Genomic DNA, 57,671 nt, shown 5'->3' on the forward strand with positions numbered 1-57,671 from the left:
CGCCCGCAGCGCGAGGCCGTCGTCGACGGCGGCGAGGTCGCCGTCCGCGACCGGGACCCGGGCGAAGGAGACCTGCGCGGCGGCGGGCACCAGGTAGCGCGCCCCGGTGACGCGAGCCAGATCCAGGCCGCCCGTCACGTAGTCGTTGTGCAGATGGGTCTCCACCACCAGGGCGATCCGCACGCCGCGCCGGGCGGCAGCGGCGATGACCCGGTCGATGTCGCGCGGCGGGTCCACGACCGCGGCGGCCCGCCGCCCGCCCGCCAGATAGCTGCGGTTGCCGAGGCTCGCCGTCTCGATGGTGTCCACGAAGAACACGACAGGTCTCCTTCCGTGATGCTTTACCCCGGGGGGTATCTCCGACTCAGGCTAGCACTTATACCCCAGGGGGTATTTACGGGTCGGGTGAGACCTGCATGACGCTCGCCGGTCGTCATGTGCGAGCCCTTCGCGCACCGGGTCCGGGCAGGGTTCGGCTCGGCATTCCGGTGGTGGGGCATGTTCGGCTTCACGCATCCGTGGGTACCGCTTCTGGAGGTAAAAGCGCAGGTCCGCGTGTTGATGTTGTCCAGACCATTGACATGTAAGCGCCACGATGTTGAATTCGGTGGTGTTGTGTTGCGCGACTCTGGTGACTTGAGTGATCAATGGAGGACTAGTGACGCCTCGCCCACCCCGTCTCACCGCGCTCGGTACGGCGGCGACCCTGCTCGTCGGCGGCCTGCTGACCGCCGTGCCGCCCGCCCAGGCGGCCGGCGGCCTCCGCACCGCCACCCCGGCGAAGGCCGCGGCCGGCCGGGCGGCCCCGGCCATCACGCCGACCCCGCAGTCCGTGAAGACGCGGGCCGACCGGATCACCATCAGCCCGACCGTCACCCTGGTGGCGGGCGACACCTCCGACGAGTCCGCCCTCCAGGTCGTGGAGGGCGCGCTGCGCCGGGCCGGTGCCCAGCGCGTCGTACGCGGCGACAGACCCGCCCGCAGCGGTCTCACCGTCCATGTCGGTGACTCCGGAGCGCTCGCCGCGCAGCGGATCGACGGCCCCTCCGCACTGCCCGCCGAGGGGTATGTGCTCGGCATCGGCGCCGATCGCATCGTCCTCGCGGGCAAGGACACCACGGGCACGTACTACGCCGCCCAGACGCTGCGGCAGGTCCTGCCGCACGCGGCCCACCCGGGCGCCCGGGTCGCCGGGCTCGCGGTGCGCGACTGGCCCGGCACCCCGCTGCGCGGCGTCATCGAGGGCTTCTACGGCACTCCGTGGTCGCACGAGGCCCGGCTCGACCAGCTCGACTACTACGGCGAGCACAAGATGAACATCTATGTGTACTCGCCGAAGGACGACGCGTACCTCCGCGCGAAGTGGCGCGACGCCTACCCGGCCGACCAGCTGGCCCAGGTCGAGGAGCTGGCCGACCGGGCCGTGCGGCGGCATGTGGAGTTCACGTACGCGCTCTCGCCCGGCCTCTCCGTCTGCTACAGCTCGGACGCCGACGCCAAGGCACTGGTCGACAAGTTCCAGACCATCTGGGACATCGGGGTACGCACCTTCGCCGTGCCGCTCGACGACATCAGCTACACCGACTGGAACTGCGCCGAGGACAAGGCGAAGTGGGGGACCGGCGGCGGAGCGGCGGGCGCCGCGCAGGCGTATCTCCTCAACCGGGTCAACAAGGAGTTCATCGCCACCCACCCGGGCGCGCAGCCGCTCCAGATGGTCCCGACCGAGTACTACGACGTCTCCGCCTCGCCGTACAAGAAGGCGCTCTCCGAGCAGCTCGACCCCAATGTCCTGGTCGAGTGGACGGGCATCGGCGTCGTCGCGCCGACCATGACCGTCGCTCAGGCTCAGGACGCCCGTACGGTCTTCGGCCACCCGATCCTGACCTGGGACAACTACCCGGTCAACGACTACGCGACCGACCGGCTGCTGCTCGGCCCGTTCAGCGGGCGCGAGAAGGGCCTGCCCGGCAAGCTGGCCGGGATCACGGCCAACCCGATGATCCAGCCGTACGCCTCGAAGATCGCGCTGTACACCGTCGCCGACTACGCGTGGAACGACGCCGCGTACGACCCCCGCACCTCCTGGGGCGAAGGGCTGAAGGAGTACGCGGGCGACGATCCGCGCACCCAGCAGGCGCTGCGGGCCTTCGCCGACGTGAACTACAGCTCCGCGCTGAACAAGGACCAGGCCCCCGAACTGGCGGCGGAGTTCGCCCGCTACTGGAAGTCCGGCGACGCCGCCCGGCTCGCCTCGGTGCTGGACGCGCTGGGCGCGGCCCCCGGCAGGCTGCGCGCCGGCCTCCCGGACCGCGGCTTCGTCGCCGACTCCGGCCCCTGGCTGGACGCGACCGGGGCATGGGCCGCCGCCGCCCGGACCGCCCTGCGGATGGTGCAGGCGGCCCGCGCCGGACAGGGCGCACAGGCCTGGGAGCTGCGGCAGCGGCTGCCCGCACAGGTCACCGCCGCGAAGTCCTTCACCTACACCGGGCTCGACGGGCGCAAGGTGCCGGTGCTCGTCGGCGACGGCGTCCTGGACCGGTTCATCGACGCGGCCGGCGCCGAGCACGACCGGATCCTCGGGGTGAGCGGCAGGCCCTCGGTCACCACCGACCTGGGCACGTACCAGAGCAACGCCGCCGCCCGGATGCTGGACGGCGACGACTCCACCTACTTCTGGAGCGACGGGGCGCCCGCCGCGGGCGACGGCATCACCGTGGACCTCGGCCGGGTCCGGGACATCGGCACCGTCACCCTCGCGATGGGCAAGCCCGGCAGCACCGAGGACTACCTGCACCAGGGCGTGCTGGAGTTCTCGGCCGACGGGCAGAGCTGGCAGCAGCTCACCGCCTTCTCCGGAAAGCCGGACGTCACCGCGACCGCGCCCGCCGGAACGCGGGCCCGCTACGTACGGGCACGGGCGACCGCGGGCCAGGACAACTGGCTCGTCGTACGGGAGTTCAGCGTCCCGACGGACGACGGCGAGGTGACCGGAGGGCCGCCCGCCGCCACCGGGTCCTCGCTGCGCGCGGCCTTCGACGGGGATCCGGGCACCGTCTACCGGGCGTCCCGTGCCCCGGAGGCCGGGGAGACGCTGGAGCTGGGGATCGGCGCCGCCCGTGCCGTTCCCTCCGTCACCGTTCTCCAGCCGTCCGGGTCGAAGGGCCGCGCCGACATCCAGCTGCGCGGCACCGACGGAACCTGGCGGACCGTCGGCACGCTCGACGGCCCGTACACCCGGGTCGGCACGGCGGGCCGCACGGCCGACGCGGTGCGGCTCGCCTGGCACACCGGTTCGGCGGCACCGCAGATCGCCGATGTGGTGGTGGCCGGCCAGGGCTGATACCGGCGCACGGAACCGCCCCACGCCCGGTCCGTCCCGAAGCACCTCTTGGGACGGACCGGGCGCGCCGCTGTCCGGGGCGGGCCGAAACCGGTACCGGCAGGTTGTTCCCAGAGGGGCAAGCGACCGCTTAGTATGCGCCGGAGCAGTGGTAATGCCGACAGTGTTGTGGAGGCCCCTCATGCAGGCATGGCGAGTGCACCGGAACGGCGAGCCGAGCGAGGTGATGCGGCTGGAGGAGACGGGCCGGCCCACGCCCGGCGACGGGCAGGTGCTCATCGAGGTGCTCGCGGCGAACATCAACTTCCCCGACGCGCTGCTCTGCCGCGGCCAGTACCAGGTGCGGCCGCCGCTGCCGTTCACCCCCGGCGTGGAGATCTGCGGCAGGACGGCGGACGGGCGGCGGGTGCTCGCCACCCCCACGCTGCCGCACGGCGGGTTCGCCGAGTACGTCGTCGCGGACGAGGCGGCGCTGCTGCCCGCCCCGGACGCCCTGGGCGACGCCGAGGCCGCCGCCCTGCACATCGGCTACCAGACCGGCTGGTTCGGCCTGCACCGCAGGGCGCACCTCCGGGCGGGCGAGACCCTCCTGGTCCACGCGGCGGCCGGCGGGGTCGGCAGCGCCGCCGTCCAGCTCGGGAAGGCCACCGGAGCCACCGTCATCGGTGTGGTCGGGGGCCCCGAGAAGGCCAGGGTCGCCGCCGGGATCGGCTGCGACCTGGTCATCGACCGCCACGGCGAGGACATCGTCGCCGCGGTCAAGGAGGCCACCGGCGGACGCGGCGCCGACGTGGTCTACGACCCGGTCGGCGGCGACGCCTACGCCAAGTCCGTGAAGTGTGTCGCCTTCGAGGGCCGGGTGATCGTCGTCGGCTTCGCGAGCGGCGTCATCCCCACCCCGGCACTGAACCACGCACTCGTCAAGAACTACTCGATCGTCGGACTCCACTGGGGCCTGTACAACGCCAAGGACCCGGCCGCCGTCCGCGCCTGCCACGACGAGCTCACCCGGCTCGCCGAGCAGGGCGCCGTCAAGCCCCTGATCAGCGAACGCGTCGGACTGGCCGGGGCCGCCGACGCCGTCCAGCGGGTCGCCGACGGCGCCAGTACCGGCCGGATCGTCGTCCTCCCGTCAGGAGCCGCCCGATGACCGCGCCCGACGCGGCCGGACTCCGCCGCCGCACCCAGGAACTGCTCGCCGCACATCCCCCGGCCACCACCGGCCGCACCGCATTCCTCCGGGCCCGCTTCGACGCCGGACTCGCCTGGGTGCACTACCCGGCCGGACTCGGCGGACTCGACGCGCCACGCTCCCTGCAACCCGTCGTCGACGCCGGACTCGCCGCGGCGGGCGCCCCCGACAACGACCCGCGCCGGATCGGGATCGGCCTCGGCATGGCCGCCCCCACCCTCCTCGGCTTCGGCACCGACGAGCAGAAGCAGCGCTTCCTGCGGCCGCTGTGGACCGGTGAGGAGGTCTGGTGCCAGCTCTTCAGCGAACCGGGCGCGGGCTCCGACCTCGCGGCCCTCGGCACCCGCGCCGTGCGGGACGGCGAGGACTGGGTGGTCGACGGGCAGAAGGTCTGGACGTCCAGCGCCCATCTGGCCCGCTGGGCGATCCTCATCGCACGCACCGATCCGGACGTGCCCAAGCACCGCGGCATCAGCTACTTCATCTGCGACATGACCGACCCCGGCGTCGAGGTCCGGCCGCTGCGCCAGATCACCGGCGAGGCCGAGTTCAACGAGGTCTTCCTGACCGGCGTACGCATCCCCGACAACAGGCGCCTCGGCCCGGTCGGCGAGGGCTGGAAGGTCGCGCAGACCACGCTGATGAACGAGCGGGTCTCCATCGGCGGGGCACGCGTCCCGCGCGAGGGCGGCATGATCGGCCCGGTCGTCCGCACCTGGCGCGAACGTCCCGAGCTGCGCACCCACGACCTCCACCAGCGCCTGCTGACCCTCTGGGTCGAGGCCGAGGTGGCCCGGCTCACCGGTACCCGGCTGCGCCAGCAGCTCGTCGCCGGACAGCCCGGTCCCGAGGGCTCCGGCATGAAGCTCGCCTTCGCCCGCCTCAACCAGGAGATCAGCGGACTGGAGGTCGAACTGCTCGGCGAGGAAGGGCTGTTGTACGGCGAATGGACCATGCGCCGGCCCGAGCTCGTCGATTTCACCGGACGGGACGCCGGATACCGCTATCTCCGCTCCAAGGGCAACTCCATCGAGGGCGGCACCAGCGAGGTGCTGCTCAACATCGTCGCCGAGCGCGTCCTCGGCCTGCCCGCCGAGCCGCGCACCGACAAGGACGTCGCCTGGAAGGACCTGGCCCGATGAGCGCACCGACCCAAGAGACCCAGGCGCCCGATCTGCTGTACTCGGAGACCGAGGAGGATCTGCGGGCAGCGGTGCGTGCGCTGCTCGCCGACCGGAGCGACGCGCCGACGGTGCTCGCCCGCGTCGAGTCCGGCTCGCCGTACGACCCGCTGCTGTGGAAGGCCCTCGCCGCCGACATGGGCACCGCGGGGCTGCTGGTGCCGACGGAGCTGGGCGGGCAGGGCGCGAGTCACCGCGAGGCCGCCGTGGTGCTGGAGGAGCTGGGCCGGGCCGTCACGCCCTCGCCCTATCTGACCAGCGCGGTGGTCGCCACGGAGACGCTGCTCGCACTGGGGACGCCCGACGGACCGGTTGCCGCGCTCCTCGCCGAGCTGGCCGAGGGCCGCCGGACCGCGGTCCTCGCCGTGCCGTTCGCCGCCCCGGCGCCCGACGCCGCCCAGCCGGCCGGTGTGGTGGCCGGACGGGTCACGGGGACGGTCACCGGCGTCGCCGACGCAGACGCGGCCGACGTGCTGCTGGTGCCCACGACCGACGGCCTGTTCGCGGTGGGCACGGGCGCCGAAGGTGTCGCCGTCCAGCCGCTCGTACCGCTCGACCTGACCCGCCCGCTGGCCACCGTCGCCCTCGCCGGGGCCGCCGGAACGCGGCTGGCCGACGGGGCGTCCGCGGTCGCCGCCGTGCGCCGGGGCCTGCTGGCGGGCGCCGGCCTGCTCGCCTCCGAGCAGCTCGGACTCGCCGAGTGGTGCCTGACCGAAACGGTCCGCCACACCCGCGAACGGCACCAGTTCAACCGGCCGGTCGGCTCGTTCCAGGCGCTCAAGCACCGCATGGCGCAGCTCTGGCTGGAGGTCGTCTCGGCCCGCGCCGCCGCGCGGAACGCCGCGGACGCCCTCGCGACCGGCAGCCCCGAAGCGCCGTTGGCGGTGGCCGTCGCGCAGGCGTACTGCTCCGGGGTCGCGGTGCACGCCGCCGAGGAGTGCGTGCAGCTGCACGGCGGGATCGGCATGACCTGGGAGCACCCGGCCCATCTGTACCTCAAGCGCGCCAAGGCCGACTCGATCGCGTACGGCACGGCCGGGCAGCACCGCAGGACCGTCGCCGAACTGATGGAACTGCCCGCACCGTAACGAGGGAGGGCGGAACGGCCCGTAGGACTGCGGGACTTGGAGCGGAGGCGTGTGAGGGCACGCCTCCGCTTCCGCGTCTTCCGGTGAGGCGGGGTACCGGGCACTCCTTTACCTGCTGTTTAATTGCGGCAGATTCGCAATAACATCTGATCTTCAATAAGGGATGTGCAGAGTATGACGGCCCGATCGATACGGGGAGCGGCCGCCGCGACACTGGCGACCGTGCTGGCGTTGACCGCGGCGGCCTGTTCGCAACCGGGCGGCCCGGCCGGCGGCTCCGGGTCGGGCACGGCGGACTCGGCGGTGGTCGGTATCGCCTACGAGCCCGACAGCCTCAGCCCGCTGCTCGGCTACGGCAAGGACGGCAACTCCAAGATCTTCGACGGGCTGCTCGCCCTGGACGCCGGCATGAAGCTGCGGCCCGCGCTCGCCACCGCCCTGCCCGAGGTGAGCGACAACGGACTGACGTACACCTACCGGCTGCGCAAGGGCGTGAAGTTCAGCGACGGCGAGCCCTTCGGCGCGAAGGACGTGGTCTTCACCTACCGGACCATCCTCGACAAGAAGACCAACAACGCCTCCCGCACCGAACTCGACGCGGTGAAGAGCGTCGAGGCCGAAGGCGCCGACACCGTCGTCTTCCGCCTCAAGTACCCCTACGCGCCCTTCGCCCAGCGCACCGTCCTGCCCATCGCCCCCGAACACATCGCGGGCAAGCAGGACGTCAACACAGGCGACTTCACCACCCGTCCCATAGGTACCGGACCGTACCTGCTCACCAAGTGGTCCAAGGGCGAGAAGCTGAGCTTCCGGGCCAACCCCGACTACTGGGGCGGCGCGCCGAAGGTGAAGAAGTTCACCATGGCGATCATCAAGGACGACGACGTGCGCGCCACCCGGCTGCGCGCCGGGGAACTCGACGGCGCGATCCTGCCGCCCAACCTGGCCAAGGGCTTCACCGACGGCACCCGGACCTACGCCGCCACCACGTACGACTACCGCACCGTGACCCTGCCCACCCACAACGCGGTCGCGGGCGACACCGCCGTCCGGCGCGCCCTCGACATCGCCGTCGACCGCAAGGCCATGGTCGACTCGATCCTCAACGGCGAGGGCCGTCCCGCCTACGGACCCGTCCCCACCGACAGCGAGTGGTTCACCAAGGGCACCGAGCGCACCCACGACCTCGCCGCCGCGAAGAAGATCCTCGACGAAGCCGGATGGAAGCCCGGCAACGACGGCATCCGCACCAGGAACGGCGTACGCGCCGCCTTCCCGCTCTGGTACCTCACCGGCGACAAGCTGCGCCAGGACCACGCGCTCGCCTACGCCTCCGACGCCAGGAAGGCCGGCATCGACATCACCACCGAGGCCGGTACCTGGGAGGTCATCGAGCCGCGGATGAGGCAGGACGCGGTCCTCGCGGGCGGCGGCTCACCCGCCGATCCCGACTTCGACCAGTACACGCTGCTGAAGTCCTCGCTCGCGGGCGACGGCTTCAACAACATGGCCTGGTACGACAACAAGGCCGTCGACAAGGCCCTCGAAGCGGGCCGCCGCAGCGGCGACAGCGCCGAACGCAAGGCCGCCTACGACACCGTCCAGCGCGAACTGATGAAGAACCCCGGCTACACCTTCCTCACCCACATCGACCACCTCTACGTCGTGAAGGACCGCTTCGGCCCCCTCACCACCCAGGTCGAACCGCACGACCACGGACTGGCGTCCGGCCCGTGGTGGAACGTCGAGGACTGGACGCCGAAGAAGTGAACCACCGCCTCCCCTGGGGGCAGATGGGCAGGATGGCGGGCCGGCGGGTGCTGCTCGCCGTCCCCGTCCTGGCCGCCGTGACGTTCGGCGTCTTCGCCGTCGCCGCCGCCTCCCCCTTCGACCCGGTCAAGGCGTACGCGGGCACCGCAGGGCTCACCGCCTCGCAGGAGAACCTCGACCAGCTGCGGGCCAACCTCGGTGTCGACCGGCCGCTCGTGAGCCGCTGGTGGGACTGGCTGAGCTCGGCGCTCGGCGGCGACCTCGGCGACTCCACCGTGATGCGCCAGCCGGTCGCCGATGTCATCGGTGAACGCCTGGGCTGGTCCGTACTGCTCGCCACCGCCGCCTTCGCCGTCGCGGTGCTCCTCGGCACGGGCCTCGGCGTACTGGCCGCCCGCAGGCCCGGCCGTCTGCTCGACCGGTGCGTCAGCGCCGCCGCGTACACCCTCGAAGCCGCCCCGGCCTTCTGGCTCGGGCTGCTCGCCATCTGGTTCTTCGCCCTGGAACTCGGTCTCCTCCCGGCCGGCGGCCTCACCGACGCGGCCAGCGACACCGTCACCTTCGGGCAGGTCGCCGGCCATCTGGTGCTCCCCGCGGCCGTGCTCGGAATCTCCCAGCTGCCGTGGTTCTTCCTCTATGTGCGCCAGGGCGTCGCGGACGCGCTCGGCGAGGACCCGGTGCGCGGCGCCCGCGCCCGCGGACTGAGCGAACGCACCGTACTGCTCGGCCACGCCCTTCGCTCCGGAATGCTGCCGATGCTCACCCTCATCGGCTCCCGCGTCCCCGAACTCATCACCGGCGCCCTGCTCGTCGAGACGGTCTTCAGCTGGCCCGGCATCGCCGCCGCCACCGTGCAGGCCGCCACCTCCGTCGACTTCCCGCTGCTGGCCGCGCTCACGGTGCTGGCCACCGTGGCGGTCGTCCTCGGCAACCTCCTCTCCGATCTGCTGTACGCGCTCGCCGACCCGAGAGTGGGCTTCGATGGCTGAAACCGACTTCGGACCCGCGCGGCGCACCACCCGCCGCATCCGTGTGACCGCTTCCGCCGGGATCGTCGCCGCTGTGCTGCTCGCGGTCCTGCTCGTGCCGCCGCTGGTCCAGCTCGACCAGCAGGCCGTCGACCTCGCGGCCAAGCTCCGGCCGCCCTCCTGGCAGCACCCGTTCGGCACCGACGACGTCGGGCGCGATCTGCTGCTGCGCTGCGTCTACGGGCTCCGTGTCTCGCTGCTCGTCGGCGTCGTCGCCGGGCTCACCGCGACCGTCATCGGGACCGCGGTCGGCGCACTCGCCGCGGCCTTCGGCGGCTGGACCGACCGCCTCGTCATGCGGCTGGTGGACACCTTCTCCTCCGTACCCCATCTGCTGCTCGGCATCTTCATCGTGGCCATGTTCCGGCCCGGCGTCGGCCCGGTGATCGTCTCCGTCGCGCTCACCCACTGGCTCTCGACGGCCAGGATCGTCCGTTCCGAAGTGCTGTCGCTGCGCTCGCGTCCGTTCATCGACGCGGCGATCTCCGGCGGCGCCTCACGCGGGCGGGTCGTCGTGCGGCATCTGCTGCCCGCCGTGCTGCCGCAGGCGGGCCTGGCCGCCGTACTGATGGTGCCGCACGCGATGTGGCACGAGTCCGCGCTCTCCTTCCTGGGGCTCGGGCTGCCCACCCACCAGGCGAGCCTGGGCAATCTCGTGCAGACGGCGCGCGGTTCGCTCCTCGCCGGGGACTGGTGGCCGACGCTCTTCCCCGGCCTCTTCCTGGTCCTGCCGACCCTCGCGCTGGCGGGGCTCGCCGGTGCCTGGCGGGAGCGGATCAACCCGCGCCGCCGATCGGAGCTGATGCTGTGAAGACCGATGCGGTGACGACCGCCCCCGGCCCGAAGGCGCCGGTCCTCTCGGTACGCGGCCTCTCCGTGCGCTTCCGGATGCGCGGCGGGCGGCAGGTCGCCGCCGTCGCCGACGCGCACTTCGACCTCGCGGCGGGGGAGTGCCTGGCCCTGGTCGGCGAGAGCGGCTGCGGCAAATCCGTGCTGGCCTCGGCGCTGCTGGGACTGTTGCCCGGCAACGCGCGGACCTCGGGCTCGGCGCTGCTCGACGACGGCACCGACCTCCTCACCGCCGGTGAACGGAGCCTCGCCCGTACCGTGCGGGGCCGCCGCGTCGGACTCGTCCCGCAGAGCCCCGCCGCGCACCTCACCCCCGTCCGTACCGTGCGCGCCCAGCTGGAGGAGACCCTCCGCGAACTGACAGGCGCCCGCAGGCCCGCCCTGCGCCCCGCGGCCGAACGCGCCGCCGCCCGCGCCTCGTTCCCGGCCGGGCACCTCGACCGGTATCCGCACGAACTCTCCGGCGGTCTCGCCCAGCGGGCCGCGACCGCGCTCGCCCTGATCGGCGACGCACCCCTGCTCCTCGCCGACGAGCCCACCACGGGACTCGACCGCGAGCTGGTCGAGCGCACCGTCGACGAACTGCGTCGCCACACCGACGGCGGCCGGGCGCTGCTGATCATCACCCACGACCTCGCGGCGGCCGAACGGATCGCCGACCGGGTCGCCGTGATGTACGCGGGCCGCATCGTCGAACTCGACGACGCCGAGCGGTTCTTCGGACGGCCCGGACCGCGCCACCCGTACGCGCGCGGCCTCCTCGACGCCCTGCCGGAGCGCGCCTTCGTGCCGATCCCCGGAATGCCGCCCGAGCTCGGAGCGCTGCCCGAGGGGTGCGCGTTCGCGGCCCGCTGCGACCGCGCCGACGAACTGTGTTCCGTACAGCCCCCGTTCGACGGCCGTCTCGCCTGCCGCCACGGTGCGCGGGCGGACGGGGAGGAGCCGGACCGTGCTTGAACTCACCCGCGTCACCGCCGGATACGACCGGCGCGAGCCCGTCGTCCGCGAGGTCTCGCTGAGCCTCGCGCCGGGGGAGTCCCTCGGACTGCTGGGCCCGAGCGGCTGCGGCAAGTCCACCCTGGCCAGGGTCGCGGCCCTGCTGCACCGCCCGTACGCGGGCACGGTCGTGCTCGACGGCGAACCGGTACGCGGCTGGCGGCACCGGGCCCCGCGTGCGCAACGCACCGCCGTCGGCGTCGTCTTCCAGCAGCCCCGGCTCTCCGCCGACCCTCGCCTCACGCTGCGCGAACTCATCGCCCAGCCGCTGCGGGCGACCGGCCGCCGCGCGGAGGTGGCGGACCGGGTGGCCGCACTGGCACCGGCCGTAGGGCTCACGCCCGAACTGCTGGAGAGGCGTCCGCACGAGGTGAGCGACGGCCAGTTGCAGCGCGCCTGTCTGGCGAGGGCGCTGGTCCTGCGGCCGCGCTGGCTGATCTGCGACGAGATGACGGCGATGCTCGACGCGTCGACGACCGCCGCACTGGTCGCGGTCGTCGAGTCCTACCGGAGGGAGTCCGGGGCCGGACTGCTGGCCGTGGGCCACGACCGGGTACTGCTGGAACGCTGGTGCGACCGCACGGTCGGCTGGCAGGAGTGCTCCGCGCCGGGCGCACCGCAGGAGGTCATGGGGCCGGGCGGACAGAGTTCCTGACGACATGACGTTCGTGGTCGTGGGGCCGCCCGGTCGGCCTCAGACCGGCTTGCGCCAGACGGAGATGTGCTTCGGGGAATCCTGGGTGAACGGCGCACCGTCCCAGTCCTCGACGCGACGCTCCAGTTCGAGCCCGGCGATCCGTGCCATCAGGTCGAGCTCCGCCGGCCAGGCGTACCGGTGCCGGGAGTCGCTGCGACGGTAGCGGCTGTCGTCGCCGTCGGCGCTGAAGTGGTGCGAGACGAGGATCTGTTCCACCAGGTCGAAGGTGTCGAAGCCGAGATGCCGCTCGGAGATGTCGAACGGCACCGCGACCTGGCCGGGCGGCAGGAACCGCAGCGGTGGCACGCCCAACTCGATGACGAAGCGGCCGCCGGGCTCCAGATGACGCGCGGCATTGCGGAAGCACTCGACCTGCTCGTCCTGGGTGAGCAGGTTCGTGATGGTGTTGTAGACGAGATAGACCAGGGCGAACTCGCCGGTGACGACGGTGGTGGCCATGTCCCCGATGGTGACCGGAAGCCTGGCCCCGTCGATCTTGCGCCGAAGCACCGCCGCCATGTGCTCGGACAGTTCGATGCCCACCACCGGCACGCCGCGTTCCCGGAGCGGGACGCCCACGCGGCCGGTCCCGATGGCGAACTCCAGTGCCCGGCCGTCCCCGGCGAGCTCGGCCAGGAAGGCGAGAGTCGGTCCGAGGACGGCGGCCGAGGACATCTCGGCCTCCCCGGCGTCGTAGCGGTCGGCGGTCGCGCGGGTCCACAGCTCACTGCTCGTCACGGACGAGCACTCTGCCGGACGCCGAGGGGGATGTCGACACATTTACGGGGCGGGTGCCGCGAGGAAGCATCCCGGAGCCGTGGGGGTCCGGGTTGTTCTCGACGTCACTATCATTGACGAGTTCATGACCATGGGGCGGTCATCCGTCCGTCCGGACAAGGAGTGGGACATGCACCGAGCACGCGCCACCGTCGTGGTGGTGATCCTCGCCGTCGCGGCCTGCCTGGGCCTGGCGGGGCCGTCCGTCGCGGCCGGCCAGACCCCGGGTTCGTACAGCAACTACACGTTCCCGGCCGGGACGAACGCCCTCGACGAAGTCACCTTCGGGACGACCGTCCAGTCCGACCCCGGCCGCGCGAACGTCTTCTGGTCCCACCAGTTCGGCTTCACCAACGGCGTCGGCGGCTATATCGGCATGCAGCGCAACCGCGCGGGCGGCGGCCTGTTCCTCTTCTCGCTCTGGGACTCCACCGGAGGCAGGCCGGGAAGCACCGGCACCTACTGCCAGACGTTCGCCGAGGGCGGCACCGGCTACACCTGCCGGCTCGGTGAGCGCTTCACCGCCGGGCACCACTACCGCTTCCGCATCGCACCCGACGCGACGGACGGCTGGTACCGGGCCACGGTCACCGATGCCACGGCGGGCACCTCGTTCGTCCTCGGCAGCCTGCAGACCGGCACCGGCGCCAAGGTCGCCACCGGCGGAATGGTCGACTGGGTCGAGTACTTCGACTGGAACAACAACGCCGCGACCTGCGCCGACTCGCCCTATTCCAAGGCCTTCCTCGACCTGCCCAGCGGCACGGCGGGCGGCACGGCCGTCACCGCGGCCCTCGGCTCCACCAGCGTGAGCGGCACCTGTTCCAGCGGCGCCAGGGTCAGCGGCCAGGGCGGCGGCAGCGTGCACGAGGACGGCATCGGCAACTCCTCGTCCGGATCCCTCACCGGCATCGGCGGCGCCTGTGCCGACATCCCCGGCGGCACCACCGGCACGCGGCTCGACCTCTGGAGCTGCGACGGCGGCAACAACCAGAACTGGGTGCGGGCCGTCGACGGCACGATCCGTGCGCAGTTCCAGTGCATGACCGTGAGCGGCAGCACCGTACGGACCGCCGTCTGCGACGGCTCGGCCGCCCAGCAGTGGCGTACCGACGGAGCGGCCCTGGTCAACCCCGGAACCGGGCAGTGCCTCGACGCCTACGGGGGCGGCAGCGCCGACGGCACCCCGCTCGGCATCTACACCTGCACCGGCAACGCCAACCAGCGCTGGACCCTCCCGGCCTGACCGGGGGAACGGCAGTCGACGGGCGGACGACGACCGGATCAACTCTTGTGCGGCGTCCGCCCGTTGCGGCCGTCACCGTCGCATACTCGGTCGCGTCCACCCGTCCGGTCCCTCATTCGCTCCCGGGAGAATCCATGGCGTTCCCGAACCGCCGAAGCGTCGTCACCACCGCGCTCGCCACCGCGGCCGCAGGCGCGTTCCTGTCCCCGCGAACGGCCACCGCCTCCGAACGGCCCGCGGTCCACCACCGTCCGCGGGCGCTGCGCAGGGCCCACGCGCACAACGACTACCTGCACACGCGCCCCCTGTACGACGCGCTCGGGCACGGCTTCACCAGCGTCGAGGCCGACATCTTCCTGGTGGACGGCGAACTGCTGGTCGCCCACGAGGCCACCGACCTCGACCCCGCCCGCACCCTGGCCTCGCTCTACCTCGACCCGCTGCTGGCCAGGGTCCGGGCCAACCACGGCAGGGTCCACCCCGGCTACCACGACCCCGTCCAGCTGCTGATCGACATCAAGACGGACGGAGCCGCGGCCTACCTCGAACTCGACCGGCAGCTCCGGCACTACCGGCGGATGCTGACGTCGTACCACCACGGCCGGGTGCGGCCCGGCGCGATCACCCCGGTCATCTCCGGCGACCGGGCCGCCCGCGCCCCGATGGAGGCGCAGCACACCCGGTACGCCTTCTACGACGGCCGCCCCGAGGACCTCGGAACCGCGGCCACCGCCTCGTTCGTCCCGCTCATCAGCAGCAGCTGGAGCGACGACTTCAGCTGGCTGGGGGCGGGCCCCTTCCCCGCCGCCGAGCGGGAGAAGCTGCGCGCGCTCGTCGCCACGGCCCACCGCGGCGGCCGGCGCGTCCGCTTCTGGGCCACGCCGGACGCGCCGGGGCCGGAGCGGGACGCGGTCTGGACGGAGCTGCTGGCCGCCGGGGTCGACCACCTCAACACCGACGACCTGGCGGGCCTCGAACGCTTCCTGCGCACCCATGACCGGGACGCCCGGACCGGGGCCGCCCACCCCCGCGGCTGACCGGACCCACCGCCCCGAGCATGACAGCCAGTCAACACCCGGATGGCGGACACGCCAGTGCGCCGGATGGCTCCTCCGCTACGCCACACTGGCGGCCGAATGCCGCATTCCGGCGCGGCGGAGGAGGTTGGCCATGGCCATTTCGATCTCACTGGTGCTGCTTCTGCTGATCCTGGCGGTGATCTACCTCCGCAACGGAGGGCTGAAGCTCTCGCACGCGCTGGTCTGCGCGATGCTCGGGTTCTTCCTCGCGGGTACGAGCATGGCACCGACCATCCAGGACGGCCTGGCCGCCACCGCCGACGTCGTCAGCAGCCTCAACCCCTGACCCGGCGCGGGACGCGGGCCCACCACGTCCCGCGATCCGGGTGACGGATCAGCTCCCGTCCGGGTCGGCCAGCCGGGAGCGGATCAGGAACCGCACCCCCTCCGGGGCCTCCAGCGAGAACCCACTGCCCCGCCCCGCCACCACGTCGACGATCAGCCGGGTGTGCGACCACACCTCGAACTGGCTCCGAGACATCCAGAACGGGATGCGCTCCGCCACCCCGTCCACGTCGAGCGAGGCCAGCAGCACATCGGAGCCACCGGTACGGAACTCGCCGTCCTGGTAGCACATGGGCGCGCTGCCGTCGCAGCAGCCGCCCGACTGGTGGAACATCAGCGGACCGTGGACCCGCCGGAGCCGGCGCAGCAGCTCCGCGGCCGCGGGGGTGAGCTCCACCGGCGCTGCCTGTGCCCCGCTCATCGCAGCGGCTCCGGACGGAGACCGGCCCACGCGTAACGGTGTTCGGGGCGGCCCGTGTCGCCGTACTTGAGGCTGAGACTGATGCGGCCCGCGCCCTCCAGGTACTTGAGGTAGCGCTGGGCGGTGGAGCGGCTGAGGCCCGCCCGCGCGGCGACGTCGTGCGCGGACAGCGGCCCCTCGGCCGCCGAGAGGACATGGCGGATGACATCCGCGGTGGGCGCGGAATGCCCCTTGGGCAGCCCGGCCGCGGGGCCGGCCTCCGCGGTGCGAAGGGCCGCGAAGATCTGGTCGACCTGCTCCTGCCCGGCCTCGCCCCGGCCGCCGCCCACGCCTTCGAGCGTCCGGCGCAGCGCCGCGTAGCTCTCCAGCTTGGACCGCAGACCGCTGAAGCTGAACGGCTTGACCAGGTACTGCAGCGCCCCGTACCGCATGGCGGTCCGGACGGTCGACACATCGCGGGCCGCGGTCACCATGATCACATCGGCCGGGTGGCCGCGCTGGCGCAGCCGCCGTACCAGCGTCAGCCCCGTCTCGTCCGGCAGATAGTGATCGAGCAGGACGAGGTCGACATGGTCGCGCTCCAGGAAGGACAGTGCCTGAGCGGCGGTGTGCGCACGGGAGACGACCCGGAAGCCGGGCACCTTGGCCACGTACGCGGCATTGATCTCGGCGACCCGGAAATCGTCGTCCACCACCAGGACATCGATCATCGCGACTCTCCCACTTCTGTCAGCGACCGGACGGTGAGTGCCTCGGGCAGGACGACGGTGAAGACCGCGCCGCCGCCGGCCCGTGCCGTGACGCGGGCCGCGCCACCGTAGCGCTCGGCCAGCCGGCGCACCAGGGCCAGACCCAGGCCGCGTCCGCGGTGCGCGGGGGACTCCTTGGTGGACCAGCCCTCGGTGAAGATCCGCTCACGCATCCCGGGAGGCACCCCGGGGCCGTTGTCGCTGACCCGCAGGACCGCCGTACTGCCCTCGGCGAGCAGTTCGACCTCGACGAGCGTGGCGACGTCCAGCGCGTTGTCGATGAGATTGCCGAGGACGGTCACCAGATCGCGCGGGTCCACCACCACGTCCGGCAGCCGGGTGCCCGGCGACACGCGCAGCGACGCGCCCCGCTCCGCCGCGATGGCCGACTTGCCCACCAGCAACGCCGACAGCAGCGGATCGTTGACGCGCTCCGCGACCTGCTCCGCCGAGGCCCGGTGACCGCTCGCCACCTCCTCCACGAACGCCACCGCGGCCTCGTGCCTGCCGAGCTCCAGCAGCCCGAGAAGGGTGTGCAGCCGGTTGGCGTGCTCGTGGTCCTGGGCGCGCAGCGCGTCCAACAGGCCATGGGTGGAGTCCAGTTCACGGCCCAGCAGCTCCAGCTCGGTGCGGTCGCGCAGGGTCACCACGGCTCCGCCGTCACCGGTGGGCATGCGGTTGGCGATCAGTACCCGGCCCCGGCAGACCGTGATCAGATCGGAGCCGTCGACCCGTCCCGTCAGCACCTCGGCCGTACGACCCGGCGGCAGCACCTCGCCCAGCGCCCGCCCCACGGCGTCCTGGTCCAGCTCCAGCAGCCGCCGCGCCTCGTCGTTGAGCAGCCGGATCCGGCCCCGCGCGTCGAGGGCGAGCACCGCCTCGCGGATGCTGTGCAGCATGGCCTCGCGCTCGCCCAGCAACGCGGAGATGTCGGCGAAGGCGATGCCGTGCGTGCTCCTCTGGAGCCGCCGCGAGACCGCGAGGGCGGCCAGCACGCCCACCGCGAGCGCCGCGCCGGAGTAGAGCAGCAGACCGGGGATGGTCCCGAGCAGCCGGTCGTGGACGCTGTCGTAGGCGATGCCCACCGACACGGCGCCCACGATGTTCCGGTTCCCGTCGCGGAGCGGGACCTTCGCACGCGCCGACCTGCCGAGGGTCCCGTTGTCGATCTGCATGATCTCCCGGCCGCCCAGAGCCGTGCTGGGATCGGTCGACACATGCCTGCCGATCTGCGTGACGTCGGTGTGCGACCAGCGCACCCCACGGGTGTCCATGACGACGATGTACAGCGCCCCGGTGGCCCGCCGGATCCGCTCCGCCTCCGCCTGCACCGGTCCGCCGGGGCTGGGGCGGGTGCTCCTCAGATCGCGTACCAGGCCGGGTTCGGCCGCGGCGGTCTGGGCGATGGACAGGGCCTGGTGCATCGCCTGGCTGTCGAGCTGGTGGCTGAGCGGGGCGAGGAAGAGCCCCGTGATGAGCATGATCACGCCGGTGGTGATGGTCACCTGGGTGAGGAGCACCTGGGCGAAGACACGGCGGGGCCAGTGAATGCGCATGTGCTCGCTCTCTGCCTTCCGCCTGCCAGGAACATGATGCTCCGTTTCGTCCTTGTGTGAACGCAACGTAAACGTCGTGCTCGCCGATGACCAGTCCTCGTGGCGCATTCGTTGCCGGAGCATGGGCAGAACGAGCAGAACCCCGCGTTATGAGCAGAACCGGGAGTTGTGGGCGCAAGGGTGACCCGGTCCTCGGGGCGCCCCTAACGTCCCGCTCCATGAACAGCGAAACGAGCCCCGCCATCGAGCTGCGGGGGGCGAGCAAAGCGTTCCGGACTCCGTCGGGGGCGCTCCACACCGCCGTGCGGGATCTGGACCTCACGATCGGGCGCGGTGAGTTCGTCGCCGTGGTGGGCCCCACCGGATGCGGCAAGTCGACCACGCTGACCCTGGTCAGCGGACTGGAGGAACCCACCGAGGGGGAGGTGCTGGTCGCGGGGGAGCCGGTGCGCGGCATCGGTGACAAGGTCGGCTTCGTCTTCCAGCAGGACGCGGTCTTCCCGTGGCGGACCGTACTGTCCAATGTGATGGCGGGCCCCCGCTTCCGCGGAGTGCCCAGGCCCGAGGCGAAGGAGCGGGCCCGGGAGTGGCTCGCCAGGGTCGGCCTCTCCTCCTTCGAGGACCGCTACCCGCACCAGCTGTCCGGCGGCCAGCGCAAGCGCGTCGCGCTCGCGGCCACGTTCGTCAACGACCCCGAGATCCTGCTGATGGACGAGCCCTTCTCCGCGCTCGACGTGCAGACCAGGGCCCTGATGTCGGACGAACTGCTGGAGCTGTGGGCCGGTACGGGCGCCTCCGTCGTCTTCGTCACCCATGACCTGGAGGAGTCCATCGCACTGGCCGACAAGGTCGTGGTCATGACCGCCGGTCCGGCCACGGTCAAGGAGGTCTTCGAGATCGACCTGCCCCGCCCCCGCAAGGTCGAACAGGTGCGGCTGGAGCCCCGGTTCGTCGAGATCTACCGCGAGATCTGGACCTCGCTCGGCGAAGAGGTCCGGATCACCCGCGAGAGGGGTGCCCTCGATGTCGCCTGACACCATCACCGCGAAGACGGCCGGTACCGGCACCGAGCGGACCCGGGCACGGGCGAGGGCCGCCAGGAACCGCGGATACCTGGTGACCGGAAGCCGGATCGCGGTGCTGCTCGCCGTCATCGGGCTGTGGGAATGGCTGGCCCGTACGGCGGTCATCGACCCGTTCAACTTCTCCATGCCGTCGAAGATCTGGGACCAGATCCGCACCTGGGTCGTCGACGGAACGGCCCAGGGCTCCCTGTGGGAGCAGATCTGGTACACGCTCTACGAAGCGCTGCTCGGCTGGGTCATCGGTGTGATCGCCGGTGTGCTGCTCGGCATCGCGCTGGGCCGGGTCCGGTTCGCCGCCGATGTCCTCGGGCCGTACATCAAGGTGCTCAACGCCCTGCCCCGGATCGTGCTCGCCCCGATCTTCCTCATCTGGTTCGGCCTCGGCCCGGCGTCGAAGGTTGCCTCCGCGGTCGTCCTCGTGTTCTTCCCCGTCTTCTTCAACGCCTTCCAGGGCGCACGGGAGGTCGACCGCGATCTCGTCGCCAACTCCCGCATCCTGGGCGCCAGCAACCGCCAGGTCACCCTCCAGGTGGTGATCCCCTCCGCCACGTCGTGGATCTTCACCAGCCTGCATGTGAGCTTCGGCTTCGCACTCATCGGCGCGATCGTCGGTGAGTACATCGGTGCCACCAAGGGCCTCGGGCTGCTGGTCGCCGCCTCCCAGGGCACGTTCAACGCCGCCGGTGTCTATGCCGCGATGGTCATCCTCGCGATCGTCGCGCTGCTGGCCGAAGGCCTGCTGACCTTCCTGGAGAAGCGGCTCTTCCGCTGGAAGCCGGCCGACGCCGACACCGCCCGCTGACGCCCCGCCGTCATCCGCACCCGCTACCTCATCCTCACAAGGACGTGCATCAGATGCGTACATCCACCCGGATCCCGGCCCTGGCCGTCGCCGGCGTACTCGCCCTGACCAGCCTCACCGCCTGTGGCGGCGGCGACTCCACCTCGTCCGGTGGCAGGAACGACAAGGTCAAGATCATGGTCGGCGGCCTCGACAAGGTCATCTACCTGCCGGCGATGCTCACCGAGCGGCTCGGCTACTTCGAGGACGAGGGCGTGTCGGTCCAGCTCCTGACCGAGCCCGCCGGCGTCCAGGCCGAGACGGCACTGGTCTCCGGCGATGTCCAGGGCACCGTGGGCTTCTACGACCACACCCTCGACCTCCAGGTGAAGGGCAAGCAGGTCGAGTCCGTCGTCCAGTTCTCCCACGCCCCCGGCGAGGTCGAGATCGTGTCCAACCAGTCCGCGGACGACATCAGGTCGGCGAAGGACTTCAAGGGCAGGAAGCTCGGTGTGACGGGCCTCGGCTCCTCCACCGACTTCCTCACCAAGTACCTCGCCGTCGACAACGACGTGCGGACCAGCGAGTTCACGCCCGTCGCGGTGGGAGCCGGACAGACGTTCATCTCCGCCCTCCAGCAGGGCTCCATCCACGGCGGCATGACCACCGACCCGACGGTCGCCACCATCCTGGACAAGAAGCTCGGCAAGATCCTCATCGACATGCGGACCCCCGAGGGCTCCAAGCAGGCGCTCGGCGGGCTCTACCCGTCGTCCAGCCTGTACATGCAGACCGCATGGGTCGACAGCCACAAGGAGACCGTCCAGAAGCTGGCCAACGCCTTCGTCAGGACGCTGAAGTGGATGTCGACGCACAGCGCGGACGAGATCGCCGCGAAGATGCCCGCCGACTACGCCCAGGGCGGCGGCAAGGCCCTGTACGCGCAGGCCATCAAGAGCACCCTGCCCATGTTCACCAAGGACGGCGTGATGCCCGCGGACGGCCCCGCCACCGTCGAACGGGTCCTGAAGGCGTTCAACCCCAACCTGAAGGACGCCGAGGTGGACCTCGCCAAGACGTACACCACGGAGTTCGTCGAGAAGGCGAACTGACCGCGGGCCCTCACGGCCCCCGCACACCGGACGGCGTGCGGGGGCCGGACAGGTCTCAGTCCTTCCAGCTCGGGGGCTGGGCGGGGTCGAGGTTCCGCCACTGCGCGAGGACCTTGGGGTCCTGCGCGTCGAGCCAGTCGGCCAGTTCGCGGAAGGAGACGCAGCGGACCCCCTTGCGGGGGCACACCTCGCGCATCGTCCCCTCGGCGGCGTCCATGTAGATCCCGCCGTTCCAGTCCTCGAAGTGGTTCCCGATGAACAGCGGCGCGCGGCTGCCGTGGAAGACCCGCTCGAAGCCCGCGACGTACGCGCTCCGTGCCTCCTCGCGCCAGGTCCTGTACTTCGCGGGGTCGCCCTCGACGTCGCCCTCGGACTGGTTGTAGAGGAAGTTGAAGTCCATGGACAGCACCTGGAAGTCCTTGCCGGGGAACGGCAGCATCTGGAGCGGGAAGTCCCAGACGCCGTTCTTCCTGGACGGCCAGATCTGGAAGTCGCCCGGGGAACTCGCGTCGTAGCGCCAGCCGAACGGCCTGGTCGCCGGCAGCAGGGTCTTCTGGCCCTCCAGACAGGGCGCGCGACCGCCGACGACCTCACGGGTGGGGTCGAAGGGGAGCGGATCGAGATCCTTGTAGCCGGTGTTCGTCTTCCAGTTCTGCACGAAGGAGTAGAACTGGCCGATCTCGCTGACCCACTCGTCCTTGCTCCAGTCCCCACCGCCCTTCTTGTCGCAGAAGTGGCCGTTGAAATGGGACCCGATCTCGTTGCCCTCGCGCCAGGCGTCGCCGAGCTGCTCCAGCGTCATCCGGATGTGCTCGCGCGTCGGGTACGAGATCGCGGCGGCCCCGGTCTTGTGCTGGGGCGGCCGGTAGAGCCCCCGCTTGTCCTCCGGGAGGAGGTAGATGCCGGTGAGGAAGAAGGTCATGTGGGCCTTGCTCTCCTTCGCAGCACGGCGGAAGCGCGAGAACATGTGGTCGTCGCCCTCCAGCGCGCCGTCCCACGAGAAGACCACGAACTGGGGCGGCCGCTCACCGGGCTTGAGCCGCTCGGCCTTCAACTGGGCGGGCTGCGGCCCGGTGTAGGACGTGGAGCCGTCACCCAGGATCTTGATCTTGCCGTCCCAGTCCTCCTCCGGGCTTCCGCCGCCCTCGGGGTGATTCCGGGCGGTCGGTTTCGGCGCGGCGACGGTGCGCGTGCCCTGCTGCGGGGTCCGGTCGTCGGAGGCGTTGTCGGACATCAGCGGGACGAGCGCCGCGGAACCCGACGCCACGAGACATACCGCGAGGCCCAGGACGACACGGCGCGTGAGCCGGGCCCGTATGCGGCGGACGGTGGACGTGGCTCTGGTATCAGTCACTTGGTCATGGCTTCCGTGTATGTGTTCCAGATCTGGGCCGGGAGGGTGCCGTCGTCCGCCGGGCGGCCGGCCAGCCCCTTCAGGGGCAGCGGCGCGAGGCTCTTCGCGAGGTCCATGCGGTAGACGACGACGGCGGTGGACGCGGCCGGTCCGTATCCGACGTACCAGCGCGCGGTGTCGTCCTCGGTGGTGCCGGTCTTGGCGGCGACCGGGGTGGCGGAGGCGACACCGTTCTTGTCGGCGGGCGGGGCGAGCGACGCGGTGACCTCGTCGGCGACGTCGGACCGCATGGCGCGTCCCGGCCGGGGCAGGCCGAGCCGGATCGGCCCGCCGTTGCGGGTGACCTTGCGGACCGAGTACGGGTCCATGTGCATGCCGTGGGCCGCGAACGTGCCGTAGGCGTCGGCCATCCGGATGGCGCTGGGCGTGGAGTTGCCCATCGCGAACGCCGGGACGGGCGGGCCGAAGCTGGACGGGAGCAGCCCCGATGCCTCGGCCGTGCCGCGGACCTGCTTCAGGCCCGTGTCCATGCCGAGCTGGAGGAAGGGGGAGTTCACGGACTTCGCCATGGCGTCGTGCAGGCTGATGCGGCCGTGCGAGACATCGCCGTCGTTGTCGCCCTTCACCATCTTGCCGCTGCGGTCCCAGTAGGGGCCTTCGGGGGTCATGACCGGTATGTCGTCGTCGCCGTCGTACACGGTCGACGGGACGACGGTGGAGCGCGGGCCGTTGCGTTCGCGCGACACACCGTGCTGGAGACCGGCGGCGTAGACGAAGGGGGTGAACGCCGAACCGGCCGGGACGGTACCCGCGTTGGATTCGTTGAACGCCTGCCGCTCGTAGTCCGGTCCGCCGTAGACCGCGAGGATCCGGCCGTCCGGGGCGACGGACGCGGCCCCGAACCGGACGGACCGGTCGGCCTTGCGCCGCTCGGGATCGAGCGCGCCGCGCGCCTCGCGGACGGCCCGGGTGAGGGCGGTCATCCGCGGCTTCTCGAACGTCGTGTAGATCTGGTAGCCGCCGAGGTCGAAGCGTGCGTCGGGGATGTGCCCGGCCCGCTTGGCGTACGCCTCGGCGAGCTGGACGAGATAGCCGTCCTGCCCGCCCGCGTTGTTCGCCCGGTGCGGGGGCCTCGGCTCGGGGAAGGTGGTGTACGTGGCCCGTTCGGCCGGGCTCAGCCTGCCGATCTCCACCATGCGGTCCAGCGTCCACTTCCACCGCGCGACGGCCCGCTCGCGGTTGTGGGGGTTGACGGCCGGGTCGTACAGCGAGGCCCCTTTGAGCAGGGAAGCGAGGAACGCGCCCTCGCTGGCGTCGAGTTGGGTGACCTCCTTGCCGTAGTACGCCTGCGCGGCCCGCTGGAGACCGTAGGTGCCGCGGCCGAACCAGCTGGTGTTCAGGTACTCCTGGAGGATCTTGTCCTTGCTCAGGCGGCGGTCCAGCTTGACCGCCAGCAGCATCTCGGTGAACTTCCGCGAGAAGGACTGGTCCTGCGTCAGATAGACGTTCTTGACGTACTGCTGGGTGATGGTGGACCCGCCCTGGGTGTCCCCGTCGCCCACCGTGCGCCACAGCGCCCGGGTGATCCCTTGCGTCGATATGCCGTGGTCGGAGTAGAAGTCGGCGTTCTCCGCCGCCAGTACGGCCCATCGGACGTGGTCGGGGATCTTCGACAGGGGCATCTCCTGCCGGCTCACCCAGCCGGTCCTGGCCATCGGTGTGCCGTCGGCCCAGTAGTAGACGGTGTCCTGCTGGGTGGCGAACGCGTTGAGGTCCTCCGGTATGTCCGTGCGCGCGTAGGCGATGCCCACCACGGTCACCAGCGTCGCGGTGAACAGCAGGGCGGAGCCCAGGACCAGCCGCCACGAGGGTACCCATCTTCGCCAGCCGCTCCGCTCCGCGCGCGGGTAGTCCGGTCTGCGCGGCAGGCGGCTGCGTGGGCGTTTCGTCTGTTTCCGGCGCCCCGTTCCGGGGACCAGCACCGCCCGCGCGGTCCGCGCCGTTCTGCTGAATGCGTTGTGCAGTGTCATTCCGTCCAGCCATGACAGGACGGGCCGGTCGCAGACCGCGACCGCGCCCGAGCGTTGGTCATTGCGCGTCCGCCGTCACACGCCGGCACGTCGACTCCTTCGCATCAAAGGCCAAAGCATGACCGAGAGTTGTGCTGCGAAGTCACGCAAAGATAACAGGCCCTCGGGAGAGGTCGTGCCGGTCGGCTCCTCCGGTCGGCGAGCCCGGCCGGGGCCACCGAGCCGGGCCCGCGGCGCGGCGTCGAACCGGCCAATTCATTTCTCCGCATTCGCCCGGACCCCTCACAACACCGGGGCGTCTTCGCAGCCTCGGGGTGCCGGGCAGCGGCCGGGGACCCGGGCCGGGCGAAGCGTCAAGCGTTGTTCCGGCCAAGACCGCCCCCCGTCTTGTGACAGGGCCGTGGTGGCGCCGGGGGCCACCTGCCTATGGTCTGAGAGCGCGCAGCCGCCCGGCCCGTCGATCCACCATGGCCACACACGTATCGCACAGGGAGAAGCAGTGTCGCGTGTCAATCCCGTCCTGGCACGGGCCCTCCGTACAACTCCCTTACTCCGCCTGGACGTCACCCACCGGGGTCGGGTACGGCGTCTGGGACTGAAGCTCGAAGAGCACGGCCCCACCGGATCGGTGAAGGACCGCAGCGCCGTCGGACTGCTCCGGGCGCTGCACGACGAACGGCCGCTCACCCCGGGCACGGTGGTGGTGGAATCCACCTCGGGCAACCTGGGCCTCGCCCTGGCCCGACTGCTGCCGACGGTCGGTTGCGACTTCCTCGCCGTGGTCGATCTCAAGACCCCGCATGCCACCCGCCGCGGACTCGCCGACAGCGGAGCCAAGGTGATCGTCGTCGACGAACCCGACGGCCTGGGCGGCTATCTGCTGAGCCGGCTGCGCCGGGTGCGCGAGCTGTGCGCGGACAACCCCGGATACCGCTGGCCCGACCAGTACGAGAACTGGGCCGCACCCGAGATCCACCGCCGCACCACCGGACCCGAGCTCACCGGGCAGGCGGGACCGGAGCTCGGCACGGTGTACGTACCGGTCTCCACCGGCGGCACCCTCGCCGGCATCGCCGCCCACCTGCGCGAGCACCGGCCCGACGTCGTCGCGGTCGCCGTGGACGTACGCGGCTCGCTGGCCGTCTCGGGCAGCGCCGGCCGCCGCCTGGTCCCGGGCATCGGAGCGAGCCGGCCCTCCGTCTTCCTGAGAGCGCCGCACAGCTACGACCGTGCGGTGCACGTCGACGACATCGAGGCGATCGCGGTCTGCCGGATCATCGCCGAGGACATCGGCCTCGCGCTCGGCGGCTCCAGCGGCTGCGCCGTGCGGGCGATGCTCAGCGACCAGGAAGAGGCCCCCGGGGACGGCCGTCTCGTGGTCTGCCTGGCCGCGGACGGCGGGACCAAATACCGCGACACCCTCTACTCCGACGACTGGGCGGCCGAACAAGGTGTAGCCAAGGAGATCACCTCCGCCGTGCGACGACTGCGCGGCGAAGGACTCTTCTTCGACCGGAAGCACCAGGAGCACTGAACATGGGCACCAGCACCACCCTTGACCGGCAGCCGACGCGCCCCGGCCTCCGGCAGTTCCTGCCGCTGGTGCAGGGTGCCACGCTGATCGAGTGGACCGGAACGGGCCTCTTCCTCGCCGTCTCGACCATCTACTTCGTCAAGGTCGCCCATCTCAGCACCGCGTCCGTCGGCACTGGCCTGACCATCGGCGGGGCCGTCGCCGTCGCCACCGCCGTGCCCATCGCCCGGCTGGCGGCACGGTTCGGGCCGAAGCCGGTGCTGATCGGTGTGATGCTGCTGCGCGCACTGGCCACCGTCGGCTACCTCCGCGTGGACGGCTGGTGGAGCTTCCTCCTCGTGGTCGCCGTCATCGCCGTCACCGAGCAGTCCTCACCCCCGCTGGTCCAGTCGTACGTCGGGGCACGCGCCCCTCAGAGCCTGCGCGCCAAGGTCATGGCCGTCCAGCGCACCGTCGTCAACCTCGGCATCAGCCTGGGTGGGCTGATCGCCGGGGTCGCCCTGGGCTCCGGCTCGCCGGGAGCCTTCCGGCCGCTGCTGATCGGTGGCGCGCTCGCCTATGTGGCGGTGGCCGCCGTGTACGCCACCGCGCGGCGGGAGGAAGTCGTGACGGCGGTCGAGGGCGCCCGGGTGTCCGATCTGCTCAAGGACCGCCGACTGCTGGGCTTCACCGCGTACAACGCACTGGTGTCGCTCTGGATGCCGGTGCTCAACGTGGCCTTCCCGCTCTGGCTCGTCACCGAGACTGACGTACCGGAGCGCTATGTCGGCATCCTGTACGCGGTCAACACCGTGCTGTGCATCGCACTCCAGTACCCGCTCAACCGCTGCTACAGCACCGCACGCCGGGCCTGGCTCTCCTACGCGGCCGCGGCACTGCTGCTCGGTGGGGGCGCCCTGGCCTTCGCCGCCGCGCCCGGCTTCGGGGCGCGGGAAGCGCTCCTGGTGCTCGGCGCGGCCGTCGTCCTCCTGACCTTCGCCGAACTGCTCCAGGTCGGTGCCTCGTGGACCCTCTCCTTCGACCTGGCACCGGAAGGGGCGCGCAGCGCCTATCTGGTGCTGTTCAACACCAGCCGCACGGTGGCCAACCGGGTCGCGGGCCCGGTGCTGATGACCGGTGTCGTCCTCGCCCTCGGCACGGCCGGCTGGATCGCGCTCGCCTGTGTACTGCTGCTCGGCTCGCTCGTCCCCTTCGCGATGCTCCGCGCAGCGCGCACCACCACCGGCGGCTGACCCCGCCCCGCACCGTCCCCACCGCAACCGACCCCTTCGCCAAGGAGCCCCGCCCGCATGGACTTCGAGCAATACCCCGACAGCCACTTCCGCTATCTGACCCGCGCGGACGTCATCGAGGCCGCCCGCGACGTGGACATCGTGGCGGCGGTGGCCGAGGCGCTCACGCTGCACTCCGCCGGACAGTCCGTCCTCCCCGAGGAGGCCTATCTGGGCTGGACCACTCCACAGGGCGACTCGGCCAGGCTGCTGGCCATGCCCGGCGCGCTCACCCAGCAGGGGCGGCCGCCGGTCATCGGCATGAAGACCATCAACGCCTCGATCGGCAACCCGGGGCGCGGGATACCCCGTTCCCAGGGCTTCACCCTGCTCCTCGACCCGGAGACCGCCCGGCCCCTCGCCCTGATGGAGGCCGCCTACATCAGTGCGATGCGCACCGCCGCGGTGACCGCGCTCGCGGTGCGCCATCTGGCGGTGGACCAGCCGCGCGGGCTGGCGCTCCTCGGCTGCGGCGCCCTCGCACAGGCACACATCGCGCTGCTGCTGCGCACCGTCCCCACCCTTCGCCGCATCACCCTGTACGACGTGGCGCCCGACCGCGCGAAGTCCGTCGCCCACCACATCGCCTCGCTGCCCGGTGCGGACGGCGTCGAGACGGTGGTCGCCGACGGACCGCGCGAGGCGGTACGGGACGCCGAACTCGTCGTGCCCGTCACCACGGTGACCCAGGGGTACATCGAACCGGACTGGCTGCGGCCCGGCGCGCTCGTCTGCCATGTCTCGCTGGACGACCTCACCGAGGCGGCCGTGCTCGCGGCCGGCACGGTGATCGTCGACGACTGGAGCCTGGTCCGCGACGACCCGCGACGGCTGCTCGGCCGGATGCACCGGGCGGGCACCCTGCTCGGCCCCGACGGCACCCCGCGGCAAGGAGTGACCGCCCGGCCCGGTGCCCGTCCCGTCGACGGCACGCTCGGCGACGTACTCGCCGGGCGGCACCCCGGCCGCCGCGACCAGGACGAGATCGTGATCAGCAACCCGTTCGGGATGTCGATCCTCGACGTCGCCGTGGCCGACCGCATCCACGCCCGTGCCGAAGCCGCCGGTCTCGGCGCCCGGCTCACGCTCTGAGGGGGATCCGCATGACCATCGACCAGAACATCCAGGAGATCAACCGCACCATGTGGTCGTACGGCGAGTACCGGCACGTCGCCGACCTGCTGCGACCGGGCGCCGTCGAGCTGGTCGACCGGCTCGCCCCCGCCCAGGGCACCGCCCATCTCGACGTCGCCACCGGCAACGGCAACGTCGCGCTGCTGTCCGCCCTGCGCGGCTGCCTCGTCACCGGACTCGACCTGACCGACGAGTTCTTCCCCGACGCGCGCGAACGGTTCGCCCAGGCCGGAGTCGAGGTGGAGCTGCACCGCGGCGACGCCCAGGAACTCCCCTTCGCCGACGCCTCGTTCGACCTGGTGACCTCCACCTACGGGATCCAGTTCGCACCCGACCACACCGCGTCGTGCGGGGAGATCTCCCGGGTGCTGCGGCCGGGCGGCCGCATCGGCATGTGCAACTGGACGGCCCGCAGCTGGACCGCGCACTTCCAGGAGATCCTCTCCTCCTACTTCCCCTCGCCCAACGGCCACCAGGGACAGCCCATGCTGTGGGGCTCGCCGGACTACCTCGCCGAACTCCTCGGCCCCGGATTCACGGTCACCTCCGAACGCCGCGAACTCTTCTACCCGTTCGCCACGGCCGAGGACCTGGTGACCTTCTTCGAGAACTGCTTCGGCCCCTGCATAGCGGCGAAGAACACCATCTCGCCGCCCTCACGGTGGAAGGAACTGCGAGCGGAAATGGTCGAGATGACCGAGGGATTCCACACCACGGACGCCCGCGGCACGGGCGTGCCCGTCGAGTACCTGCTGGTCGTCGCGGAGAAGCGGGCAGCCCGGTGACCGGCCTGCCCGAGCACTACCCCCGGCTCCCCCTGGCCGGGGGAACGCGGGAACGCGCCGTCGCCACGGCACTCATCCGGCGCGAACCCTACGAGCTGGGCGAGGGGGTCCACGCCCACGTCGAGCGGTTCGCGGCCGCGCACCCCGACCGGACCGCGGTCGAGGACGGCGAGGTCTCCCTCGGATACGGGCAGCTGGCCGACCTGATGCAGCGCACCGCGGCGCAGCTGGCGGCCGCCGGGATCCGGGAGGGGCAGATCGTCGCGGTCGGCGGCCGGCGCGGCTCCGACGTCATCACCGCCTTCCTCGCCCTGGAACTGCTCGGCGCCGTCTACCTCCCGGTCGACGCGAGCTGGCCCGCCGCCCGCGTCGAGTCCCTCCTCACCGACAGCGGCGCGGCCCTGCTGCTGACCACCGGCACACCGGCGGACAGCGGAGAACTCGTCAAGGGCGCCCGCGCGGCAGGCGTACCCACCACGCCACCCCGCCCCGCGGACGCCCCGTACACCCGGACCCGGCCGCCCGCCCCCGACGAGGTGCGCTACGTCCTCTACACCTCGGGCTCGACCGGCCGCCCCAAGGCCGCGATCGTCGAGCACCGGGGGATGCTCAACCACCTCCGGGCCAAGATCGACGACCTCGGGCTGACCGCCGACGACCGGCTGGCCCAGACCGCGCCGCTGAGCTTCGACATCTCCGTCTGGCAGATGCTCGCACCGCTGCTCGTCGGTGGCCGGGTCCAGGTCCTCGCCGACGAGCAGGCCCAGGACGGCGCCCTGCTGCTGGAGGAGCTGCGCGCACGCGGAACCACGGTGCTGGAGACCGTGCCCACCCTGATGCGCTTCCTGCTCGACGCCCAGGAGACCGCGGGAATCCGGCCCGGCGCGCTGCGCTGGATGATCGCCACCGGCGAGGAGCTGCCCCCGGCGCTGGCCCGGCGGTGGCACGACACCCTGCCGGGGATCCGGCTGCTCAACGCCTACGGCCCCACCGAGTGCTCGGACGACGTCACCCACGCCGAACTCGGCCCGCCCGCCCCCGGAGTACGCCACCTGCCGATCGGCTCGCCCATCGGCAACGCCGAACTGTACGTACTGCGCGAGGAGAACGGACAGTGGCACGCCTGCGCGCACGGCGAGACGGGGGAGCTGTTCGTCGGGGGAATCGTCGTGGGACGCGGCTACCTCGGTGACCCGGAGCGCACCGCGCTCGCCTTCTTCACCGACCCCTTCGGCGCCGACGGCGGGCGCCTCTACCGCACCGGGGACGCCGTACGCGTACTGCCGGACGGCCAACTGGAGTACCTGGGCCGGGTGGACCGACAGGTGAAGCTCGGCGGCGTACGCATGGAACTCGCCGAGATCGAGGCGGTACTCGGCGGCCACCCCGCGGTCGCCGCCTGTGCCGTCACCGTCCACACCCCCGACGACACCGGAGCCCTGGTCGCCCGGGAGAGCGCCCACACCCCGGTGGCCGCGCAGCCGCCCCGGCTCGTCGCCTACCTCACCGCCTCCGACGACGAACCGACCGAGGCGGCGCTGCGCACCCATCTGCGCGACAGGCTCCCCGCCCCCATGGTGCCGCACACCTTCGTCGTCCTGCCCCGGCTCCCGCTCACCCGCAACGGCAAGACGGACTACAAGGCCCTGCCCGCACCACCGCGCCGCAGCCGCCCCGACACCCGCGCCTACACCCCGCCGCGCGGCGAGGCGGAGACCGCGATCGCCGCGCTCGTCGCCGGACTCCTCGGCACCGGCCGGGTCGGCAGGAACGATCGGTTCCTGGAACTGGGCGGCGACTCGCTGCTCGCGATGCGGCTGGTCGCAGCCCTGCGCGAGACCGGATCGGCGGCCGGCCTGCGCGACGTGCTGCGCGACGGCAGCCCCGCCGCACTCGCCGCGCTCGGCCACGACCGGCGGCCCGCGACCGGTGCCCGCCCGGCGGCGCCACGGGACGACGCGCCGCGCACCCGGCCGCTCACCCCGCAGCAGGCCGGGGTCTACTTCCACTGGCGGCTCGACCCGCTCAGCCCCTACTACAGCTACCAGGGCTCCCTGGAACTCGACGGACCCCTCGACGTGGCACGGCTGGCACAGGCCTGGAGCCTGCTGCTCGCCGAGAATCCGCTGCTCCTCGCCCGGTTCGCCGAGACCGACGAGGCGGACGGGCGGGAAGCGGGGCACGAGGTGGTGCACCACTACCCGCACTGGGAGGTGCCGCTGCCCGCCGGCGTCCGCGATATCACCGCGGAGGCGTTCCGCGCGGTGGCCGCCGAGGAAGCCGCCAGGCCCTTCGACCTCCTGGGCGAACCTGCCCTGCGCACCGGGCTGTTCCGGCTGCCCGGCGGACAGCACCGGCTCCTGGTCACCATGCACGAACTCCTCCTCGACGGCTGGGGAGCGACCGTGCTGTTCCAGCGGCTGGCCGAACTCTACGAACAGCGGCCCGCCGGACCCGACCCCGAACGAGCCACCCGCTACGACCGCTATCTCGACCACCTGACGGAGCGGCTGGCCTCCGAGGAGGTGGCCGAAGCGGGGGAGTACTGGCTGCGCCGACTCGCGGGCGAGCTCCCGGCACTCCAGATCGCCCAGCGGCCAAGGCCCGCCGCACCCACCTACCGGGGCGAGATCACCGAGGCGGTCCTCGACGAGGAACTCTCCCGGCGGCTGCGCGCCACCGCGGTCGCCGCGTCCGCCACCGCCTTCGTCCCCCTGCTGGCCGCCTACGCACTGGCCCTGGGCTACTACAGCGACGCCGACGACGTGATCGTCGGCGCCCCGATGGCGGGGCGGGAGCGGCCGGAGACCGCCGACGTGCCCGCCTTCACGCTCGCCATGCTGCCACTGCGCCTGAACCTCGACCCGGCCGCCACCCTCGCGGAGTTCACCGCACAGGTGAGGGAGACGGTGTACGACGCCTACGCCGCCGCCGAGCACCCCTTCGGCTGGACGCTGCGCCGGCTCCCGGCCGCCTCACGGAGCTCATCGGCGACCCCGGTCTTCCAGACCATGCTCAACATGCTGCCCTACCCGGCGCGCGCCACCACCGCCTCGGACGTCCGGTTCCGCTTCGTCGAACTGGACACCGGCTACACCAAGTACGACTGCGCCCTGTACGTCCAGCCGCACGGCCCCGGCCAACTGCTGCTCCAGTACGCCTACCAGCGGGAACTGCTCGACGCGCCGGCCGCCCGCAACGTACTGGAATCCACCCTGATCGCGTTGCGGGCCCTCACCGACCCGGAGTGCGCCGAGCACACCACCGTTCGTTCCCTCGACCTGCTGCCCGGAGACGATCAACGATGACCACGCCGACCCTGCTGGAACGCTTCGCCGAGCAGGTGGCGGCCCACCCCCGGGCCGTCGCCCTGCGCCACACCGGCACCAGCGTCAGCTACCGCGAACTCGACGAATGGAGCGGCCGGCTGGCCGCCCGGCTCGCCGCCAAGGGCACCGGTCCCGGCTCGCTGGTGGCCCTCGCCGCCCAGCGCGGCCCCGCCGCCGTCGCCGGAGTCCTCGCCGTACTGAAGACCGGTGCCGCCTACCTCGGGCTGGACCCCGCGATCCCCGTGCGCAGGCAGCGCCGGATGGTGGAGGAGACCGGACCGCACTGCGTCCTGGCCGAGCCCGGACTCGACCAGTTCCCCACCCTGGACGCACCGCGCGTCACCCTGGCGCCCCTCACCGAGGGCCCGCTGCACCAGGCCCCCGAGCAGGAGCCCGACGAGGACGCGCTCTTCCACATCGTCTACACCTCGGGGACGACCGGAAACCCCAAGGGCGTACGCATCAGCCACCGTTCGGTCCGGGGCCGGCTGGAGTGGATGTGGCAGGACCACCCGTTCCCGGAGAACGCGGTGCTCGCCGTCCAGAAGTCCCTGGCACTGGTCGCCTCGCCGTGGGAGCTGCTGGGCGGACTGCTCAAGGGCGTCCCGTCCGTCGTGCTCGCCACCGACGAACTCCTCGACCCCGCGCTCTTCGCCGCCGCCGTCGAACAGGAACACATCACCCATCTCTTCCTGACCCCGCAGCTCATCGCCGGACTGCTGGAGGAGAGCGCCGCCCGCCCCGGCGGACACCGGCCGGTCCTGGTCACCAGCGGCGCCGACACCCTGCCGGTGGACACCGTCCTGCGCTTCCGCGAGGTCTGGCCCGACACCACCCTGCTCAATCTGTACGGCATGACGGAGACCGCCTCCAACGTCGCCGCGTACGACACCGCCCTGCTGCCCGCCGACGCCGAACGCGTCCCCGTCGGCAGCCCCGTGGCGGGCGCCTCCCTCTCCGTCCGCGACCGGCTCGGCCGACGGCTGCCGACCGGTGTGACCGGCGAGGTGTGGGTATCCGGGCCGCCCCTGGCCCTCGGCTATGTCGGCGGCGACGGCGAGGACCGCTTCACCACCGACGACGCCGGGATCCTGCACTACCGCACCGGCGACCGGGGCCGCCGGCTCCCGGACTCGGGACTGGAGATCACCGGCCGCGCCGACAACCAGATCAAGGTGCGCGGCTACCGCGTCGAGCTGGAGGAGATCGAGGCCACCCTGCGCAAGGCACCGGACATCACCGACGCGGGGGTCTACGCGGAGACCGAGGGCGGCGAGACACGCATCGTCGCCTGCGTCACCGCCGAGGAGGAGACCGGCACCGCCGCACTCCGTGCCCATCTGCGCGACCGGCTGCCCGACTACATGCTGCCCGCCCGTGTCCAGCAGGTCCCCCGGCTCCCGCTCGGTACCAACGGCAAACTGGACCGCACCGCCCTGCGCACCCTCGTGGCGGGCATCGGGCAGCAGCAGGCGGCCGGATTCACCCCGTCCGACGCCACCGAGGCCGCCGTCGCCGAGCTCTGGCGCGAACTGCTCGGCGCACCGCCCGCCTCGGCGGACCAGAACTTCTTCGACGCCGGGGGCCACTCCCTGCTCGCGGTACGGCTCGCCAACCGGCTGGCGACGGTGGCGGGCCGCCGGGTCCCGCTGCGCCGCATCCTCGGCGCCCCCACCGTCACCGCGATCGCCGCCGCGTGCCGCGAGATCCAGCAGGAGGAGCAGATATGAACACCCCATGGCTGACGGTGCCGGGCGAGCAGCCGCAGGACACCGCCACCCTCGCCGTCTGCTTCGCGCCCACCGGCGCCCACGGCTCCACGTTCGCGAGCTGGCGCGACAAGCTCCCCGAGGACATCACCCTCGCCTTCGTCGTCCCGCCGGGCCGCGGCACCCGCGTCGACGAGGAGCCCGTCACCGACGTGGCCGTCTACGCCGACGCGGTGGCGGCCGGGATACGCGAACTGCGCAGCGGGCGGCGGCTGGTGCTGATCGGGGTCAGCCTCGGCGCCCTGCTCGCCTACGAGACCTGCCGCCGGCTGCTCGACTCCGGGGTGCCCGTCGCCCGGCTGTGCGCCGTGGCCGGACAGTGTCCCGCCGACTTCCACGGTCGCGGCGAGGAGGTGACCGTCGAGGACGCCCGCGCCTTCGTCGCCGGGACCGGACTGACCGATCCGGAGCTGCTCGCGGACCCCGAGTTCGAGGAGGTGCTGCTGCCTCCCGTCATGGCCGATCTGCGGTTGGCCGCCGGGTACGACGGCCGGCGCGGAGCCGTTCCACAGGTCGAGCTGCGTGCGGTGTGGGCCACCGACGACCCGCACGTGCCCGAGGTCACCGTGCGCCGCTGGGCCGAGTGGACCCGGGGCGCGTGCACCCTGCTGTCCGTCGAGGGCGGGCACTACGCCCACCAGGAGAATCCGGCCGCGGTCATCGCCGCCTGCCTCGACGGACTCCCCGGAACCCGGCCGTCCCGGCGTTCCGTGCTCGGTGCCGGGGCGACGGCCGTCGCCTCCACGGTGCTGGGCCTCGGCGCGGTGGCCTCCGCGGCCCCCGCGGCGCGGGCCGACTCGGCGACGTCGACGGGGACGGGCAGCGCCTCCTTCGACGGCGACCCCACCGACCCCGTGGGCCTCGCCGTCGCCATGATCCGCCAGAACACCAGTAACCCGGGCGACGGCGCCGTCACCCTGCCGCTCGCCCGGATGCTCCAGGACATCTTCCGGTCCGCCGGGGTCGGCACCGAGATCGTGCCCACCCCCAAGGACGGCAACGTCCACTTCTTCGCCCGCGTCGCCGGCAGCGGACCGGCGACGAAGAAGCCCCTGGTCCTGCTCGGCCACTCCGACGTGGTGCCCGCCATCGGAGACCGGTGGGAGACGGACCCCTTCGCCGCGGAGATCAAGGACGGCAAGCTCTACGGCCGCGGCTCGCTGGACATGAAGGGCGTCAACGCCGCCTTCGTCGCCGCTCTGCTGCGCCACGTCCGCGAAGGAGCGGCCTTCGACCGCGACATCGTCTTCTGGTCCGACTGCGACGAGGAACAGGGCCCCTACGGCGTGCGCTGGTTCCTCACGGAACACCCCGGCAAGGTGGCGGCGGGCGCGGTCATCACCGAGGGCGGCTGGGTACTCAACCAGCGCGACGGCACCACGCCCATGATCGCCTCGCTCACCTGCAACGACAAGCGTTCGCTGCTGCTGCGCCTGGAGACCGCCTCGTACGCCACCCACACCTCCAAGCCGTTCAGCGGCCAGGCGGTGATCCGGCTGGGCGAGGTGCTCGACCAGCTCGGGCAGTGGCGTGCCCACATCCGCCCGAACGCACTGTCCCGGCGGTACTTCGCCGAACTGGCCGAGGCCACCACCGACCGGCCCTTCGCCGAGGCGCTCCGGGAGATGCTCGACGCCCGCACGGACCGGCAGCGGGACCGGGCGGGGGAGAAGGTGGTGCGGCTCAGCGAGACCCCGGAGCTGCACAACGCGATGCTGCGCACCACGCTGGCCTTCACCGCGGCGCAGTCCGGCTACTACCCGAGCATCGTGCCGGGCACGGCGACCGCGGAATTCCGGGCCGCCTTCCTGCCGGGGGCCGAGGACCCCGGACGCACCGTCGCCGAACTGCGCTCGCTGATCGGCAACCGGGCGACGCTGAGTGTCGTCGGCAACCCCGGTGAGACCGAGCAGCAGGCCCTGGACCGGCTGCGCGGCTATCTCGCCACACCCGACTCCGACTACGACACGGACGTCTTCCGCGCCTGGCAGAGCGCCGTACGCCGGACCCACCCCGGAGTACGGGCCACCGCCTGCCAGTTCGAGGCGGTCACCAGCGCGGTGCCGTTCCGGGAGGAGAACATACCCGTGTACGGCATGTATCCGTTCACCGTGAACCGGGACATGCTCAAGCGCATGCACGGCACCGATGAACACATCGGTGTCGAGGCGCTGCGACAGGGTACCGAGACCGTCTACCAGCTCCTGGCCGGACTGCGCACCGACGCCTGAGCCCGTGACGCGCCGTGCGGGCGGGCTCCGGCCCGGCCCGCATGGCGCGTCACGGGGTCACTCCACGCTCACCCAGTCCAGGGTGCGTTCCACGGCCCGCTTCCAGTTCGCGTAACCCTCCGTCCGCCGCTCCTCGCTCCACTGCGGCTCCCAGCGCTTCGACTCCTGCCAGTGCTCCCGCAACTCGCCCTGGTCCCGCCAGAAACCGGTGGCCAGTCCGGCCGCGTAGGCGGCACCGAGCGCGGTCGTCTCGGCGACGACCGGGCGGCTGACCGGAACTCCGAGCACATCCGCCTGGATCTGCATGCAGAGGTCGTTGGCCGTGACCCCGCCGTCGACCTTCAGCACGTCGAGGTGGACACCGGAGTCCTGCTCCATCGCCTCCACCACGTCCCGGCTCTGGTAGCAGATGGCTTCCAGAGTGGCCCTCGCCAGATGGCCGTTGGTGTTGTAGCGGGCCAGGCCGACGATGGCACCCCGGGCATCCGAGCGCCAGTATGGGGCGAAGAGACCGGAGAAGGCCGGCACGAAGTACATCCCGCCGTTGTCCTCGACCGTCCGGGCGAGGTGCTCGCTCTCGCCCGCGGCCGTGATGACCTTCATCTGGTCGCGCAGCCACTGCACCGCGGACCCGGTGACCGCGATGGAGCCCTCCAGAGCGTAGACCGGCGCACTTTGCCCGAACCGGTAGGCGACGGTGGTGAGGAGCCCGTGCTTCGACCGGATCAGTTCCGTACCGGTGTTGAGCACCAGGAAGTTGCCGGTGCCGTACGTGTTCTTCGCCTCGCCCGGCTCGAAGCACACCTGACCCACCGTGGCCGCCTGCTGGTCGCCGAGCACCCCGGTGATCGGGATCGCCGCGCGCAGCGGCCGGGACGTACGGGTGCGGCCGTACGCCTCCGCGTCGGAGGAGGGCCTGATGGCCGGGAGCATCGCGCGGGGGATGCCGAAGATGTCCAGCAGTTCGTCGTCCCAGTCGAGCGTCTCCAGGTTCATCAGCATCGTCCGGCTGGCGTTGGTGACATCGGTGGCGTGGATACCGCCGTCGGGGCCGCCGGTGAGGTTCCACAACACCCAGCAGTCGGTGTTCCCGAACACCGCGTGCCCCCGCTCCGCGGCCGCGCGGACCCCGTCGACGTGGTCGAGGATCCACTTGATCTTCCCGCCGGAGAAGTACGTGGCCGGGGGAAGACCCGACTTGCGCCGGATGACCTCGCCATGACCGTCGTTCTCCAGGGCCTTGGCGATCGAGTCGGTGCGGGTGTCCTGCCACACGATCGCGTTGCAGTACGGACGGCCGGTGCGCGGGTCCCAGACGACCGTCGTCTCGCGCTGGTTGGTGATCCCGATGGCGTCGAGATCCGTGGCGCTCAGACCTCCGGTGCGCAGAGCGGTCTGCATCACCGAGTTGGTGCGTTCCCAGATCTCCACCGGGTCGTGCTCCACCCACCCCGACCGGGGCAGGATCTGCTCGTGCTCCAACTGGTGCTTGGCCACTTCGTTCCCACCGTGATCGAAGATCATGAAGCGGCTGCTGGTGGTGCCTTGGTCCACTGCTCCGACGAAGTCCGCCATGGCATGCTCCCTCTCCTGAGTCCGGGCTCGGCGATGGAACCGGGCGTCACTTGTCGGGCAGTACGGGGATGCTGCCCTCCGGCTCCTCCTCCGGCGAGGGCAGGAAGCGGCTGACGAAGGTCTTGTAGAAGAACGCCCCCACCAGGCCGCCGACGAGCGGTCCCACGATCGGCACCCAGAAGTAGAAATTCCCGTACTGGTCCCGCCACGCCCCTCCGTAGCCGGTGAGGAAGCTCGCGAGCCGGGGGCCGAAGTCACGGGCCGGATTGATCGCGTACCCGGCGTTGGTCCCGAACGCCATGCCGATGGCCACCACGATGAGGCCCACGATGAACGGGCTGAGGTTGGCACCCGGCGGGGTGTTGAGGAGGTCCGTGACCGCGAAGATCAGCAGGATGAGGATGGCGGTGCCGATGACCTGGTCCCGGAATGCCCCCCATTCGTGCACCGGGAGGGCCGGGTTCCCGTTGGCGGGCAGGGTGGAGAACACGAACTGGGTCTTGATCGTGTGCCCGGGGTCCGCCTTCGCCAGCGCCTCCGTGTAGTTCCATCGCACCAGCAGCGCCCCGACGAACGCGCCCGCGAGCTGTGCGAGCGAGTACGGAGCCACTTTCCTCCAGGGGAAGTCCTTGAAGGCGGCCAGCGAGACCGTCACCGCCGGATTGAGATGGGCACCGCTCAGCCGGCCCGCCACATAGACGCCGAGGGTGACGCCGAGGCCCCATGCCCAGGCGATACTGTCGTGATTCCCGAGGCCGCCGGGCGGGTCGGTGAGCGCACCGCCTGCCACGACCTGGGCCACGACACCACAGCCGAAGAGGATGAGAATCATCGTGCCGAGAAACTCCGCGGAGAGTTCCCCGGCGATTCCCGGTTTCCTGAGCCGCTGCATGGGGATCTCGCTTCCTGTCGGCGCACGACTGTTGGCGGCATAGATCCACATATGAGCCTAAACGGCGGGAATTGGTTCCGCACTCGGTGACGAACACACTGCTTCCGCACCTCCCGGGGCGGGAACGTGCGGCCCCTGCCACCGGGAGGACGGAATCGTGCGACGCGTCTCGGCCGGCCGTCGTGGCCCTGTCCGGGCGGCAGGGAGCGGGGCGCCACCGGGCCGGAAACCCGGTGGGGGTATCGTCGGGCTCGCACCGCAGGACCCGTACGACCGAACATGCGAGGCAGCCGTGGATCGCGGACGGACGCGCACACCGGGAATGTCCCGGCTGCTCGTGCTGTGCGCCGTCCTGTCCGGGCTGTTCCTCATGCACGGCGCACCGGCGAGCGCCGCGGAGGGCTGCCATGACGCGACGGCCATGACCGCGGCCTCGCCCGTGTCCATGACGACGACCGCCGACCACTCCGCGATGCGGGGCGAGCACGGCCCTGCTCGCGCGGCCGCCGCCGGGTCCGCGACGGACGGCGAGTCATGTGTGTTCACCCATGCCCGTGACCGGGTGCTGCCGCTGCTCATGGCGCTGGGGCTGGTGCTCCTGGCCGTCCGGGAGCTCGCCGGGCACCGCACCGCCGTACGCGGACCGGCCCGGCGAGGACCGCCGTTCGCCGGCAGGGAACTGCTGCTCCAGGTGTGCATCGCGCGGACGTGACAGGAATCCGCCGGTCCACGGCCTTTCGGGGACGGACCGGCCGGACGGCCCTGCCCTTTCGCGCGCCACGGATGTGGCGCATCCACCTGGAGAGAACCTGTGATGTCCGTTTCCCTGCCCTCCACTGCCCGCCGCCGCTCGCTCGCGGTCGCTGGTACCGTCGCCGCCCTCGCCCTGGCACTGACGGCCTGCGGATCCTCCGACGGCTCGAAGTCCGGCGATTCGTCCAAGCCCGGCATGGACCACGGCGCGGGCAGCGCCTCCGCACCGGCCACTCCCGGGGGCACGTTCAACGACGCGGACGTGGAGTTCGCGCAGCAGATGATCCCGCACCACCAGCAGGCCATCGAGATGGCGAAGCTGGCCGACGGCCGCGCCGCCGACCCCGGGATCAAGAAGCTGGCCACCGCGATCGAGAAGGCCCAGGACCCCGAGATCAGCACGATGAGGAGCTGGCTGACCTCGTGGGGCAAGCCGCTGCCCGCCGCCTCGTCCTCGATGGGTGACATGCCCGGCATGGACCACGGATCGGACGGTTCGGGAATGCCCGGAATGATGTCCGACAAGGACATGAGCGACCTGGAAGCGGCCAAGGGCGAGGACTTCGACAAGAAGTTCGCCCAGCTCATGATCGGCCACCACCAGGGCGCGGTCACCATGGCCGAGGACGAGCGGAAGAACGGTGACCACGCCGACGCGAAGAAGCTCGCCGACGCTGTCGTCACCGCCCAGACCGCCGAGATCGAGCAGATGAACAAGATCCTCGACAGGCTCTGATCCCACCAGGGGTGCGGGCCTCCGGCGCATGACGTCCGGTCGACGTCACGGGAGAGGCCCGCACCTCCGGTACGTCCCGGAGCCCGGCCGCCGAGTGCTCAGACGGAGGTGCCCGGTGCCGCGAGCAGCTCGGCCACCTCCTGCGCGGTGGTCTCCCGGAGCTCCTCCGCGACCAGCAGCCACCGGGTGATGCCGATCGATTCGAGGAACGGCAGATCGTGACTGGCGATCAACAGCGCCCCCTCGTAGGACTCCAGCGCACCGGTCAGCTGCCGCACACTGGCGATGTCCAGGTTGTTGGTCGGTTCGTCCATCATCAGCAGCTGCGGGGCCGGAGCGGCGAGCATCGTCGCCGCGAGTGCGGCCCGGAAGCGTTCCCCGCCCGAGAGCGTGCCCGCCGGCTGTTCCGCGCGCTTCCCCCGGAACAGGAAGCGCGCGAGCTGGGCGCGGATGTGGTTGTCGGTGACCCCGGGAGCCGTGCGGGCCACGTTCGCCGCGACGCTCAGCTCCTCGTCCAGCACATCGAGCCGCTGCGGAAGGAACCGCACCGGCACAAAGGTCCTGGCCTCGCCGGACAGGGGGGCCAGTTCTCCGGTGAGCGTGCGCAGCAGCGTCGTCTTCCCGGCGCCGTTGCGGCCGACGAGCGCGATCCGCTCGGGCCCGTGCACCTGGAGAGTGCCCTCGCGCAGTCTGCCGAACCGGGGACGTACCCCGTCCAGGCTCAGCACGGCGCGACCGGTGGGCACCGCCGTGTGGGGCAGGCTCACGCGGATCTCGGCATCGTCGCGGATGGCCTCCGCAGCCTCCTCGCGGCGTTCGCGCGCCTCATCGAGCCGCTCTTCGTGGACGCCGCGCAGCTTGCCCGCCGACTCCTGCGCGGACCGCTTGCGGCGGCCGGCCAGGATCTTCGGCAGACCGCCCTCGGCCTCGATCCTCCGCCCGTTCCGCTGGCGGCGGGCCAGCTTCACCTGGGTCTCCTCCAGTTCACGTTTCTGGCGGCGCAGATCCGCCTCGGCGGCCCGCAACGTCCGCCCGGCGGCCTCCTGTTCGGTGGCCACGGCTTCCTGGTACGCGGACCAGCCACCGCCGTACCAGTTCACGGACCCGGTGCGCAGTTCGGCGACGCGGTCCACGCGCTCCAGCAGCTCACGGTCATGGCTGACGACGACCAGGATGCCCGAGCGCCAGGAGTCGACGGCCTCGTAGAGCCTCCTGCGTGCGAACGCGTCGAGATTGTTGGTGGGTTCGTCCAGGAGCAGGATGTCGGGGCGCTCCAGCAGCAGTGCCGCCAGGCGCAGCAGAACGGTCTCCCCGCCGGACAACTGCCCTACGGTGCGGTCGAGTTCGATGCCGCCGAGGCCGAGCGAGCCCAACGTCGCCAGGGCCCGTTCCTCGACGTCCCAGTCGTCGCCGATCGTCTCGAAGTGCCTCTCGTCGACATCGCCCGACTCGATGGCACGCAGCGCGTCGCGCCGCTCGGCGATGCCGAGGGCCCGGTCCACCCGCAGCGTGGTGTCGAGGGTGATGTTCTGCGGCAGGTGGGCGAGGCTGCCGCTGATGGTCACCGACCCCTGGGAGGGGCGGAGTTGACCGGCGAGCAGCCGCAGCAGTGTGGATTTGCCCGCACCATTGGTCCCGACGAGACCGACACGGCCCCGGCCGATGGTGAGCGAGAGCCCGTCGAAAACGGTCGTGCCGTCCGGCCGACGGAAGGTCAGCGCCGAGCAGGTGAGGGAGGCGCCGGGGATGGTGGGTGTCGCCATGGTGTTCCTCGCAGTCGCAAACGCAATGAATGGGGGATTCGTATGCGAGCACCACGCGGCGACCGGGCAGCGGAGGGAGGTGTGGCGGTCCTGATCGATCAAGGGACGGCTCATGCACCGAGGTCGCATCCACGCGGGGTCACGGGCAGCGCGGAGCGCTGCTACGGCGTGACGGGCGTACGGGCTGAGCCGTACGGCGCGATGTTCGCGGACCTCAGATGCGCAACGTCCACCTCTATCGGAGACAACAGGACCTTGAAACCATAACGGCGGGGCGAGGGGATGGCAATCTCTCCCGACGCCGGGCAGGGGGTCGGGCATCGGCGGCCCGCACGGCGGGATGCGCGTCCCATATATGCGATTCAAGCTGGTTGCCCTTTTATTCGGCTAAGCATAATTTGCGTGATTACGCGTCTTTTGTTGTGGTGCGAAATGCGCCTTTTGCGGTTCTGTGGCGCGAGTCACCTTCGAGCCTCCCGGTTTCGCCCGTGTGCTTCGGTGCCCTTTCCGTGCAAGGGGAGGGAATGGCTCGATGTGAGTTGGGTTACCGCGATTGCCTCGACTCGATCTTGTAAGTGAATTGCATTCGGAAATTAGGGGCTTGTTCCTTTCGGCCCTTCTCGCCTACGGTCACCGTCAATCCGGACGGAACGCCGAATCCTGCCGCCGCCCGGCCATCCCACCCACTCGTGTACGGCAGGAGCGGGGAACCCAGGTAAGCCGCCGATCCGGTGTCCGGAACGGCTCGGGGTGAAGTCGCATTCCGTGTGCGGCCGGGCAGCTCCAGCCCGAACCCGACAGCTCACCTCGCAGGCGACGGAGAGGAATCCACCATGCCCGCAACAACGGGTACGTACCGTCGTCGCACGTCCTCCTCGCTGACCCGGCGCCTCGTCGCCGTGGGCACGGGGGCGGCCGCCCTCATGCTTCCGCTGATCGGGGCCCACGCGGCCTCGGCGGCGTCGACGCAGACCGTCGCCGCCGCACCGTCCGCCGCGTACACGAACGATCTGGACGGCTGGATCAAGAAGTCGCTGGCCGTCATGGCCGAGCACGGCATCCCCGGGAGCTACGACGGCATCCACCGGAACGTCATGCGCGAGTCCTCCGGCAACCCCCTCGCCATCAACAACTGGGACTCCAACGCCGCCGCCGGCACGCCGTCCAAGGGTCTCCTCCAGATCATCGACCCCACCTTCCGGGCCTACCACGTGCCCGGTACGGCGATGGACAGCTACGACCCCGTCGCCAACATCACGGCAGCCTGCAACTACGCGGCCGACAAGTACGGCTCCATCGACAACGTCAACTCCGCCTACTGACGCCGACTCCGCCCACTGACGTACGGAACGGTCTTCGGGCCGTCGGCCCCCGCGGTCAGCCCAGTCGCGGGGGCGTCCAGTCGGCGTGGCGCAGGATCGTGCGGACGGTGACGCGGGACGGTGCGAGTCGCAGCGCTGCGTCGCGCAGCGCGACGGCCGCCGGACGGGACAGCCGCTGTCCCATCCGGCCGGCCTGGCGGGCGGCCCGGGCGACCGACTGGCTGCGGGGGCGGCGCTCGGCGTCGTAGCGGCCGAGCGCCGCCTCGACCGTGGGCCCGGTGGAGAGTGCGGCGGCCAGTGTCACCGCGTCCTCCAGTGCCTGGCAGGCCCCCTGGCCGAGGTTCGGGGTCATGGCATGGGCGGCGTCGCCGAGCAGGGCGACCCGGCCCACCGCGTAGGAGGGCAGCGGGACGAGCAGCTCGTTGACGTCGTGGTGCAGGACGGCGTCGGGCCGGGTCGCCGCCAGCAGTGCGGGAATGGGGTCGTGCCAGCCGCCGAACCGGCGGTGGAGCTCGGCGAGCGGATCCGGATGGCGCACACCGGCAGGCGCGTTGAGCACCGCGTGCCACTCGGCCCTGCCGTCCGCGAAGGCGATATGGCCGAACTCGGCCCCCGGGCCCCAGGTCAGCTCGAAGTCGGAACCCGGATCGACCGGGGAATCGGTGATGCCGCGCAGCACGGTCGAGCCGCTGTAGGCCGGACCAGGATGGTCCGGGAAGAGCTGGGAGCGCAGTCGGCTGCCGATCCCGTCGGCGGCCACGACCAGATCCGCGTCGAGCCTGGCGTCACCGGCGGTGACGCGTACCCGCGAGGCATCGGAACGGTCGACGGATGTCACCTCGGCCCCGACGGCCAGGGACTCGGCAGGCAGCGCCTCGCGCAGCAGCCGGTGCAGTGCGGCCCGGGGGATGCCCATGATCGGGGTTCCCAGCTCGCGCTCCAGCGCGGCTCCGTCCATGCGCGCCAGCAGGCGGCCGTCCGGGGTGCGGGTGCCGCCGGTGTACTGGGGCCGGGCGGCCGCGCGCACCGCCGCGCCGACGCCGAGGGCGTCCAGCGCGCGCAGGCCGTTCGCATGCAGGGAGATGCCCGCACCCGCGTCGTCGAGGGTGCGGGCGCGCTCGACGACCGTCACCTCCCAGCCGACGAGCCGGAGTCCGATCGCGGCGGTCAGCCCGCCGATGCCTCCGCCGACCACCACCGCGCTGCCGCCCATGCCGGGTCCCCACTCCTGCCCTGTCTCGACCTTCTACAGCTGTAGAAGGAGCGTACTACGCCCCCTCTACAGGTGTAGAAAGGGGTGATGACCACAGATCGACGCAGCGTCCTCGCCGACGCCGCCATCGGCGTGCTGGCCGAGGCGGGGATGCGCGGCCTGACCCACCGCGCCGTGGACCGGGCGGCGGACATGCCACCGGGCACCACCTCGGCGTACTTCCGCACCCGTCAGGCCCTGCTCACCGGGCTCGTCCGGCGGCTCGTCGCGCTCGACCAGGCGGAGTTGCAGGCCGCCGGCGAGCAGGCGGCGACGGTGCGCGACGCGGACGAACTGACGGACGGCCTCGTCGGCTTCGTCGGGCGGCGGCTGAACGGCGAAGGGCGCCGGAGGTCGCTCGCCCGCTATGCCTGCGCCGTCGAGAGCGTGCGCCACCCGGAGCTGCGCGAGATTCTCGTGCCGCGCGAGAACGCGGCCCGCGAGGCCGCACGGGCGTTCCTGGACGCACAGGGGGTGGCCGACGCCGAGGGCCGGACGCTGACGTTGCTGGCCTGCGTGGACGGGCTGGTCTTCGACCGACTGGTGGGCGGCGGGGAGGTCCCGCGGGACGAGATCGCGGGACTGGTCGCCGCGGCGCTCCGCGACGCGTGACGCTCAACGCCCGAACCCCCGCGCCCGATTGCCGCCCCCGGCGGTCGGCGCCCGGTCGTCAACGCCCGGCCGTCACTCCGAGGCGGGCTCCGCCGCCTTCTCCGGGCGGGTACGGGGAAGTACGGGAACGGTGGCCGCCTGTCCGGCCCGTACCGCCTGTACCGCCGCGTCGTGCAGGCGGCGGCTGTCCTCCTCCGAACGGCACGGCACAGGACTGCCCGACATGGTGAACCAGTCGATCGCACCCGTGTACTGCACAGTGACCTGGGCCGTGTCCTCCGCCCAGGTCGTGTGGATGGTCAGGTCCCCGGACAGGACACCGACCTCCTCCGTGAGCACACCGCCGTGCCCGGAGAACACACCGCAAGTCGTCCATGACGCCCAAGCCATGACTCCAGGCTGGCACCAACACCGTGGATGCGCGACCCGCGGGCTCCGCGCACCGGCCGCACCCTCGGGCACCCCACCCGGCCGGGACGCCGCCCGCGCCCTTCCGGATGCTGGAAATGGGGGAAACTTTCCCTCGGCCAGGGCTGCGGTTCCCGTACCCGCCGATCCCCCGCAGTGCGAGGCGGTGTTAGCGCGCAATCGTCGAATCAGCCCTTCGGAACAACGAATTCCGTAGGTGAACACCTCTTGACCTGCGGAACACGTCAGGATTGCATGTCGCGCTGGGAGCGACGAAACCACTCACCACGTCCTCGTCTGGAGGCGATACCGCTCCCGTGCTCGGACACCGCACCTGTTGATCGGAACCGCACGATGACCGAAACGCTCAGCGCTCCCCAGGCGCTCGCCCCAGCGACCGGCCCCACCCCACAGAAGCTCAAGCGTTCCATCGGCGTCGTGGGCGGAACACTGCTCACGCTCTCCTGCGTGACGCCCGCCTCCACCCTCTTCGTGGTCGTACCGGACCTGTTCTCCAGCCTCGGCACGTACACCGCCCTCACCATCGCCATCGGCTCGCTGCTCTGCATCGCGGTCGCGTTCTGCTACTCGGAGCTGGGCACGCTCATCCCGAGCGCGGGCGGCGAGTACGCCATGGTGTCGACCATGGCGGGGCGGCTCGCCGGATGGCTCGTCTTTGTGCTCTCGCTGCTGGTGGTGATGATCGTGCCTCCGGTCATCGCCATGGGCACCGCCGACTACCTCGAACCGCTCGTGCACATCCCGGCTCCCGTCGCGGGCGCCGGCGTCATGGTGCTCGCCACCCTCGCCGGGCTTCTGGACCTGCGCGCCAACGCGTGGATCACCGGAATCTTCCTGGTCCTCGAAGTGATCGCGGCGGGCGTCGTCGCCGTTCTCGGCTTCGCCCACTCCGAGCGCGGCGCATCGGCGCTGGTGCACGGATCGGTCGCCTCGTCGGGCGGCACCAGTTCGACCGTCACCGCGATGATGGTGGTCTCCGGTCTCGCGATCGCCCTCTTCATCACCCAGGGCTTCTCCACGGCCGTCTACCTCTCGGAGGAACTGGAGAACCCGCGGCGCAACGTGGCCCGTACCGTGCTCGCCACCCTCGCCATCTCCACGGCGGTCATCCTCGTCCCGGTCATCGCCATCACCCTGGGCGCACCGGACCTGGATGCCCTGACCTCGGGAGACCTGAACACCATGGTCGCCGCCTGGTCCAACTCGGCCGTCGGCACCTTCGTCAGCCTCTGCGTCGCCCTGGCGATCATCAACGCGGGCATCGTGATGGTCATCCAGAACTCGCGGGTGCTCTTCGCCTCCGCCCGTGACAAGGCCTGGCCCGCGCCGGTCAACGACGCCCTCTCCCGCCTGGGCCGGTTCGGGTCCCCGTGGGTCGCGACCCTGCTCGTCGGCGTCCCCGGCGCGGCGCTCTGCTTCGTCAACCTCGATACCCTGTACGGCGTCACCGGCGTGTCCGTCACCGCCATGTACCTGCTGGTCGCCGTCGCGGCCCTGCTCTGCCGCCGCGGCGCGCACCGCGAGGCCCCGGCCTGGCGCATGCCGCTCTGGCCCGCGATCCCCGTGCTGCTGATCGCCGTACTGGCGTACATCCTCACCCAGCAGGAGACCGAGTACCTGCTGTGGACCGGCGGGATCACCGCGGTCGCCACGCTCTACTGGGCGCTCTACCTGCGGCCCCGCCGGGAGACCCGCTGGCTGGTCAGCATCCCGGAGGACGTACAGCCCTGACCCCGGACGCGTTCCGCACGGTGTCCGGCCCGTCGGTGGAGAGCGTCCACCGACGGGCCGTGCCCGTTCCGTCCGCCGTGCGCCCCACCGGCCACCCGGGCCCCTTCCCGGACCCGATCGCCTGACCGGGCGCCGTGTCGGGCCCGGCGGCAGGCGGACACCGCCCTGATTCCCGCACAGTGGGACAAGGGCGTCGTCGGAGCACGGGGAGTCGTGGCAGGGATGAGTGTCGAGCGGGTCGGAGTCGTCGTTCACCAGGGCCGTCCCGAGGCCGTCGTCGCAGCGGGCGTCGTACGCGACTGGTGCGCCCGCGAAGCGATCCCGTGCACCGACATCGACGTGTGGCGCGGCGACGCACGCAGGCGCGGCGGGCGCGAGGAGGCCGATGTCGCGGGCAACCCCGATCTCATCGTGACGCTCGGCGGCGACGGGACCTTCCTGCGCGGCGCCAGGATCGCCGCCAAGAACGACGGCGCCGTCCTCGGGATCGACCTGGGCCGCGTCGGCTTCCTCACCGAGGTACCGGTCGAGGACGTGGTCCGGGCCCTCGACGCCGTCCACCGCGGGCGGGCGGAGGTCGAGGAGCGCATGACCCTGACCATGCGGGCCTCCCGCGTCCTCGAAGTGCCCCCGGACATCGACGCCCTGATGGGCTACGGGCGGCGCCCGATGCTGCCGCCTCCCCAGGTCGCCCCGGACGAGGAGGCCGCGGCGGAGGGCTGGGGCGTGGCGCTGGACGTCACCGCGCTCAACGACGTCGTCGTGGAGAAGCTCGCCCGCGACCGGCAGGTGAGCCTCGGCGTCTACATCGGCGGCCGCCTCCTCGCCTCGTACTCGGCCGACGCGGTCATCATGGCCACACCCACCGGCTCGACCGCCTACAGCTTCGCCGCCGGCGGCCCGGTGGTCTCCCCGCGCATGGACGCCGTCATCTTCACGCCCGTGGCGGCGCACATGACCTTCGACCGCACCGTGGTCGCCGCGGCCGACGAACCGATCGCCGTGCGGGTCCTGCCGCACTCGGGACAGGGCGCGGTGACCATCGACGGTCAGCTGCGCGGCGTCCTGGACGCCGGGGACTGGCTCGGGGTGTACGCGGCACCGCGCCGTCTGCGCATCATCAGGCTCGGCCCGAACGACTTCTACGAGCGGCTGCGCACCCGCCTGCGCCTCACGGACGCCCCGGCCACGGCGGCCGACGGCGCGGCGGCACCGCTCTTCCGCCCCGGCGGACCGGTCCCGCACGACCTGGCCCATCTCCATCTCTCCCCGGACGACAGGGACGGGACAGCCGGTGGCTGACCGCTCCGGGACCGTGCTCGCCGCCCCCGCCTCCCGCCGGGTGACCGGGGCCGTACATCTCCGACGCCGTACGACAAAGGAGTTCCCATGCCCAACAGCGCCGATCTCCCCACCCCCACCACCACCGTGACGGTCCCCGACACCGAACTGGCCTCGGCTGCCACCCAGTTGGTGCGCGACACGACCGACGACCTGATCTACCACCACTCCCGCCGCGTCTACTTCTTCGGCGGGCTCCAGGGACACCACCGCGGGCTGAGCTTCGACCCCGAACTGCTCTACGTCGCGGCCATGTTCCACGATCTCGGCCTCAACGAGGAATTCCGCGGCAGCGGGCGCCGGTTCGAGGTGGACAGCGCGGACGAGGCGCGGCGATTCCTGCAGAGCCGCGGTGTGCCGGAGGACAGCATCCGGCGCGTCTGGACGGCCGTCGCGCTCCACACGACGCCGGGAATCCCGGCACACATGGAACCCGAGGTCGCCCTGGTGACAGCCGGTGTGGAGTACGACGTACTGGGCATCGGATACGACGACATCAGCGAGGCCGACCGCATGGCGATCGTCGCCCTCCACCCCCGCCCCGACTTCAAACGGCGCATCCTCAAGGCCTTCACCGAAGGCATCGCGCCCAAGCCGGAGACCACGTTCGGCAATGTGAAGGCCGACGTCCTGGAGCGCTACGCCCCCGGGTTCGAACGCGGCGACTTCGTGGACACCATCCTGGACTCCGCCTGGCCGGAGTGACGAGCGAGGGACGCCCCACCCCGGCGGCGGAGTCGGCGACGGCACGGTGGGGCCGGCCCGCCCCGTCGTTATAGTTGGCCGCTACAGGAAAGTGGCTGCGGGGGCGGGCCAGTGCGCCACGGGCCGGTCCCGTGCCGGGCACCCACTGCCCGCACCTCCGTCGCCCACGGAAAGGCCATGCGATGCCGGCCGTCCTCGTCCTGCTGCTCTCCGGAACCTGGCTGCTCTCCGGTGCCCTGGTCACCGGGACCGATCCGCTGATCGTCGCCGTGGGCCGCACCGCCGTGTGCTGCGCGGTGCTCACCGCCGTCGCCGCCTCCAGCGCGGACGGGCGGGCCGATCTGCGCCGGGCCGCCGCCCGACCGGGCACCGTATGGCTGCTGGGCCTGCTCGGATTCGCCGGGTACGCGGCGGGGACCCTCCTCGCCATCCCACGCATCGGCACCTCGCTCACCAATCTCGTCGTCGCGCTGATGCCGTGCGCCTCGGTCGCGGTCGGCGCGATGTTCTTCGGCGAGCGGTCCGGGCCGCGCAAGGTGACGGGAGCGGTACTCGCCTGCGCGGCGGCCGTCGGATACGCGGCGCTCGGTGCGGACGCGGGTGACGCGGACGGAGTGGGGCTGCTGCTGGTGGCGGCGGCGACCGTGGCCTTCGCCGGATACGGGTTCCTGTACCGGCAGCGGCTGTCGGGGCTGCCGCCGCTCGCCGTGCTGCCGGTACTGCTCGCGGCCGCCACCTGTCTGCTGCTGCCGATGGCTCTGCCCGCACTGATCGCCCACCCGCCGACCCCTGCCGCGATCGGCGGCACAGTGGTGCTGGGCGCGGCCGTGTACGCGCCCGCCTACCTCGTGCAGCACCGGCTCATCCTGCTCCGCGGACCGGTCTTCACCGCCGCCGTGCAGCTGGCCGTTCCCTTCACCGTGCGCGTGGGGGACTGGGCGCTGGGCACCGCACCCGCCCCCTCTCCCGCCGAGCTGCTGCTCCTCGCGGTGTGCTGCGGGGGCATCGGGCTCGTCACCGTCCAGCCGCGGGCCCGGCTCGCCGCCGCCGAATGAGCGCGGGCTCTCCGGACCCGGCCGCCTCAGGTGCCCGGTTGTGCCCCGGCCGTCGTCGTGCCGACCACCAGTGTGCACGGGTGGGCATGCATCCCGGGGGCGTCCAGTCCGTCGGCCACCTGGGCCGCTGCGGCGGCGCCCAGCGCGGCCAACCCCATGTCCACGGTGGTGAGATGGCGGGTGTGCTGGCCGCTGATCACGTACTCCCAGTTGTCCACGCCGACCAGTGCGACATCGTCCGGGACCCGCCGTCCCGACTCCCGCAGAACTGACTCCACCCCCAGCGCGATCTGGTCGTTGCCGCAGAACACGGCATCGAAGCGGGTACCGGAGTCGATCAGGTGGCGGCAGGCGGTGGCGCCCCAGGCCCGGCTCCAGTCGCCCCGGAGCGTCTCCGTCGCGGGGGACAGCCCGGCCTCGGCGAGCGAAGCCGTCAGCCCCTGCTCACGTCCCGTCGCGGCGGTGTCCGCCGCCTCGCCGGTGATGTGCGCGATGTGCCGCCTGCCCAGCGACAGCAGATGCTCGCCCGCCAGCCGCCCCGCCATCCGGCTGTCGGGGACGTAACAGGAGTCGTCCGCCCGGTCGGTGATCCCGAACGCGTAGGCGACCGGGGCGGAGAACTCGGCCGTGACGGACCGTATGTGGGCCAGGAGACCGTCACCGATCACCAGGACGCCGTCGACCCGCCGGGCCAGGAGTCTGCGTACACCGTCGGCCATCGATTCCGGGTCGAAGCCCGTGTCGTAGAGCAGGCAGGCCTGTTCCCGGCTGCCGAGATGGGTGACCGCCCCGACCAGCACCGGCTCGGTGAAGGCCCCCCGGGCGTTCTGGGCGAGAATGCCGATCGTCCGGCTCCGGCCCAACGCGAAGGACTGCGCCAGGGCATTGGGCCGGAAATCGAGTCTGCGCGCGGCCTCCGCGATGCGTGAGCGCGTCGCGGCCGAGACCCGGCCGCCGCCGTTCAATGCCCGTGACGCCGTGGAGAGCGACACCCCGGCGACCGCCGCGACATCGCCCAGTGTGACCCTGCCTCGTTCCGACATGGCATCAGCCTAACCATGATGCGCAACTGCTTGTGCGAATCCGCCGGTTGCCGTGCGAACCCTTGACAGGGACGGTCCGTGGGACCAGTCTGTGCCGCGCTTGAGCAAGCGGTTGCGCAACGGCCCGGAGCCGCATCGGGCTCAGCCCGTACACGTTCTTCGCAGTGACCTCGCGCAGCACCTCCGCGCCCGATGATCAGGGAGTTTCACGCCATGCGACATCGACCACGCAGACGCCTGTCCCGAGCGACGGTGGCCTTCTGTACCCTGCTCGGCCTCCTGGCCTTCGGCCCGGCCTCTGCAACTGCCCTGTCCGGAACGGAGATCGGGAATCGGGGCGCCACGGCCGACGCCGCCCGCCACGCCCTCGCGCCGTCCGCGGTCGCCACCGATGACGTACGGATCGAGGTGACGACCCCCGGCAACCTCTTCGACCCGGGCGTCCCGGCGACCTTCGGGGTGCTCTCCGCCCGTGACGGCACCGTGCCCTGGAGCGTCCGCGACTACCGGGGCCGGACCGTGCGCGGCGGCACCGCCGCGATCGACCCGGCCACCCGTGAAGGCGCCGTGGACGCCGGTGAACTGCCCCTCGGCTACTACACCTTGACGATCCGGGGCACCGCCGCGGGCGGAGCGCCGGTCACCCGGACCGCCGGCTTCGCGGTGCAGCGTCCCGGCCCCGACCCGAAGCGCACCACCGACTCCTTCTTCGGAATCAACCACCACTACCGCTCTGCCCCCGGCGACGCCTGGGACGACAGCACCGGACTCGCCGCCCGCGCCGGCGCCGACACCCTGCGCGTCGACTCCGCCTACTGGGGCACCGTCGAGCACCCCAAGGGCGAGTACCAGTGGCCCGAGGCCAGCGAACGCGTCACCGCGGACTTCGCTGCGCGCGGCCAGGACGGTCTGATGCTGCTGGGCTTGGGCAACTCCGACTACGGCAGCATCCCGAGCACCGACGAGGCGTACCGGGCGTTCGGGAAGTACGCCGGCCATGTCGCGGAGAAGGCCGCCGGCCGGATCGGGGCGCTGGAGGTCTGGAACGAGTACTACGGCGGTTTCTCCAGCGGGGTGTGCTCGCAGAGCGCGAAGTGCTACGCCAAGATGCTGGCCGCCGCGTACTCGGGGGTCAAGGCCGCCGACCCGAAGGTGACCGTGGTCGGAGCCTCGTCGTTCAAGGTGCCGCTGGACTGGTTCGAGGAACTGTTCCGGCTCGGCGGGCTCAAGCACATGGACGCGGTCTCCATCCACCCCTACCGCGCCCCGGGCACCCCCGAGGGCGTCGCACTCGACATCGACGGCCTCAAGCGGCTGATGCGCCAGTACAACCACGGCAGGGAACTCCCCATCTGGATCACCGAGCAGGGCTGGACCTCCGCCGGGCGGGACGGCGTCGGCGTCGGCGAGCAGACCCAGGCGCAGAGCACCGCACGCGCCCTGCTGGAGGCCAGGGCCGCGGGCGTCGCCCGCTACTACTGGTACGACCTGGTCAACGACGGCAACGGGCCGGACAACGCGGAGCACAACTTCGGCCTGCTGCGCAGCTCGGGCCCGGAGGCCGACGGGCTCAACCCGAAGCCCGCCTATCTCGCCTACTCCACCGTCGCCCGCGAGCTGACCGGGGCGCGGTTCACCCGCCGCCTGCGCACCGGGGACGACGACCTCCACGCGTACGCGTTCAGGTCCGCGGCCGCCTCGCCCGGCGTCGGTGCGGTGACCACGGCCCTGTGGAGCGGCGACCGCACCGGCAAGCCCGTGCGGGTGCGGACCGGGAAGCCGGTCACCGTGGTGGACATGCTCGGCTCGGAACGGGTGCTGGAGCCGGTGGACGGCTGGGTGTACCTGACGGCCACCGGCGCCCCGGTCTATCTCCGGGCCGCGGTGGACGAGGTCGAGGCGTCACCGCTGCTGTCGCTGTCCGCACCGGAGGACATCGCGGCGGGCGCGGACGTTCCGGTGACCGCCACGCTCGACAACCGTGCCACGGGCCGCGAGGACGGGGCGAAGACACGCCGACGCACGGCCGTCTTCGAGATCGAGGGCGAGAAGGTCACCGTCTCGGCGGCACCCGGCCGACGGGGCCGCGCCGTCCTGAAGGTCCCGGCCGGGGACACGCCCGGAAGCCGCGGTCTGGCCGCGGCGGTCACCCTCGACGGGAAGCGGGCCGGTGCGGTCGCGTCCGGCACGGAGGTGACGACGGAGCCGGTGACGGTCGACGTGTCCCCGGAGATGTCGGTGAAGGGCTCCGTCCGCACCGACCGGCTGGCGGTGACCGTCACCAACCACTCGCCGGACGACCCGGTCGGGGTGACGGGGATCGGCTGGTCCTTCGGCGACACCTCCGGAACGATCACGGGCCGGGACGTCGCCGACGGCGGCACCGTCCCACCGCTCGCCTCCCGCACCTTCCGCGCCACCGTCGAGGGAGCCTCCGCCTACGCGGTCGAGCCGGTCCGGGTGAGCGCCGGGCTCGCGGACGGACGCACCGTGCGCGACAGCGACTCCTTCGGCTTCAGCCCGATCACCAGGGCGACCCCGCATCTGGTGGACGGCAGGCTCACCGGCCTGGGGAACGTCCCGAAGGTGGACCTCTCCGAGGTCGGCACGTACAACGGCATCGAGCCCTCCGTCGCCGACGGCGACCTCTGGGCGACCTGGGACGACAAGAACCTCTACGTGTCCGCGGTCGTCCGGGAGAAGGACCACCGGACGGCACGGAAGGTGGCCTGGCTGCCCGCCGGTGACAGCATCGGCATCGGGGTGCAGCCGGGCAAGCCGGGGGAGGGGCTGGGGCGTTGGGGCGCCGACTGGTACATGCTCTACGCCGGTGACACCGTGACCCAGGGGCCGGGTGTCTTCGTCGAATCGCTGCCGAAGGACTACCCCGTGGGTCCCGTGCCGGGAGCCGATGTCCGGGTGGCCCGCGACGAGGCGGCCGGGACGACGACCTACCTGGTCGCCGTCCCGTGGAAGCGGATCGCCCCGCTGTCGCCCGCGAACCCCTCGTTCTCGATGACCCTGACGGTCAACAAGAACGACGGCGTGCAGCGGGACAACTACCGCTCGCTCGGTCTGGACGGATGGCAGACGTGGGGCGACGGGCTCAACAACTGGAAGCTGGTGCGCTACCAGCGGGTACAGCTGACCCGCTGACCTGCTCGCGGGCCGGTGGGCCCCACGACACCCGGCGCCCACCGGCCACCGCTCACGACATCCGTGACCTCCACCATCGACAGCGAGAGGGCGAACCACCATGACGCACACCCCCATCGACGCCGGCGCCACGCCGGGCTCCGGGCGCCCGCCCCGCGACCGGCCGGATTCACGACGTCGTCCGCTCCTCACCCGCGTTCCGGCTCTCGCTCTCGCGCCGGTCCTGGCGGTGTCCCTGATCGTGGGCCTTCCCCCATCCGCCCCCGCCGCGACGCACACCCTCTCCGTCACCTCCCCGAGCCTGATCTTCCAACGGGGCCAGGGCGTCGTGGAGTTCGGCTCGTCGGCGGCCTCGGTCTCCTGGACGGTCAGCGACGAGCAGGGCACCCGGGTACGCGGCGGCACCAGCTGGCTCTCCGGCGGGAAGGCCACCATTCCCGTCGCCGACCTCGCCCCCGGCTACTTCCAACTCTCCCTGCACGCGGGCTCCGCCACCGATCCGACCGACCTGCACACCTCGTTCGCCGTCATCGAACCGGTGCCGGACAGCGCGGTCGGCCCGGCCTCACCGTTCGGCGCCGCCGTCCACATCGGCCGTACGGGCTGGGGCCTGAACGTGCTGGACGAGGCGCGGAAGGCAGGCATCGCGCACATCCGCGAGGACGCCTGGTGGGACCGGTTCGAGACCACGAAGGGCAGCTACACCTTCCCGGCCGCGTTCTCCACCGAGATGGCACACGTCCGCGCCCTGGGCATCACCCCGCTGATCATCGCGAACGGCGCCAACCCCCTGTACGACAAGGGCCGTACGCCGAGCGGCCCCGAGGGCGTCGCCGCCTTCGGCGCGTTCGCCGGGGCGCTGCTGAAGCACTACGGCCAGAGCGACGTCGAGGTGCTCAACGAGTACAACGCGGGCACGTTCAACAACAGCGCCTGCGGGCGGAGCGCCGCCTGTTACCTCGACGTGCTCAAAGGCGTCAACCAGGCCGCGAAGGCCGCGGTGCCGGGCGCCTCGGTCGTCGGGCCAGCCACCATAGGGATCGGCAACTGCGTCCACGCGGACGGCACCAAGTGCTTCGCACCGGACCTCATCGACCGCGGCGGGCTGAAAGAGATGGACGCCTACAGCGTCCACCCCTACCACTACCCCGGCGGACCGGAATGGCTGCGCGGCTCCGGCGACACCATCGCGGGCCTGCGGGAGCGGATCCGCGCCGCCAACGGGGGCAAGGACAAGCCGATCGTCCTCAGCGAGATGGGCTGGCCCACCGACACCGGCCACGGCACCACCGAGCGCCAGCAGGCCGACAACCTGATCCGGCTCTACGCCATAGGCCTCGCCAACGGTGTGTCCCGGGTCTACTGGTACGACCTGGTCGACGACGGCAGCGACCCCGCCGAGAAGGAACAGAACTTCGGCATGCTCCGGCAGCCGGTGACCGCCACCGCCGCGAACCCGGTCGCGGTCACCGCCAACGCCCCGAAACCGGCCGCGGTCGCCCAGGCCGTGGCGGCCCGGATGCTCGGCGGCAAGACGTACGCCGGCGACGACGGCGTGGCCGCACCGGCCTACTCCGTCCGCTTCACCGGCGGCGTCACGACCCGCGTGGTGTGGGCGACCACCGCCCGTGACCTCACGGTCTCGGCGACCGGCCCGGTCACGCTGGTCGACTCCTGGGGCCGACGCACCGTCGAACAGCCGACGAACGGCCGCCTCACCCTGGAGGCCGGACCGTCCCCGGTGTTCGTCGAGGGCCCCGTCACCGGCGTCGGAGCGGCGACGCCGTAAGGAGGCCGGCCGGGAAAACGGGTCGACGGGCGGGTGCCGGGCGCGCTGTGATGGCCGGCACTGCCCGCCGCACGGAGCGGGCCGGAGGCAGGAGCCGTTCTTGACCGCCGAGCCGACGGTGGACATCCACCCCGCGATCGACACCGCGCTCGTCAGACGTCTGGTCGAGACGCAGTTCCCCCAGTGGGCCGGGCTGCCGCTGAAGCGGCTGGAACGGGCAGGCTCCGACCATGTGATCCACCGGCTCGGCGAGGAACTGTCCGTCCGGCTGCCCCGCCATCGCGGGGCGGCCGGACAGGCCGGCAAGGAGTCCACCTGGCTGCCCCGGCTCGCCCCGGGCCTGCCGCTGGCCGTCCCGGTTCCGATGGAGGTGGGGGAGCCGGCCTTCGGCTACCCGTGGCCCTGGGCGGTGTCCCGCTGGCTGGACGGCGAGGTGGCGACGGTGGCGGCCCTGGCGGACTCGGTGGACGCCGCCGTCGAGCTGGCGGGGTTCCTGGTCGCGCTCCAGCGGCTCCCGCCCGCCGAGGACCGCGAGGGACTGACCGCGGAGTCGCTGGCCGACCGGGACGGTGCGACGCGGGCCGCCATCGCGGAGGTCGACGGCACCTTCGACTCGGTGGCCATGACCGAGCTGTGGGAGGCGGCGCTCGACGCGCCCGGCTGGGACCGCCCCCCGGTCTGGTACCACGGTGATCTCCACACCGGAAACCTGCTGACCGGCGTCGGCCGCCTCAGCGCGGTCATCGACTTCGGTGAACTCGGCATCGGCGATCCGGCCTGCGACCTGACCATCGCCTTCACTCTCATGTCCGCCCGTTGCCGGACCGTCTTCCGTGAGGCGCTGG

General features: G+C 71.8%; 45 protein-coding genes, 1 pseudogene and 1 riboswitch (1 of these 47 running past the window's edge). Of the genes and pseudogenes, 33 read left to right on the forward strand and 13 right to left on the reverse strand.

Annotated elements, in window-relative coordinates; translation table 11 throughout:
- Positions 1-318: pseudogene (locus GA0115234_RS27425) on the reverse strand (MBL fold metallo-hydrolase); the annotation flags it as partial.
- 340 nt (positions 319-658) lie between these two features.
- Between GA0115234_RS27425 and GA0115234_RS27430 the strand changes: the two are divergent.
- From GA0115234_RS27430 to GA0115234_RS27470, 9 genes are all read left to right on the forward strand, one after another.
- A complete protein-coding gene (locus tag GA0115234_RS27430) occupies positions 659-3,343 on the forward strand; it encodes a beta-N-acetylglucosaminidase domain-containing protein (RefSeq protein ID WP_093547054.1) in 2,685 nt (894 codons plus the stop codon).
- Positions 3,344-3,524: 181 nt separating this feature from the next.
- Positions 3,525-4,493: an NADPH:quinone oxidoreductase family protein gene (locus GA0115234_RS27435; RefSeq protein ID WP_093547056.1), complete on the forward strand. Its 969-nt coding sequence runs from the start codon at positions 3,525-3,527 to the stop codon at positions 4,491-4,493.
- On the forward strand, positions 4,490-5,677 hold the full coding sequence (locus tag GA0115234_RS27440; protein ID WP_093547058.1) for an acyl-CoA dehydrogenase family protein: 1,188 nt from the start codon (positions 4,490-4,492) through the stop codon (positions 5,675-5,677). Before GA0115234_RS27435 ends, GA0115234_RS27440 begins: the two co-directional genes overlap by 4 nt.
- Positions 5,674-6,804, forward strand: a complete 1,131-nt coding sequence (locus GA0115234_RS27445) for an acyl-CoA dehydrogenase family protein (protein WP_093547060.1) — start codon at positions 5,674-5,676, stop codon at positions 6,802-6,804. Before GA0115234_RS27440 ends, GA0115234_RS27445 begins: the two co-directional genes overlap by 4 nt.
- Before the next feature lie 174 nt (positions 6,805-6,978).
- Positions 6,979-8,574, forward strand: coding sequence for an ABC transporter substrate-binding protein (locus tag GA0115234_RS27450; RefSeq protein ID WP_093547062.1), 1,596 nt, complete (start codon positions 6,979-6,981; stop codon positions 8,572-8,574).
- A gap of 23 nt (positions 8,575-8,597) precedes the next feature.
- Positions 8,598-9,563 carry an ABC transporter permease gene (locus tag GA0115234_RS27455; RefSeq protein ID WP_176729293.1) on the forward strand — a complete coding sequence of 322 codons (966 nt, stop codon included), beginning with the start codon at positions 8,598-8,600 and terminating at the stop codon, positions 9,561-9,563.
- A complete protein-coding gene (locus GA0115234_RS27460; RefSeq protein ID WP_093547066.1) occupies positions 9,556-10,413 on the forward strand; it encodes an ABC transporter permease in 858 nt (285 codons plus the stop codon). Before GA0115234_RS27455 ends, GA0115234_RS27460 begins: the two co-directional genes overlap by 8 nt.
- A 77-nt stretch (positions 10,414-10,490) precedes the next feature.
- Complete coding sequence (locus GA0115234_RS27465) at positions 10,491-11,408, forward strand: ABC transporter ATP-binding protein (protein WP_093547190.1); 918 nt, start codon at positions 10,491-10,493, stop codon at positions 11,406-11,408.
- The gene (locus tag GA0115234_RS27470; RefSeq protein WP_093547068.1) at positions 11,401-12,102 is read left to right on the forward strand and encodes an ABC transporter ATP-binding protein; all 702 of its coding nucleotides are present in this window, start codon (positions 11,401-11,403) and stop codon (positions 12,100-12,102) included. The genes GA0115234_RS27465 and GA0115234_RS27470 overlap by 8 nt, the downstream gene beginning before the upstream one ends.
- Positions 12,103-12,141: 39 nt before the next feature.
- Here the strand turns inward: GA0115234_RS27470 and GA0115234_RS27475 are convergent, their stop codons facing one another.
- Positions 12,142-12,882 (reverse strand): class I SAM-dependent DNA methyltransferase, encoded by a 741-nt coding sequence (locus GA0115234_RS27475; protein WP_161275673.1) that lies wholly within the window; start codon positions 12,880-12,882, stop codon positions 12,142-12,144.
- 169 nt (positions 12,883-13,051) lie between these two features.
- Between GA0115234_RS27475 and GA0115234_RS27480 the strand changes: the two genes are divergently transcribed.
- The 3 genes from GA0115234_RS27480 to GA0115234_RS27490 all read left to right on the forward strand — a co-directional run bounded on the left by GA0115234_RS27480 (position 13,052) and on the right by GA0115234_RS27490 (position 15,532).
- Positions 13,052-14,167, forward strand: a complete 1,116-nt coding sequence (locus tag GA0115234_RS27480) for a ricin-type beta-trefoil lectin domain protein (protein WP_161275674.1) — start codon at positions 13,052-13,054, stop codon at positions 14,165-14,167.
- Between the two features lie 134 nt (positions 14,168-14,301).
- Complete coding sequence (locus tag GA0115234_RS27485; RefSeq protein ID WP_093547074.1) at positions 14,302-15,204, forward strand: phosphatidylinositol-specific phospholipase C/glycerophosphodiester phosphodiesterase family protein; 903 nt, start codon at positions 14,302-14,304, stop codon at positions 15,202-15,204.
- A gap of 133 nt (positions 15,205-15,337) precedes the next feature.
- Positions 15,338-15,532, forward strand: a complete 195-nt coding sequence (locus GA0115234_RS27490) for a hypothetical protein (RefSeq protein ID WP_093547076.1) — start codon at positions 15,338-15,340, stop codon at positions 15,530-15,532.
- 48 nt (positions 15,533-15,580) lie between these two features.
- Here GA0115234_RS27490 and GA0115234_RS27495 read toward each other — a convergent pair whose 3' ends face one another.
- From GA0115234_RS27495 to GA0115234_RS27505, 3 genes are read right to left on the reverse strand one after another with little or no spacing between them, the layout of a single operon-like run.
- Positions 15,581-15,952, reverse strand: a complete 372-nt coding sequence (locus GA0115234_RS27495; RefSeq protein ID WP_093547078.1) for a DUF779 domain-containing protein — start codon at positions 15,950-15,952, stop codon at positions 15,581-15,583.
- Positions 15,949-16,662, reverse strand: a complete 714-nt coding sequence (locus tag GA0115234_RS27500; protein WP_093547080.1) for a response regulator — start codon at positions 16,660-16,662, stop codon at positions 15,949-15,951. Before GA0115234_RS27500 ends, GA0115234_RS27495 begins: the two co-directional genes overlap by 4 nt.
- The gene (locus GA0115234_RS27505) at positions 16,659-18,257 is read right to left on the reverse strand and encodes a sensor histidine kinase (protein ID WP_093547082.1); all 1,599 of its coding nucleotides are present in this window, start codon (positions 18,255-18,257) and stop codon (positions 16,659-16,661) included. The genes GA0115234_RS27500 and GA0115234_RS27505 overlap by 4 nt, the downstream gene beginning before the upstream one ends.
- A 218-nt stretch (positions 18,258-18,475) precedes the next feature.
- Between GA0115234_RS27505 and GA0115234_RS27510 the strand changes: the two genes are divergently transcribed.
- From GA0115234_RS27510 to GA0115234_RS27520, 3 genes are read left to right on the forward strand one after another with little or no spacing between them, the layout of a single operon-like run.
- Complete coding sequence (locus GA0115234_RS27510) at positions 18,476-19,291, forward strand: ABC transporter ATP-binding protein (protein WP_093547084.1); 816 nt, start codon at positions 18,476-18,478, stop codon at positions 19,289-19,291.
- On the forward strand, positions 19,281-20,144 hold the full coding sequence (locus GA0115234_RS27515) for an ABC transporter permease (protein WP_093547086.1): 864 nt from the start codon (positions 19,281-19,283) through the stop codon (positions 20,142-20,144). Before GA0115234_RS27510 ends, GA0115234_RS27515 begins: the two co-directional genes overlap by 11 nt.
- Before the next feature lie 53 nt (positions 20,145-20,197).
- On the forward strand, positions 20,198-21,235 hold the full coding sequence (locus tag GA0115234_RS27520; RefSeq protein WP_093547088.1) for an ABC transporter substrate-binding protein: 1,038 nt from the start codon (positions 20,198-20,200) through the stop codon (positions 21,233-21,235).
- A 55-nt stretch (positions 21,236-21,290) separates the two neighbouring features.
- Here GA0115234_RS27520 and GA0115234_RS27525 read toward each other — a convergent pair whose 3' ends face one another.
- Positions 21,291-22,589, reverse strand: a complete 1,299-nt coding sequence (locus tag GA0115234_RS27525; protein ID WP_093547090.1) for a hypothetical protein — start codon at positions 22,587-22,589, stop codon at positions 21,291-21,293.
- Positions 22,586-24,619 (reverse strand): transglycosylase domain-containing protein, encoded by a 2,034-nt coding sequence (locus GA0115234_RS27530; protein WP_093547092.1) that lies wholly within the window; start codon positions 24,617-24,619, stop codon positions 22,586-22,588. Before GA0115234_RS27530 ends, GA0115234_RS27525 begins: the two co-directional genes overlap by 4 nt.
- A 499-nt stretch (positions 24,620-25,118) precedes the next feature.
- On the opposite strand from GA0115234_RS27530, the gene GA0115234_RS27535 reads away from it, so the two are divergent.
- Genes GA0115234_RS27535 through GA0115234_RS27565 form a run of 7 tightly spaced genes read left to right on the forward strand, consistent with a single transcriptional unit; the run spans position 25,119 to position 36,672 of the window.
- Entirely contained in the window at positions 25,119-26,153 is a 1,035-nt protein-coding gene (locus GA0115234_RS27535; protein WP_161275675.1) for a pyridoxal-phosphate dependent enzyme, read from the forward strand.
- Between the two features lie 2 nt (positions 26,154-26,155).
- Complete coding sequence (locus GA0115234_RS27540) at positions 26,156-27,385, forward strand: MFS transporter (RefSeq protein ID WP_093547096.1); 1,230 nt, start codon at positions 26,156-26,158, stop codon at positions 27,383-27,385.
- Between the two features lie 57 nt (positions 27,386-27,442).
- On the forward strand, positions 27,443-28,516 hold the full coding sequence (locus GA0115234_RS27545; RefSeq protein ID WP_093547098.1) for an ornithine cyclodeaminase family protein: 1,074 nt from the start codon (positions 27,443-27,445) through the stop codon (positions 28,514-28,516).
- A gap of 11 nt (positions 28,517-28,527) precedes the next feature.
- Positions 28,528-29,343: a class I SAM-dependent methyltransferase gene (locus GA0115234_RS42895; RefSeq protein WP_093547100.1), complete on the forward strand. Its 816-nt coding sequence runs from the start codon at positions 28,528-28,530 to the stop codon at positions 29,341-29,343.
- Entirely contained in the window at positions 29,340-32,651 is a 3,312-nt protein-coding gene (locus tag GA0115234_RS27555; RefSeq protein ID WP_093547102.1) for a non-ribosomal peptide synthetase, read from the forward strand. The genes GA0115234_RS42895 and GA0115234_RS27555 overlap by 4 nt, the downstream gene beginning before the upstream one ends.
- Positions 32,648-34,402, forward strand: a complete 1,755-nt coding sequence (locus tag GA0115234_RS27560; RefSeq protein ID WP_093547104.1) for a non-ribosomal peptide synthetase — start codon at positions 32,648-32,650, stop codon at positions 34,400-34,402. Before GA0115234_RS27555 ends, GA0115234_RS27560 begins: the two co-directional genes overlap by 4 nt.
- A complete protein-coding gene (locus GA0115234_RS27565) occupies positions 34,399-36,672 on the forward strand; it encodes a M20/M25/M40 family metallo-hydrolase (protein ID WP_093547106.1) in 2,274 nt (757 codons plus the stop codon). Before GA0115234_RS27560 ends, GA0115234_RS27565 begins: the two co-directional genes overlap by 4 nt.
- Before the next feature lie 57 nt (positions 36,673-36,729).
- Here the strand turns inward: GA0115234_RS27565 and glpK are convergent, their stop codons facing one another.
- Both glpK and GA0115234_RS27575 read right to left on the reverse strand, forming a co-directional pair.
- On the reverse strand, positions 36,730-38,247 hold the full coding sequence (glpK, locus tag GA0115234_RS27570) for a glycerol kinase GlpK (protein WP_093547108.1): 1,518 nt from the start codon (positions 38,245-38,247) through the stop codon (positions 36,730-36,732).
- 46 nt (positions 38,248-38,293) lie between these two features.
- Positions 38,294-39,139, reverse strand: coding sequence for an MIP/aquaporin family protein (locus GA0115234_RS27575; RefSeq protein WP_093547110.1), 846 nt, complete (start codon positions 39,137-39,139; stop codon positions 38,294-38,296).
- Between the two features lie 322 nt (positions 39,140-39,461).
- Between GA0115234_RS27575 and GA0115234_RS27580 the strand changes: the two genes are divergently transcribed.
- Both GA0115234_RS27580 and GA0115234_RS27585 read left to right on the forward strand, forming a co-directional pair.
- On the forward strand, positions 39,462-39,851 hold the full coding sequence (locus GA0115234_RS27580) for a DUF2946 family protein (protein ID WP_202554232.1): 390 nt from the start codon (positions 39,462-39,464) through the stop codon (positions 39,849-39,851).
- Between the two features lie 102 nt (positions 39,852-39,953).
- On the forward strand, positions 39,954-40,628 hold the full coding sequence (locus GA0115234_RS27585) for a DUF305 domain-containing protein (protein ID WP_093547114.1): 675 nt from the start codon (positions 39,954-39,956) through the stop codon (positions 40,626-40,628).
- A 98-nt stretch (positions 40,629-40,726) separates the two neighbouring features.
- Here GA0115234_RS27585 and GA0115234_RS27590 read toward each other — a convergent pair whose 3' ends face one another.
- Complete coding sequence (locus GA0115234_RS27590; protein WP_093547116.1) at positions 40,727-42,391, reverse strand: ABC-F family ATP-binding cassette domain-containing protein; 1,665 nt, start codon at positions 42,389-42,391, stop codon at positions 40,727-40,729.
- A gap of 641 nt (positions 42,392-43,032) precedes the next feature.
- Positions 43,033-43,220: riboswitch (cyclic di-AMP (ydaO/yuaA leader) on the forward strand.
- A 4-nt stretch (positions 43,221-43,224) separates the two neighbouring features.
- On the opposite strand from GA0115234_RS27590, the gene GA0115234_RS27595 reads away from it, so the two are divergent.
- On the forward strand, positions 43,225-43,713 hold the full coding sequence (locus GA0115234_RS27595) for a transglycosylase SLT domain-containing protein (protein WP_093547118.1): 489 nt from the start codon (positions 43,225-43,227) through the stop codon (positions 43,711-43,713).
- A 55-nt stretch (positions 43,714-43,768) separates the two neighbouring features.
- On the opposite strand, the gene GA0115234_RS27600 is transcribed toward GA0115234_RS27595, so the two are convergent.
- Positions 43,769-44,926 carry an FAD-dependent monooxygenase gene (locus tag GA0115234_RS27600; RefSeq protein WP_093547120.1) on the reverse strand — a complete coding sequence of 386 codons (1,158 nt, stop codon included), beginning with the start codon at positions 44,924-44,926 and terminating at the stop codon, positions 43,769-43,771.
- An 87-nt stretch (positions 44,927-45,013) separates the two neighbouring features.
- On the opposite strand from GA0115234_RS27600, the gene GA0115234_RS27605 reads away from it, so the two are divergent.
- Positions 45,014-45,577: a TetR/AcrR family transcriptional regulator gene (locus tag GA0115234_RS27605; protein WP_093547192.1), complete on the forward strand. Its 564-nt coding sequence runs from the start codon at positions 45,014-45,016 to the stop codon at positions 45,575-45,577.
- 72 nt (positions 45,578-45,649) lie between these two features.
- Here GA0115234_RS27605 and GA0115234_RS27610 read toward each other — a convergent pair whose 3' ends face one another.
- Entirely contained in the window at positions 45,650-45,967 is a 318-nt protein-coding gene (locus GA0115234_RS27610; protein WP_093547122.1) for a hypothetical protein, read from the reverse strand.
- 372 nt (positions 45,968-46,339) lie between these two features.
- Here GA0115234_RS27610 and GA0115234_RS27615 point away from each other — a divergent pair, with 372 nt between their 5' ends.
- The 4 genes from GA0115234_RS27615 to GA0115234_RS27630 all read left to right on the forward strand — a co-directional run bounded on the left by GA0115234_RS27615 (position 46,340) and on the right by GA0115234_RS27630 (position 50,838).
- Positions 46,340-47,737 (forward strand): APC family permease, encoded by a 1,398-nt coding sequence (locus tag GA0115234_RS27615; RefSeq protein ID WP_093547124.1) that lies wholly within the window; start codon positions 46,340-46,342, stop codon positions 47,735-47,737.
- Between the two features lie 222 nt (positions 47,738-47,959).
- A complete protein-coding gene (locus GA0115234_RS27620; RefSeq protein WP_093547126.1) occupies positions 47,960-49,039 on the forward strand; it encodes an NAD(+)/NADH kinase in 1,080 nt (359 codons plus the stop codon).
- Positions 49,040-49,126: 87 nt separating this feature from the next.
- Complete coding sequence (locus tag GA0115234_RS27625; protein ID WP_093547128.1) at positions 49,127-49,783, forward strand: HD domain-containing protein; 657 nt, start codon at positions 49,127-49,129, stop codon at positions 49,781-49,783.
- Positions 49,784-49,965: 182 nt separating this feature from the next.
- On the forward strand, positions 49,966-50,838 hold the full coding sequence (locus GA0115234_RS27630; RefSeq protein ID WP_093547130.1) for a DMT family transporter: 873 nt from the start codon (positions 49,966-49,968) through the stop codon (positions 50,836-50,838).
- 26 nt (positions 50,839-50,864) lie between these two features.
- Here GA0115234_RS27630 and GA0115234_RS27635 read toward each other — a convergent pair whose 3' ends face one another.
- Positions 50,865-51,881 (reverse strand): LacI family DNA-binding transcriptional regulator, encoded by a 1,017-nt coding sequence (locus GA0115234_RS27635; RefSeq protein WP_093547132.1) that lies wholly within the window; start codon positions 51,879-51,881, stop codon positions 50,865-50,867.
- Between the two features lie 213 nt (positions 51,882-52,094).
- On the opposite strand from GA0115234_RS27635, the gene GA0115234_RS27640 reads away from it, so the two are divergent.
- The 3 genes from GA0115234_RS27640 to GA0115234_RS27650 all read left to right on the forward strand — a co-directional run.
- Entirely contained in the window at positions 52,095-55,037 is a 2,943-nt protein-coding gene (locus GA0115234_RS27640) for a glycosyl hydrolase (RefSeq protein ID WP_141718488.1), read from the forward strand.
- A gap of 100 nt (positions 55,038-55,137) precedes the next feature.
- The gene (locus tag GA0115234_RS41920; RefSeq protein WP_093547136.1) at positions 55,138-56,826 is read left to right on the forward strand and encodes a hypothetical protein; all 1,689 of its coding nucleotides are present in this window, start codon (positions 55,138-55,140) and stop codon (positions 56,824-56,826) included.
- A gap of 100 nt (positions 56,827-56,926) precedes the next feature.
- Positions 56,927-57,671, forward strand: partial view of an aminoglycoside phosphotransferase family protein gene (locus GA0115234_RS27650; RefSeq protein ID WP_093547138.1) — the 5' portion only. The gene runs 149 nt beyond the window's last position; 745 of the gene's 894 nt are visible here — the first part of the coding sequence; the start codon lies at positions 56,927-56,929; its stop codon lies beyond the right edge, outside the window.

The organism is Streptomyces sp. DvalAA-43 (assembly GCF_900091725.1).
Classification (GTDB): Bacteria; Actinomycetota; Actinomycetes; order Streptomycetales; family Streptomycetaceae; genus Streptomyces; species Streptomyces pulveraceus.

What these genes read in the sequence shown, in the direction of transcription:
- GA0115234_RS27540 (WP_093547096.1), top strand. Translation starts at nt 26,156, where the DNA reads ATGGGCACCAGCACCACCCTTGACCGGCAGCCGACGCGCCCCGGCCTC.
- GA0115234_RS27640 (WP_141718488.1), top strand. Translation starts at nt 52,095, where the DNA reads ATGCGACATCGACCACGCAGACGCCTGTCCCGAGCGACGGTGGCCTTC.
- GA0115234_RS27630 (WP_093547130.1), top strand. Translation starts at nt 49,966, where the DNA reads ATGCCGGCCGTCCTCGTCCTGCTGCTCTCCGGAACCTGGCTGCTCTCC.
- GA0115234_RS27460 (WP_093547066.1), top strand. Translation starts at nt 9,556, where the DNA reads ATGGCTGAAACCGACTTCGGACCCGCGCGGCGCACCACCCGCCGCATC.
- GA0115234_RS27590 (WP_093547116.1), bottom strand. Translation starts at nt 42,391, where the DNA reads ATGGCGACACCCACCATCCCCGGCGCCTCCCTCACCTGCTCGGCGCTG.
- GA0115234_RS27490 (WP_093547076.1), top strand. Translation starts at nt 15,338, where the DNA reads ATGGCCATTTCGATCTCACTGGTGCTGCTTCTGCTGATCCTGGCGGTG.
- GA0115234_RS27595 (WP_093547118.1), top strand. Translation starts at nt 43,225, where the DNA reads ATGCCCGCAACAACGGGTACGTACCGTCGTCGCACGTCCTCCTCGCTG.
- GA0115234_RS42895 (WP_093547100.1), top strand. Translation starts at nt 28,528, where the DNA reads ATGACCATCGACCAGAACATCCAGGAGATCAACCGCACCATGTGGTCG.
- GA0115234_RS27615 (WP_093547124.1), top strand. Translation starts at nt 46,340, where the DNA reads ATGACCGAAACGCTCAGCGCTCCCCAGGCGCTCGCCCCAGCGACCGGC.
- GA0115234_RS27635 (WP_093547132.1), bottom strand. Translation starts at nt 51,881, where the DNA reads ATGTCGGAACGAGGCAGGGTCACACTGGGCGATGTCGCGGCGGTCGCC.
- GA0115234_RS41920 (WP_093547136.1), top strand. Translation starts at nt 55,138, where the DNA reads ATGACGCACACCCCCATCGACGCCGGCGCCACGCCGGGCTCCGGGCGC.
- GA0115234_RS27545 (WP_093547098.1), top strand. Translation starts at nt 27,443, where the DNA reads ATGGACTTCGAGCAATACCCCGACAGCCACTTCCGCTATCTGACCCGC.
- GA0115234_RS27610 (WP_093547122.1), bottom strand. Translation starts at nt 45,967, where the DNA reads ATGGCTTGGGCGTCATGGACGACTTGCGGTGTGTTCTCCGGGCACGGC.
- glpK (WP_093547108.1), bottom strand. Translation starts at nt 38,247, where the DNA reads ATGGCGGACTTCGTCGGAGCAGTGGACCAAGGCACCACCAGCAGCCGC.
- GA0115234_RS27620 (WP_093547126.1), top strand. Translation starts at nt 47,960, where the DNA reads ATGAGTGTCGAGCGGGTCGGAGTCGTCGTTCACCAGGGCCGTCCCGAG.
- GA0115234_RS27530 (WP_093547092.1), bottom strand. Translation starts at nt 24,619, where the DNA reads ATGACACTGCACAACGCATTCAGCAGAACGGCGCGGACCGCGCGGGCG.
- GA0115234_RS27580 (WP_202554232.1), top strand. Translation starts at nt 39,462, where the DNA reads ATGTCCCGGCTGCTCGTGCTGTGCGCCGTCCTGTCCGGGCTGTTCCTC.
- GA0115234_RS27515 (WP_093547086.1), top strand. Translation starts at nt 19,281, where the DNA reads ATGTCGCCTGACACCATCACCGCGAAGACGGCCGGTACCGGCACCGAG.
- GA0115234_RS27605 (WP_093547192.1), top strand. Translation starts at nt 45,014, where the DNA reads ATGACCACAGATCGACGCAGCGTCCTCGCCGACGCCGCCATCGGCGTG.
- GA0115234_RS27495 (WP_093547078.1), bottom strand. Translation starts at nt 15,952, where the DNA reads ATGAGCGGGGCACAGGCAGCGCCGGTGGAGCTCACCCCCGCGGCCGCG.
- GA0115234_RS27480 (WP_161275674.1), top strand. Translation starts at nt 13,052, where the DNA reads ATGCACCGAGCACGCGCCACCGTCGTGGTGGTGATCCTCGCCGTCGCG.
- GA0115234_RS27585 (WP_093547114.1), top strand. Translation starts at nt 39,954, where the DNA reads ATGTCCGTTTCCCTGCCCTCCACTGCCCGCCGCCGCTCGCTCGCGGTC.
- GA0115234_RS27625 (WP_093547128.1), top strand. Translation starts at nt 49,127, where the DNA reads ATGCCCAACAGCGCCGATCTCCCCACCCCCACCACCACCGTGACGGTC.
- GA0115234_RS27455 (WP_176729293.1), top strand. Translation starts at nt 8,598, where the DNA reads ATGGGCAGGATGGCGGGCCGGCGGGTGCTGCTCGCCGTCCCCGTCCTG.
- GA0115234_RS27600 (WP_093547120.1), bottom strand. Translation starts at nt 44,926, where the DNA reads ATGGGCGGCAGCGCGGTGGTGGTCGGCGGAGGCATCGGCGGGCTGACC.
- GA0115234_RS27575 (WP_093547110.1), bottom strand. Translation starts at nt 39,139, where the DNA reads ATGCAGCGGCTCAGGAAACCGGGAATCGCCGGGGAACTCTCCGCGGAG.
- GA0115234_RS27465 (WP_093547190.1), top strand. Translation starts at nt 10,491, where the DNA reads ATGCGCGGCGGGCGGCAGGTCGCCGCCGTCGCCGACGCGCACTTCGAC.
- GA0115234_RS27505 (WP_093547082.1), bottom strand. Translation starts at nt 18,257, where the DNA reads ATGCGCATTCACTGGCCCCGCCGTGTCTTCGCCCAGGTGCTCCTCACC.
- GA0115234_RS27560 (WP_093547104.1), top strand. Translation starts at nt 32,648, where the DNA reads ATGACCACGCCGACCCTGCTGGAACGCTTCGCCGAGCAGGTGGCGGCC.
- GA0115234_RS27510 (WP_093547084.1), top strand. Translation starts at nt 18,476, where the DNA reads ATGAACAGCGAAACGAGCCCCGCCATCGAGCTGCGGGGGGCGAGCAAA.
- GA0115234_RS27485 (WP_093547074.1), top strand. Translation starts at nt 14,302, where the DNA reads ATGGCGTTCCCGAACCGCCGAAGCGTCGTCACCACCGCGCTCGCCACC.
- GA0115234_RS27565 (WP_093547106.1), top strand. Translation starts at nt 34,399, where the DNA reads ATGAACACCCCATGGCTGACGGTGCCGGGCGAGCAGCCGCAGGACACC.
- GA0115234_RS27445 (WP_093547060.1), top strand. Translation starts at nt 5,674, where the DNA reads ATGAGCGCACCGACCCAAGAGACCCAGGCGCCCGATCTGCTGTACTCG.
- GA0115234_RS27450 (WP_093547062.1), top strand. Translation starts at nt 6,979, where the DNA reads ATGACGGCCCGATCGATACGGGGAGCGGCCGCCGCGACACTGGCGACC.
- GA0115234_RS27440 (WP_093547058.1), top strand. Translation starts at nt 4,490, where the DNA reads ATGACCGCGCCCGACGCGGCCGGACTCCGCCGCCGCACCCAGGAACTG.
- GA0115234_RS27435 (WP_093547056.1), top strand. Translation starts at nt 3,525, where the DNA reads ATGCAGGCATGGCGAGTGCACCGGAACGGCGAGCCGAGCGAGGTGATG.
- GA0115234_RS27500 (WP_093547080.1), bottom strand. Translation starts at nt 16,662, where the DNA reads ATGATCGATGTCCTGGTGGTGGACGACGATTTCCGGGTCGCCGAGATC.
- GA0115234_RS27520 (WP_093547088.1), top strand. Translation starts at nt 20,198, where the DNA reads ATGCGTACATCCACCCGGATCCCGGCCCTGGCCGTCGCCGGCGTACTC.